54 protein-coding genes and 1 pseudogene (2 of these 55 running past the window's edge) are annotated in these 53803 nt (G+C 65.2%); 34 read left to right on the top strand and 21 right to left on the bottom strand.

Annotation, left to right across the window (positions count from 1 at the left end; all coding sequences use genetic code 11):
- A protein-coding gene (locus KQ693_RS01535) for a DUF456 domain-containing protein (protein WP_267261715.1) crosses the window boundary here: on the bottom strand, positions 1–273 show its 5' portion. Its footprint begins 204 nt before the window's first position; only the first 273 of its 477 coding nucleotides appear in the window; it begins with the start codon at positions 271–273; the stop codon falls past the left edge of the window.
- Between the two features lie 86 nt (positions 274–359).
- Here KQ693_RS01535 and KQ693_RS01530 point away from each other — a divergent pair, with 86 nt between their 5' ends.
- The 4 genes from KQ693_RS01530 to KQ693_RS01515 all read left to right on the top strand — a co-directional run bounded on the left by KQ693_RS01530 (position 360) and on the right by KQ693_RS01515 (position 5834).
- Positions 360–1418, top strand: a complete 1059-nt coding sequence (locus KQ693_RS01530) for a 3-hydroxyacyl-CoA dehydrogenase NAD-binding domain-containing protein (protein ID WP_219759486.1) — start codon at positions 360–362, stop codon at positions 1416–1418.
- Positions 1415–2737: an acetyl-CoA hydrolase/transferase family protein gene (locus KQ693_RS01525; protein ID WP_267261714.1), complete on the top strand. Its 1323-nt coding sequence runs from the start codon at positions 1415–1417 to the stop codon at positions 2735–2737. The genes KQ693_RS01530 and KQ693_RS01525 overlap by 4 nt, the downstream gene beginning before the upstream one ends.
- Before the next feature lie 281 nt (positions 2738–3018).
- The gene (gene topA / locus KQ693_RS01520; protein WP_267262399.1) at positions 3019–5574 is read left to right on the top strand and encodes a type I DNA topoisomerase; all 2556 of its coding nucleotides are present in this window, start codon (positions 3019–3021) and stop codon (positions 5572–5574) included.
- On the top strand, positions 5574–5834 hold the full coding sequence (locus KQ693_RS01515) for a hypothetical protein (protein ID WP_267261713.1): 261 nt from the start codon (positions 5574–5576) through the stop codon (positions 5832–5834). Before topA ends, KQ693_RS01515 begins: the two co-directional genes overlap by 1 nt.
- On the opposite strand, the gene KQ693_RS01510 is transcribed toward KQ693_RS01515, so the two are convergent.
- A complete protein-coding gene (locus KQ693_RS01510) occupies positions 5776–6936 on the bottom strand; it encodes a VanW family protein (RefSeq protein ID WP_267261712.1) in 1161 nt (386 codons plus the stop codon). The two genes, KQ693_RS01515 and KQ693_RS01510, sit on opposite strands and share 59 nt — an antisense overlap.
- A 169-nt stretch (positions 6937–7105) precedes the next feature.
- Between KQ693_RS01510 and pilA5 the strand changes: the two genes are divergently transcribed.
- The 8 genes from pilA5 to pilO all read left to right on the top strand — a co-directional run bounded on the left by pilA5 (position 7106) and on the right by pilO (position 13796).
- Positions 7106–7459, top strand: a complete 354-nt coding sequence (gene pilA5, locus KQ693_RS01505; RefSeq protein ID WP_267261711.1) for a type IV narrow pilus major component PilA5 — start codon at positions 7106–7108, stop codon at positions 7457–7459.
- Positions 7460–7595: 136 nt separating this feature from the next.
- Positions 7596–8054, top strand: a complete 459-nt coding sequence (locus KQ693_RS01500) for a hypothetical protein (protein ID WP_267261710.1) — start codon at positions 7596–7598, stop codon at positions 8052–8054.
- 14 nt (positions 8055–8068) lie between these two features.
- Positions 8069–8779: a hypothetical protein gene (locus KQ693_RS01495; RefSeq protein WP_267261709.1), complete on the top strand. Its 711-nt coding sequence runs from the start codon at positions 8069–8071 to the stop codon at positions 8777–8779.
- Positions 8780–9289, top strand: a complete 510-nt coding sequence (locus KQ693_RS01490) for a prepilin-type N-terminal cleavage/methylation domain-containing protein (RefSeq protein WP_267261708.1) — start codon at positions 8780–8782, stop codon at positions 9287–9289. It begins immediately after the preceding gene.
- Between the two features lie 24 nt (positions 9290–9313).
- Positions 9314–10501, top strand: a complete 1188-nt coding sequence (locus tag KQ693_RS01485) for a hypothetical protein (RefSeq protein WP_267261707.1) — start codon at positions 9314–9316, stop codon at positions 10499–10501.
- Positions 10479–12125 (top strand): GspE/PulE family protein, encoded by a 1647-nt coding sequence (locus KQ693_RS01480; protein WP_267261706.1) that lies wholly within the window; start codon positions 10479–10481, stop codon positions 12123–12125. Before KQ693_RS01485 ends, KQ693_RS01480 begins: the two co-directional genes overlap by 23 nt.
- 4 nt (positions 12126–12129) lie before the next feature.
- Positions 12130–13320, top strand: a complete 1191-nt coding sequence (locus KQ693_RS01475) for a type II secretion system F family protein (protein ID WP_267261705.1) — start codon at positions 12130–12132, stop codon at positions 13318–13320.
- Positions 13321–13352: 32 nt separating this feature from the next.
- Positions 13353–13796, top strand: a complete 444-nt coding sequence (gene pilO / locus KQ693_RS01470; protein WP_267261704.1) for a type 4a pilus biogenesis protein PilO — start codon at positions 13353–13355, stop codon at positions 13794–13796.
- Here pilO and KQ693_RS01465 read toward each other — a convergent pair.
- The 3 genes from KQ693_RS01465 to KQ693_RS01455 are packed head-to-tail and all read right to left on the bottom strand — an operon-like array spanning position 13764 to position 15221.
- Entirely contained in the window at positions 13764–14495 is a 732-nt protein-coding gene (locus KQ693_RS01465; protein WP_267261703.1) for a pseudouridine synthase, read from the bottom strand. The two genes, pilO and KQ693_RS01465, sit on opposite strands and share 33 nt — an antisense overlap.
- A complete protein-coding gene (locus KQ693_RS01460; protein ID WP_267261702.1) occupies positions 14492–14821 on the bottom strand; it encodes a nucleotidyltransferase domain-containing protein in 330 nt (109 codons plus the stop codon). The genes KQ693_RS01465 and KQ693_RS01460 overlap by 4 nt, the downstream gene beginning before the upstream one ends.
- Positions 14802–15221 (bottom strand): HEPN domain-containing protein, encoded by a 420-nt coding sequence (locus KQ693_RS01455; RefSeq protein WP_267261701.1) that lies wholly within the window; start codon positions 15219–15221, stop codon positions 14802–14804. Before KQ693_RS01455 ends, KQ693_RS01460 begins: the two co-directional genes overlap by 20 nt.
- Positions 15222–15240: 19 nt before the next feature.
- On the opposite strand from KQ693_RS01455, the gene KQ693_RS01450 reads away from it, so the two are divergent.
- Entirely contained in the window at positions 15241–16368 is a 1128-nt protein-coding gene (locus KQ693_RS01450) for an alanyl-tRNA editing protein (RefSeq protein WP_267261700.1), read from the top strand.
- Positions 16369–16372: 4 nt separating this feature from the next.
- Positions 16373–17143 (top strand): SDR family NAD(P)-dependent oxidoreductase, encoded by a 771-nt coding sequence (locus tag KQ693_RS01445; protein ID WP_267261699.1) that lies wholly within the window; start codon positions 16373–16375, stop codon positions 17141–17143.
- A gap of 91 nt (positions 17144–17234) precedes the next feature.
- Here the strand turns inward: KQ693_RS01445 and KQ693_RS01440 are convergent, their stop codons facing one another.
- Positions 17235–17777: an NAD(P)/FAD-dependent oxidoreductase gene (locus KQ693_RS01440; RefSeq protein WP_267261698.1), complete on the bottom strand. Its 543-nt coding sequence runs from the start codon at positions 17775–17777 to the stop codon at positions 17235–17237.
- A 60-nt stretch (positions 17778–17837) separates the two neighbouring features.
- Between KQ693_RS01440 and KQ693_RS01435 the strand changes: the two genes are divergently transcribed.
- From KQ693_RS01435 to KQ693_RS01425, 3 genes are read left to right on the top strand one after another with little or no spacing between them, the layout of a single operon-like run.
- Positions 17838–19190 (top strand): PASTA domain-containing protein, encoded by a 1353-nt coding sequence (locus KQ693_RS01435; RefSeq protein ID WP_267261697.1) that lies wholly within the window; start codon positions 17838–17840, stop codon positions 19188–19190.
- 26 nt (positions 19191–19216) lie between these two features.
- Positions 19217–19546, top strand: coding sequence for a YraN family protein (locus tag KQ693_RS01430; RefSeq protein ID WP_028494115.1), 330 nt, complete (start codon positions 19217–19219; stop codon positions 19544–19546).
- 42 nt (positions 19547–19588) lie between these two features.
- The gene (locus KQ693_RS01425) at positions 19589–21376 is read left to right on the top strand and encodes a menaquinone biosynthesis decarboxylase (RefSeq protein WP_267261696.1); all 1788 of its coding nucleotides are present in this window, start codon (positions 19589–19591) and stop codon (positions 21374–21376) included.
- On the opposite strand, the gene KQ693_RS01420 is transcribed toward KQ693_RS01425, so the two are convergent.
- On the bottom strand, positions 21373–22347 hold the full coding sequence (locus KQ693_RS01420; protein WP_267261695.1) for an HD-GYP domain-containing protein: 975 nt from the start codon (positions 22345–22347) through the stop codon (positions 21373–21375). The genes KQ693_RS01425 and KQ693_RS01420 overlap by 4 nt on opposite strands.
- Entirely contained in the window at positions 22344–22949 is a 606-nt protein-coding gene (locus KQ693_RS01415; protein WP_267261694.1) for a DUF4388 domain-containing protein, read from the bottom strand. Before KQ693_RS01415 ends, KQ693_RS01420 begins: the two co-directional genes overlap by 4 nt.
- A gap of 72 nt (positions 22950–23021) precedes the next feature.
- Between KQ693_RS01415 and trmB the strand changes: the two genes are divergently transcribed.
- From trmB to KQ693_RS01375, 8 genes and pseudogenes are all read left to right on the top strand, one after another.
- On the top strand, positions 23022–23957 hold the full coding sequence (trmB, locus tag KQ693_RS01410; RefSeq protein WP_267261693.1) for a tRNA (guanosine(46)-N7)-methyltransferase TrmB: 936 nt from the start codon (positions 23022–23024) through the stop codon (positions 23955–23957).
- A gap of 21 nt (positions 23958–23978) precedes the next feature.
- Complete coding sequence (gene glmU / locus KQ693_RS01405; RefSeq protein ID WP_267261692.1) at positions 23979–25340, top strand: bifunctional UDP-N-acetylglucosamine diphosphorylase/glucosamine-1-phosphate N-acetyltransferase GlmU; 1362 nt, start codon at positions 23979–23981, stop codon at positions 25338–25340.
- A gap of 41 nt (positions 25341–25381) precedes the next feature.
- Positions 25382–25591, top strand: a pseudogene (locus tag KQ693_RS01400) (TatA/E family twin arginine-targeting protein translocase); the annotation flags it as partial.
- A 140-nt stretch (positions 25592–25731) separates the two neighbouring features.
- A complete protein-coding gene (tatC, locus tag KQ693_RS01395; RefSeq protein WP_219759510.1) occupies positions 25732–26475 on the top strand; it encodes a twin-arginine translocase subunit TatC in 744 nt (247 codons plus the stop codon).
- Positions 26476–26508: 33 nt separating this feature from the next.
- Positions 26509–27573, top strand: a complete 1065-nt coding sequence (locus tag KQ693_RS01390; RefSeq protein ID WP_267261691.1) for a bifunctional 3-deoxy-7-phosphoheptulonate synthase/chorismate mutase — start codon at positions 26509–26511, stop codon at positions 27571–27573.
- Entirely contained in the window at positions 27574–28515 is a 942-nt protein-coding gene (locus KQ693_RS01385; RefSeq protein ID WP_267261690.1) for a 4Fe-4S dicluster domain-containing protein, read from the top strand.
- 9 nt (positions 28516–28524) lie between these two features.
- A complete protein-coding gene (mce, locus tag KQ693_RS01380; RefSeq protein ID WP_219759513.1) occupies positions 28525–28926 on the top strand; it encodes a methylmalonyl-CoA epimerase in 402 nt (133 codons plus the stop codon).
- Positions 28927–28969: 43 nt separating this feature from the next.
- A complete protein-coding gene (locus KQ693_RS01375; protein ID WP_267262398.1) occupies positions 28970–29305 on the top strand; it encodes a VanZ family protein in 336 nt (111 codons plus the stop codon).
- On the opposite strand, the gene KQ693_RS01370 is transcribed toward KQ693_RS01375, so the two are convergent.
- The 10 genes from KQ693_RS01370 to KQ693_RS01325 all read right to left on the bottom strand — a co-directional run bounded on the left by KQ693_RS01370 (position 29226) and on the right by KQ693_RS01325 (position 42006).
- Positions 29226–29909: an SDR family NAD(P)-dependent oxidoreductase gene (locus KQ693_RS01370; RefSeq protein WP_015718145.1), complete on the bottom strand. Its 684-nt coding sequence runs from the start codon at positions 29907–29909 to the stop codon at positions 29226–29228. The genes KQ693_RS01375 and KQ693_RS01370 overlap by 80 nt on opposite strands.
- 3 nt (positions 29910–29912) lie before the next feature.
- Entirely contained in the window at positions 29913–30920 is a 1008-nt protein-coding gene (locus KQ693_RS01365; protein ID WP_267261689.1) for a hypothetical protein, read from the bottom strand.
- A complete protein-coding gene (locus KQ693_RS01360; protein WP_416376364.1) occupies positions 30917–33430 on the bottom strand; it encodes an LPS-assembly protein LptD in 2514 nt (837 codons plus the stop codon). The genes KQ693_RS01365 and KQ693_RS01360 overlap by 4 nt, the downstream gene beginning before the upstream one ends.
- Positions 33427–34470 carry an LptF/LptG family permease gene (locus KQ693_RS01355; RefSeq protein WP_267261688.1) on the bottom strand — a complete coding sequence of 348 codons (1044 nt, stop codon included), beginning with the start codon at positions 34468–34470 and terminating at the stop codon, positions 33427–33429. The genes KQ693_RS01360 and KQ693_RS01355 overlap by 4 nt, the downstream gene beginning before the upstream one ends.
- On the bottom strand, positions 34467–35477 hold the full coding sequence (locus tag KQ693_RS01350) for an LptF/LptG family permease (RefSeq protein WP_267261687.1): 1011 nt from the start codon (positions 35475–35477) through the stop codon (positions 34467–34469). Before KQ693_RS01350 ends, KQ693_RS01355 begins: the two co-directional genes overlap by 4 nt.
- A gap of 51 nt (positions 35478–35528) precedes the next feature.
- A complete protein-coding gene (locus tag KQ693_RS01345) occupies positions 35529–35939 on the bottom strand; it encodes a hypothetical protein (protein ID WP_219759518.1) in 411 nt (136 codons plus the stop codon).
- A gap of 280 nt (positions 35940–36219) precedes the next feature.
- Positions 36220–37254 (bottom strand): alcohol dehydrogenase family protein, encoded by a 1035-nt coding sequence (locus KQ693_RS01340; RefSeq protein ID WP_267261686.1) that lies wholly within the window; start codon positions 37252–37254, stop codon positions 36220–36222.
- Complete coding sequence (locus KQ693_RS01335) at positions 37251–37643, bottom strand: SCP2 sterol-binding domain-containing protein (protein ID WP_267261685.1); 393 nt, start codon at positions 37641–37643, stop codon at positions 37251–37253. The genes KQ693_RS01340 and KQ693_RS01335 overlap by 4 nt, the downstream gene beginning before the upstream one ends.
- A 62-nt stretch (positions 37644–37705) precedes the next feature.
- Positions 37706–40051 carry an ATP-dependent helicase HrpB gene (gene hrpB, locus KQ693_RS01330; RefSeq protein ID WP_267261684.1) on the bottom strand — a complete coding sequence of 782 codons (2346 nt, stop codon included), beginning with the start codon at positions 40049–40051 and terminating at the stop codon, positions 37706–37708.
- A gap of 47 nt (positions 40052–40098) precedes the next feature.
- Positions 40099–42006, bottom strand: coding sequence for a DNA topoisomerase subunit B (locus tag KQ693_RS01325; protein WP_267261683.1), 1908 nt, complete (start codon positions 42004–42006; stop codon positions 40099–40101).
- A 169-nt stretch (positions 42007–42175) separates the two neighbouring features.
- Here KQ693_RS01325 and KQ693_RS01320 point away from each other — a divergent pair, with 169 nt between their 5' ends.
- Positions 42176–42562 (top strand): hypothetical protein, encoded by a 387-nt coding sequence (locus KQ693_RS01320; protein WP_267261682.1) that lies wholly within the window; start codon positions 42176–42178, stop codon positions 42560–42562.
- Here KQ693_RS01320 and KQ693_RS01315 read toward each other — a convergent pair.
- On the bottom strand, positions 42549–43709 hold the full coding sequence (locus KQ693_RS01315; RefSeq protein ID WP_416376379.1) for a TaqI-like C-terminal specificity domain-containing protein: 1161 nt from the start codon (positions 43707–43709) through the stop codon (positions 42549–42551). The genes KQ693_RS01320 and KQ693_RS01315 overlap by 14 nt on opposite strands.
- Before the next feature lie 87 nt (positions 43710–43796).
- Complete coding sequence (locus KQ693_RS01310) at positions 43797–44984, bottom strand: glycine C-acetyltransferase (RefSeq protein ID WP_267261680.1); 1188 nt, start codon at positions 44982–44984, stop codon at positions 43797–43799.
- A 123-nt stretch (positions 44985–45107) separates the two neighbouring features.
- Between KQ693_RS01310 and KQ693_RS01305 the strand changes: the two genes are divergently transcribed.
- The 8 genes from KQ693_RS01305 to trpD all read left to right on the top strand — a co-directional run bounded on the left by KQ693_RS01305 (position 45108) and on the right by trpD (position 53288).
- Positions 45108–46016 carry a transcriptional regulator gene (locus tag KQ693_RS01305; protein WP_267261679.1) on the top strand — a complete coding sequence of 303 codons (909 nt, stop codon included), beginning with the start codon at positions 45108–45110 and terminating at the stop codon, positions 46014–46016.
- A gap of 134 nt (positions 46017–46150) precedes the next feature.
- Complete coding sequence (locus KQ693_RS01300; RefSeq protein ID WP_267261678.1) at positions 46151–46942, top strand: CsgG/HfaB family protein; 792 nt, start codon at positions 46151–46153, stop codon at positions 46940–46942.
- A gap of 90 nt (positions 46943–47032) precedes the next feature.
- Positions 47033–47695, top strand: a complete 663-nt coding sequence (locus KQ693_RS01295; RefSeq protein ID WP_267261677.1) for a GntR family transcriptional regulator — start codon at positions 47033–47035, stop codon at positions 47693–47695.
- Positions 47692–48615, top strand: coding sequence for a proline dehydrogenase (locus KQ693_RS01290; protein WP_267261676.1), 924 nt, complete (start codon positions 47692–47694; stop codon positions 48613–48615). The genes KQ693_RS01295 and KQ693_RS01290 overlap by 4 nt, the downstream gene beginning before the upstream one ends.
- A gap of 18 nt (positions 48616–48633) precedes the next feature.
- Entirely contained in the window at positions 48634–50184 is a 1551-nt protein-coding gene (pruA, locus tag KQ693_RS01285; protein ID WP_267261675.1) for an L-glutamate gamma-semialdehyde dehydrogenase, read from the top strand.
- A 160-nt stretch (positions 50185–50344) separates the two neighbouring features.
- Positions 50345–51733, top strand: coding sequence for an anthranilate synthase component I (trpE, locus tag KQ693_RS01280; protein ID WP_219759528.1), 1389 nt, complete (start codon positions 50345–50347; stop codon positions 51731–51733).
- Positions 51730–52311, top strand: a complete 582-nt coding sequence (locus tag KQ693_RS01275) for an anthranilate synthase component II (RefSeq protein ID WP_126200891.1) — start codon at positions 51730–51732, stop codon at positions 52309–52311. The genes trpE and KQ693_RS01275 overlap by 4 nt, the downstream gene beginning before the upstream one ends.
- Entirely contained in the window at positions 52299–53288 is a 990-nt protein-coding gene (gene trpD, locus KQ693_RS01270; protein ID WP_267261674.1) for an anthranilate phosphoribosyltransferase, read from the top strand. The genes KQ693_RS01275 and trpD overlap by 13 nt, the downstream gene beginning before the upstream one ends.
- 74 nt (positions 53289–53362) lie before the next feature.
- Here trpD and KQ693_RS01265 read toward each other — a convergent pair whose 3' ends face one another.
- Positions 53363–53803, bottom strand: the 3' portion of a protein-coding gene (locus KQ693_RS01265) for an adenylosuccinate synthase (protein WP_267261673.1). Its footprint extends 786 nt past the window's final position; 441 of the gene's 1227 nt are visible here — the last part of the coding sequence; its start codon lies beyond the right edge, outside the window; it ends in the stop codon at positions 53363–53365.

The raw sequence follows: 53803 nt of genomic DNA, 5'->3' as shown, positions 1-53803 counted from the left end.
CCCGCCCAAAAACGCTCCCCATAGCCCTGCCCGTCCGGCCCCATACCTTCTGGCCCCCAGGAGGGTGGCGAGGTTGTCCAGGCTCATGGTCAAGAGGGCCAGGACGCCCAGGGCCAGCCACAGGCCCAGGGAAAGCTCCCGGAAGCCCACCAGAGCCTCGTGGAGGAGGGCGGCCGCCAGGATCAGAAGGGTGGCGGGAACGAAGGGCACCAGGGTGAGGAGCACCCCCGCCCCCCAGAGGACCACGAAGAGCCAGTCGGCGAAGGCATCCACGAAAAAAGCGTAGGGTGGGATTTCATGAGAAGGAAAAGGACATCCGCCCTCAAGCGGCGCCTTAAGCTCTAGGCGAGGAGGCGGGTATGGAGTTTGGCCTACCCAAGGAGCAAGGCGTGGTAAAGACCCAACCCCCCTTCGGGGAGGTGCGGGAGGGCCGGGTGGCCCTTACCCCCCAAGGGGTGCGGGAGCTGGTGGATAGGGGCCACCGGGTCTATGTGGAGCGGGGGGCGGGGGAGCGGGCGGGCTTCCCCGATGGGGCCTACGAGGAGGCCGGGGCCCGGCTGGTGAGCCGGGAGGAAGCCTTTGGCCGTGGGGAGGTGGTCTTGAAGGTGGGAAGGCCCACCCTCGAGGAGATCGCCCTGCTCCGACCCGGAGCCACGGTCATGGCCTTCATGCACCTGGCGGTGGCGGAATCCTCCCTGGTGGAGGCCATGGCGGAAAAGGGTTTGACCGCCATCGGCTATGAGCTCATCGGAGCCGGGGGGAGGCGCCCCGTGCTCAAGGCCATGAGCGAGATCGCAGGCCGCCTGGCCCCCCAGATCGCCGGGAGGCTTCTGGAGGCCCCCTTTGGCCCTGGGGTGCTTCTTTCCGGGCTGCCGGGGATTCCCCCTGCGGATGTGGTCATCCTGGGGGCGGGGGTTTTGGGAAGGGCGGCGGCCCGCTCCTTTTTGGGAATGGGGGCCTCGGTCTACCTCCTGGACAAGGAGCTTTCCGCCCTGGAGGAAGCCTCCAAGGAGGCCAAGGGGGCGGTTACCGCCCTCATCACCCAAAGCCGGCTGGAGCGGTACGCCGCCTTTGCCGACGTCCTGGTGGGGGCGGTGGCGGTGCCTGGGGAGAGGGCCCCCCTCCTCCTAAGCCGGGCCCTGCTCTCCCGCATGCGCCCGGGGACCGTGCTCCTGGACTTCGCCATCGACCAGGGGGGGATTGCGGAAACCAGCCGGGTGGGGGTGTACCAGGAGATGGGCATCACCCATTTCTGCCTCCCCAACGTTCCCGCCCTGGTGCCCCGTACCAGCAGCCACGCCCTCACCGCCACCCTTCTGCCCTTTCTCCTGGAGGTGGAGGAGGATCCCTTGGGGGTTCCCGAGCTCCGGCAAGGGGCTTACCTCCTCCTGGGCCAGAAAGGAGGCCACCTGGAATGAGCTACCGCAAGAAGCTGACTTCCCCCGAGGATGCCGTCACCCTCATCCGATCCGGGATGCGGGTCTTCGTTTCCGGAAACGCCGCCACCCCTACCCCCATCCTGAAGGCCCTGGCCGCCCGCAAGGAGGAGCTGGAGAACGTGGAACTGGTGCACCTCCTGCAGATGGGGGAGGATCCCTTTGCCTCCCCGGAGATGGAGGGCCACTTCCGGCGCCGCTCCCTCTTCGTGGGGCCCACCGACCGGGAGGCGGTGAACCAGGGCCGGGCCGACTACGTGCCCATCATGCTCCACCAGGTGCCCTGGCTTTTTAAAAGGCGCGTCCTTCACCTGGATGCCGCCATCGTCCAGGTATCCCCACCCGACGAGCACGGCTTCTGCTCCCTGGGGGTGGAGGTGATCGCCACCAAGGCGGCCCTCGAGGCGGCTCCCATCGTGATCGCCATGGTGAACCCCAGGATGCCGAGAACCCTGGGGGATACCTTCGTCCACGTCTCCCGCTTCACCGCCATCGTGGAGCTGGACTGGCCCCTGCCCGAGCTGAAGCGGGAGGGCTTTGGCGAGGTGGAGCGGAGGATCGGGGAGCATGTGGCGAGCCTCATTGAGGATGGGGCCACCTTGCAGATGGGCATCGGGGCCATTCCCGATGCCGTGCTGGCCAGCCTCGAGGGCAGGCGGGACTTGGGCATCCACACGGAGATGATCTCCGACGGGGTTCTGGAGGCCTTTGAAAAGGGCCTTATCACCGGGGCCAGGAAGACCCTCCACCCTGGCAAGGTGATCGGCACCTTTGTCCTGGGCTCGGAACGGCTCTACCGCTTCGTCCACGACAACCCCCTCTTTGAACTCCACCCTACCGACTACGTGAACGATCCCTTCGTGGTGGCCCAGAACCGCAAGATGGTGGCCATCAACTCCGCCATCGAGGTGGACCTTACCGGCCAGGTGGTGGCGGATTCCATCGGTACCCACATCTACTCGGGCTTCGGCGGCCAGCTGGACTTCATCCGCGGAGCGGCGAGGAGCGAGGGAGGCAAGCCCATCATCGCCCTGCCCTCCACCGCCAAGGGGCAAAGCCGCATCGTTCCCTACTTGAAGCCAGGGGCTGGGGTGGTCACCACCCGGGCCGATGTGCACTACGTGGTCACCGAGTGGGGTATCGCCGAACTCTTCGGCCGCTCCCTAAGGGAGAGGGCCCTGGCCCTTATTGAGGTGGCCCACCCCGACTTTCGGGAGGAGCTTTTAAAGGCGGCGTGGGAGAGGAGGCTTCTGCCCAGGGTTTATCCGGGCACCGACTTGGGGCCTAGGGGTTCTGGGTAGGGAAGCGTAGTCCTCGGTTTTCCTGAGTTGTTTGGGGGCCTAGCGGCCTTGACAAGTGGGGGGATGAGGCTCCTAAATAGGGGGCGATGCCGAGCAAGAGCCGGCCCGACGGGGCCCGAAAGGCGACCAAAGGACAAGGGGAAGGCTTGAAAGGTACCCAGCGCGCTAGCCCTGCGTCGTCGGCCAGCCTGGATGCCAACCGGGCCGGGACAAACCAGAAGGGAGGGATTTCCACCCTGGTGGTGGTGGAATCCCCCGCCAAGGCCAGGAGCATCCAAAAGATGCTGGGGCCCGGCTATGAGGTGCGGGCGAGTTTAGGGCACGTGGCCGACCTGCCGGAACGGGAGCTCGGGGTGGATGTGGAGCGGGACTTCGCCCCTACCTACGAGGTAAAAAAGGACAAGAAACCCGTGGTGGAGGCGTTGAAGCGGGCTGCAAAGGGCAAGCGCCTCCTCATCGCCACCGACCCCGACCGGGAGGGGGAGGCCATCGGCTGGCATGTGGCGAGGCTTCTGGGCCGCGATCCCAGGGAGCCCCTAAGGGTGGAGTTCCACGAGATCACCCCCAGGGTGGTGCGGCAGGCGGTGCAAAACCCTAGGCCCATAGACCAGAACCTGGTGGATGCCCAGCAGGCCCGGAGGGTCCTGGATCGTCTGGTGGGCTATAACCTCTCTCCTCTCCTTTCCCTGGAGTTCCGCAAGCGGGCCCTCTCCGCGGGAAGGGTCCAGAGCGTGGCCCTGCGGCTTTTGGTGGAGCGGGAGGAGGAGATCGAGGCCTTCCGCCCGGAGGAGTACTGGACCCTGGAGGGGGTTTTCGCCCTGGGCCAGGACCGAACCCTTCCCGCAAGCCTCTATGAGGTGGAGGGCAAGCGGCTATGGGCCGGCCAGGGGGAGAAGGAGGGGAAGCTCCACCTGGCGAACGAGGCCCAGGCCCAGGCTTTGGCCGAGGAGGTCAAGGGGCGGTCCTACCGCGTGGTCCAGGTGGAGACCAAGGAGCGCCGCAAATCCCCCCCGCCTCCTTTCACCACCTCCACCTTGCAACAGGCGGCCAGCAGCCGCCTGGGCTACACCGCAAGCCGCACCATGCGCATAGCCCAGCGCCTTTACGAGGGCGTGGACCTTCCCGAGGGCACGGTGGGCCTCATCACCTACATGCGCACGGATTCGGTGCGGGTTTCCCCGGAGGCCTTGCAGGTGGCGCGGGAAGTCATAGAGCAAACCTTCGGGCCCGAGTACCTGCCGGAGGCTCCTAGGATCTATCGCAACCGCAAGGAGGGGGTGCAGGACGCCCACGAGGCCATCCGCCCCACCGATGTGCGGCGCACCCCCGATAGCGTGAGGAAGTACCTTTCCGACGAGGAGTATCGCCTTTACGACCTTATCTGGCGGCGTTTCGTCGCCAGCCAGATGCGGGATGCCCTCTACGACCAGACGGTGGTGCTCCTCAAGGTAGCCCCTTCGGGGCTGACCAAGGTAGCCCCTTCGGGGCTGACCAAGGATGAGGGGGAGAAGCCCCGCTTCACCTTCCGTGCGTCGGGCTCGGTCCTTAAGTTTGAAGGGTACCTGAAGGCCTGGGGGCGGGGGGATGAAGGTGGGGTGGCGCAGGCGGTAAATGAGGGCCAAGAGGCGGAGGTGGAAGCTCCCTTGCCCCCGGTGGCGGAAGGCACAGGGGCTGAGCTTTTGGAGGTCAAGGCCCAGCAGCACTTTACCGAGCCCCCGCCCCGGTACACGGACGCCACCCTGGTGAAGACCATGGAGGAGCTTGGCATCGGGCGTCCCTCCACCTATGCCCCTACCCTGGAAACCCTGGAAAAGCGGGGGTATGTGGTGCGCAAGGGGCGCACCCTGCTGCCCACTCCCCTGGGCCGTCAGGTGACCCACTACCTCAAGGAGCGCTTCCCTCAGGTGGTGGCCTACGAGTTTACCGCCCGCATGGAGGACCGCCTGGACCAGGTGGAGGAGGGGAAAGCCCCGTGGCCCAAGGTGGTGTGGGAATTTTACGAGCCCTTTCTGGGGGAGCTTTCCCAGGTGCCCAAGAAGACCTGTCCCCGGTGCGGGAGGCCTTTGGAGCTGAAGGTAAGCCGGTTTGGCCAGTTTCTGGGGTGTACGGGCTACCCGGAGTGCACCTACACCGAGCCTTTGGAGAGAAAAAAGGAGGCCGAGCCCATCGGGGAAGCCTGTCCCAAGTGCGGAAGACCTCTGGTGCGTAAGGAGGGCCGGTATGGCAGCTTCATCGCCTGCTCCGGCTACCCCGAGTGCGATTACACCCGGGACGATGGCGAGCCTACGGGGCATGCTTGCCCTAAGTGCGGAAGCCAGGTCCTCGAGAAGCGAAGCCGCCGGGGTAAGCCCTACTACAAGTGCGAGAACAACGCCTGCGATTTCCTTTCCTTCTACCCCCTCTTGGACCAGACCTGCCCTTCCTGCGGCTGGCCCTTGGTGAAGAAGGGGGAAGGAGCCTGCATGAACCCTGTCTGCCCGGTCCACGACCCCAAGCTGGTTCCTCCTCCTAAAGCTTCCAGCCGGGCTGCTTCCCCGTCAGGGGATTCGGCTTCCAAGGGCAGGAGGTCCTCCCACCGCAAGGCCGCTAGGGCCGGTGGGGGCCGTACAGGTGCAAAGGCCAAGGGACAGGTTCAGGAAGCTTCCCTACCCAAACCGCCCAAGGACTGGGAGGAGCTAAGGCCCTTCCTGGGTGAACTCACCCCGGAAGAGCGCCAGGCGGCGGAGGCCTTGGTCCTTGGGGAGCCCCTTTCCCCGGAGGCGGCCGGGCTGGCCCAGCGGGCCATCTTCAAGCTACGCATGAAGAAGGGCCGTGCCAGGAAGGAGGCGGTTACCTGATGGAAAGCTTCAAGCTTCACCTCCTGCGCCTAGCCCGGGAGGAGAAGGTAGAGGTGCCCGGCGTGCCGGTGCGGAGTTATACCCTGGTTGAGAAAGAAGAACGCGAGGATATGGCCTTTTACCTGGTTCTGGAGGGGGAACTGGTCATTGACCTGCCCCAAGGCCAGTACCTGCACCTGAAAAGGGGGGAGGCCGCCCGGGTTACGGAGCCCCACCGCCTTGTGCCGGTGGAGCGGGTGGTGCTTCTGGAAGTGGGGTAGGCCCTACCAGGTACACGGCACCCCAAGGCCTATAGACGCTCACGACCCTGTCCTCCTGTACCCGGCCGTCCCGGTAGCGCACGGTGCGCCTCACCTCCACTCTGGCTCCCTCGGCGGCGAAGTCCACCTGTTTGCGCACGCCAGGGGGCAAGGAGGGGTCCGGGATCTCCCGGGGGGGTAAGGGAGGCTTCCTATCAGAGATGAAGGGGCCTTCCCAGCGCACCTCCCGGTCCTTGGTGCCGAAGAGGTGAAAGCGGAGCCGGGTGCCCACCACGGAGCGCTGCACCAGGATGTGCCCCGGGGTGTCGTTCACTACCTTGAGGTCCTTGTAGGGATGGATCACCGCAGCGTCCAGGCCCGTGGGCTTGTAGTAGGCCACCTGGTAGCTGTGGGCGTGGCGCTCCTTCATGGGTAGCCCGGCGAGGAAGAAAGCCCGGAACAAGGTGGTGGAAACCTGGCAGACCCCGCCCCCCACCCCCTGCTCCGTGCGGTCCCCCACGATGACGAAGGCTTCCTTGTACCCTTCTTCCTCGGTGATGGGCCCCAGGGCCTGATTGAAGGAAAAGGTGCCCGGGGGGATCAAGAGGCCGTCCAGCTTGCTGGAGGCAAGGAGCAGGTTGTGGGCACGCTCCCGGCTGGAACCCCGGAAGTCCGTTTCCCCGGTGGCCAGGTGCTCCCGGATTCCCAGGGCGTAGAGGTCCTTGAGGCTTGGGGTGGGCGGGAGATAGCGCACGGGCAGGCGGAAGCTTTTGCGACTCTTCGCCAGGGCTTCGCGATAGGCGGCCAGAACCTCGGCCTCGTCAAAGGCGAGCCCTTTTTTCTCCACCCCCCGCCAGCGCCCATCCTGCAGGATAAAGCGGGGCTTTTTGGGCTCGCGGGCAAGCTTTTTCAGAAGGGCCTTTAGTTCCGCCTCAGAGGACACGGGGTAGCGTTGGACCCCGGTGTACGGCACCAGGCGGCCCTTTTCTATGACGTCTTCCTCGAGCACCAGGAGGGCTTCAACCGCCCGAGCGCTATCCGCCTGCCCTGGGCTATCCGGGCTTCCTGGGCCGGCCAAAGCGAGCTGAAGAAGGAATAGGGCCCATGCCAGCCGCGAGCGCATATCCCAAGGGTATCATCCGAGATTTCGCTCCAATGGGCTTCTGACCCTTATTCCTTGCCCCGGGCTTGCGGCATCTGACCCCCCCATGGTACCCTCTGGCCTAGGTCCCGGTTTTCACACCGTTTTCACATGCTTCCCCCACCATGGGACCTGTGAAAGGAGGGCAGAGATGAAGGCAAAAGGCTTCACGCTGATAGAGCTGGCGATCGTGATCGTGATCATCGGGATCCTGGTGGCCATCGCGGTGCCGAGGTTTGTGGACTTGACGGGCCAGGCGAATCAGGCCAATGTGGAAGCCACAGCGGCTTCGGTTCGCTCTGCCTACGCCATCGCCACGGTGCAAGCGAAGGGGGTTCCTACCTGTGCGCAGATTCTTGGCAATCTAGATGGAGGTACTGTTTCCGGAACGACCTGGACCTCTGCAGATGGTAATACCACGGTTTCCTGTACCTCAGGAACACCTGGGACCATTACTGTGACGAGGGGTACGGCAAGTGTTACCCTAAGGTACAACATTAACTAACGCCATACTCATGCCACAGCAAAACGCTCTCCCAGCTTGAGATAGATCTCAGGCTGGGAGTTTGTCTTCCTCTACGGTTCCCACCCGCTACCTAAAGGGGCATCCGGATACCCTATATACCCTACAATGAAGCAAGATGGCGGCTAAGGGCTATCTTTTGTGGATTGTTGCCTTGGCCCTGGTGTTTCTGGGGGCTTTGGTCTTTCCCTATTCCCTGCTGGCCCGGTTGAATGCGGAGCGGGTTGTGGTCTCGCCCCCTTTTGTTCAAGCCCTGTACCTGGCGGAGGGAGGGGCCAGGGAGGCCATAGCCGCCATCCAAGCCGATCCCCAGAACCCACCCTACGCCTCCCAGCCGGTTCTGGTTTGCCAGACCTCGAGCCCCTGCAGCACCTCGAGTTCCGACTACATCGGCAGGTATTGCTATAGCTCGGGGACGTTAGGGGGCTTCACCTGCTCCGTAACCAAAAGCACCCAGGGAGGCGTAACCCGCTTCACCATCCTGGCCGTGGGGGAGAGCTACGGCTCCATCGGTAGGGTAAGGGTGGTGTACAACCAAACCGACGACCAGGTGGAGTCCTGGGAGGTGAACCCGTGAGGAGCGCCCGGGGAATGAGCCTCGTTGAGGTGGCGCTGGCCATCCTCCTGGTGGGGGCGCTTGCGGCTGTGATCATTGCTCTTTCCACCACTTTGCGGGCGGGTACCGAGGCTGAAGGAGATTGGAAGGGATTCCTTGCCGCCACCACCCTTACGGAGTTGGCAGGAAATGCGCTTATTGTTCTTCCCTCCTGTCCCACAACCCGGTCCCTAAGCTGGGGAGATCGGACGTACCAGGTGTGCATTCAAGAGCGGATGGAAACCGTAGGGACCTTGTCCCGACAGATCTCCACAGTGGAGGTGTATGAAGGGGGGACGCGCCTGGCCTCGTTGAGCTGGGCGGAGTCGTATAGCGTGCCGTCGTCCCCCATTGTTCCGGGCACCTGTTCGCGGGGCAACCGCAGGCAGGTGATTTTCGATCTGGGGGCTACTGGGATGACCTATGTGGCCTTCGCCCTCACCTGGACCCCTAACGTTCCAGCGGGTCAGACGTTGAAGGTCTTTAGACAGCTTTTTCCTAGTCCCCAGGTGCATTACCAGGGTAGCTATCTCTCGGGAGATGGGTTTGTTCCCTTCAGCCGAGCCCTGGTCTTGACCAGCAATACGAGGATTCGTCTGGACTTTAGCGACAGGTTTAAAAACAAAACCAACTACTCCTTCAACCTGCGCTTGAGGGACAGCTTGGGACGGGAGTATGCCGTTTCTGACTGCACGGTGAGGTGGTGAATGCGCCGGGGACTGACCTTGGTGGAACTGGCGGTGGTTTTGGTCCTCGTGGGGGTTCTGGCTTTGGCCTTTTCCAGCTTGTTCCTCATGGGGGTGCGGACGGAAAGGGAAACGGGGTTACTCCAGGCTCATTCCCTGGCCCAGGACCTGTGGGATACCCTGGGGCGGGATGTGCGCGGCGCCCTAGCCGTGCAAGGATACAGCGCCACGGGTTTCATCGTGAGCGGTGTAGGGGGATGCGTGCAGTACCGCTTGAATGGGGGGCGCTTGGAGCGACGGACCTGGACGGGTAGTTGTGCCTCCCCCACGGGAACGTTCCTGGATGTCCTAGACCCCGCAGGTCTACCCTATGCCCAGTTCTGCTATGACAATGCCTCTGCCCCTGCCGCGGTGGTGCTTATGGACAACCCTTGCGATATGGCCAGCCTGGATGGAAAGAAGCTTACCCTTAGGCTCCAGGGCCGGGATTTCCTTTTGCCCCCCCTGGCGGTTTCCCGCCGCACCGATTAGACTGGGCTTGGCTCGGGTTAGGGTATGAACCTTTTTTTTCTCACCCATAGCCGAATCCTTCGCCTAAGGGAAGGTTCCGTGGAGGCCTTCCCTGTAGAGGACCTGCTTAATGAGGAGGGAAGGCCCCGGTATGAGCGGCTCCATCTCGCTCTTAAGGAGATAGGAGGGAGTGGCGCTTACCTGGGCCTTGGCCCTGAGTTCGCCCTTCTTCGTCTTCAACCCTTTCCCAGCCTTCAGGGATTTTCCCTGGAGGAAGCGGTCTTGGCTGAGGCGGAGAGAAGCCCCCTTTTCGCTGGAGAAGACCTCCTTGTGGACTACTTTCTGGTGGCGCCGGAGGACGAGCGCCGGGTGCGGGTGCTCTTTAGCGCCATTCCCAGGAAGGGGGCCAGCCTTTTGGCCCGGCTCCGCCCCCGCCGGATGGAACCCCTACCCCTGATCCTGTGGCGCTACGCCTTGGAGCACACCCAGGCGCCCACCTTCTTGGTGATGGAGAACCTTTCCCACACGGTGGCGTTCTTTGAGGGAGGGGTCCTTAAGGGATTCCGCTACCTCACCCTGAACGCCGATGAGGGGTCGGAGAGGTTGGCCGAGGAGGTGGCCCGCTCCCTGGCTTTATTCGGGCATGGGGGCCCGGTGGAGGAAGCCTGGCTTCTGGGGTCGCCCGTGCCGCCCCCTTTGCCCCCTGGGCTGCCTGCAAAACAGGTGGAGCAACGGGTTCCCCTGGACCTGGAAGCCCTGGCCTTGGACAAGAGGCTGGCCCTGGACCTGAAGCCCAGGAGGAAGGCCCTGGGAGAGGGGCTTCCCCGGGAAGCCCAGCTGGCGGTTCTTCTGTCCGCCCTGTTCCTGGCCCTGGGCTTGGTGGGCAGGTCCTTTTTGGCCACCCAGACGGTAGCCCAGGAAAGGCGAATCGAGACCCTCAAGCAAGAGGTCCAGCTTCTTAGGGCCCAGACCTTCCAGCCCACCCGCCCTCGAGGGCTTGGGTTGGAGGAGGTGCTCAAGGTGGCCTCGGAAAAGCCGGAAAGCCTGTGGCTTACCCACCTCACCGCCGAGGAGGTGAGGCTGGTGCTTTCCGGGGAAGCCCTGGACCCTTACGCCCCCCTTCTCCTCGCCCAGCGGCTGGGAGGGCAGGTGGGCCCTATGGGGGCCAAGGAGCTTGTGGGGCAGCGGGTCTATACCTGGGAGGTGGAGGTTGCAAAGGCCGAAGCTCGGTGAGCTCCTGGTGGAGCTGGGTTACCTCACCAAGGACCAGCTCGAGGCGGCCTTGGAGGAACAGGCGCGCACAGGGGACCTTCTGGGCCAGGTCCTGCTCCGAAGGGGGTATTTGCGGGAGGAGGATCTCTTGCGGGCCCTGGCCGATCAGCAGAAAGCCCACCTGGTGCGTATCCGGGAGCTGGAACTGGATCCCAAGGCCCTGGCCCTGCTGGACCCCAGGTTTGCCCGGGAAAAACGGGTTCTCCCCTTTAAGCTGGAAGGCAACCGCCTCCACGTGGCCATGGCCCATCCTTCCGACCTGGCGCTTTTAGACGAGCTTCGTTTTCGCACGGGTAAGGAGATCGTGCCCCACCTGGCCCCGGACCGGGAAATCCTGGAGGCCCTGGACCGGCTTCTGGCGGACCAGGCCCGACCTCAGAAGGACGAGGCCCTCGAGGCGCCGGTGGCGGAGATGGACCTTGCCGTTGAGGGATTGCCTGCGGTGCGCCTGGCCCAGGCCCTCTTGGAAAGGGCCGTCGCCCTGTCGGCGAGCGATCTCCACTTGGACCCGGCGGAAACCCACCTTGTGGTACGGGCGCGGGTGGACGGCGTGGTTCAGGAGCTGGAAAGGCTTCCCAAGGACCTCGAAGCCCCTTTGGCTGCCCGCTACAAGGTGCTGGCGGGAATGGACATCGCCGAGAAGCGTCGTCCCCAGGACGGGCACTTTAGCTTCACCTTTGAGGGGCGGCGCTACGAGGTGCGGGTGGCCTCCGTGGGCACCCTGTACGGGGAGAAGCTCACCCTGCGCATCATCTACCCCATCGGGGTCCGGCTCGGGCTTTCGGAGCTGGGCATGCTCCCGGAGGAGCTGGCCCTTTTCCAAAGGCTTCTCCTCCGGCCCTATGGGATCCTCTTTGTAACCGGTCCCACGGGAAGCGGTAAAACCACCACCCTCTACGCCGCCATCGAGCGGATCTACACCAAGGAGAAAACCTTCGTCACCATTGAAGACCCGGTGGAGTTCCCCTTGGAGGGGGTGGTGCAGATCCCCATCCAGCCCAAAATCGGCCTCACCTTTGCCGAGGCCCTGAAGAGCGTGTTGCGCTTGGATCCGGATGTGATCCTGGTGGGGGAGGTGCGGGACAGCGAGACCCTGGACACCGCCTTGCGGGCGGCCCTCACCGGGCATCTGGTCCTGGCCACCCTTCACGCCAACGACGCCATTGCTGCCGTGACCCGCTTGGTGGAGATGGGGGCGGAGCGGCACCTTTTGGCTTCCACCTTGATCGGAACCGTGGCCCAGCGCTTGGTGCGGCGGGTCTGTCCCCAGTGTGCCAAGCCCGCTCCCCTGTCGGAGGAGGCTCGCCTCTTCTTCGGGGAGGAGGCCCCGGAGGAGGAGATGCGCGGGGAGGGCTGTCCCTACTGCCGGGGCACGGGCTACCGGGGGCGGGTTGGGCTTTACGAGGTTTATGCTCCCGATCGCGAGGCCCTCTTCCGCCTAAGCCAGGGGGCCAGCGAGGAGGCGTTAAGGCGTCTTGCTGAGGGAAGGGGGCACCGCGACCTTAGGCGGGTGGGCCTCCTCCAGGTAAAGGCGGGGGTCACCACGGGCTCGGAACTCCTGCGGGTCTTGGGGGTTTGGGAATAGGCGTATGCGCTTCCTCTACGAGGCCACGGACGAGAGGGGGGAGAGGGTCTACCGCGGAAGCCTGGAGGCGGAAAGCCTGCGGGAGGCCCGGCGTCGCCTCCGGGAGATGGGCCTTTATCCCCTTCGCGTGGAAAGGGTCCGGCGCCCGATAAGGGGGCGGGTTCCCCTGCCGGAGCTGGTGCTCTTCATGGAGGAGTTCGCCACCCTGGTGGGGGCAGGGGTGCCCGTGGTCCAGGCCTTGCACACCCTGTCCTTGGAGGCCCGGCATCCAGTTCTTAAGGAGGCGGCTCGAGGGGTGCGGGAGCGGGTGGAGGCTGGGGAGGGGCTGGCTCAGGCCATGGGCCACTACCCAGAGGTTTTCCCCCCCTTGGTGCGGGCCCTGGTGGCGGCGGCGGAGGTGGGGGGAGCCTTGGAGGTGGTGTTAAGGCGCATCGCCGAGTATCTGGACAAGAGCCACGACCTCAGGGAAAAGGTGCGCACCGCCCTTCTTTACCCCTCCTTCGTGGTGACGGTGTTGGTGCTGGTGGTCAGCGTTCTCCTGATCTTTGTCATCCCCGTTTTCGCCCGGCTTTACGGGGCGGCCGGGGCCGAGCTACCCTGGCCTACCCGCTTGCTCATCGGGACCTCTTTGTTTGTACGGCACAACGGGATCTGGCTTCTCCTGGCTTTTCTTGGCCTTTACCTCTTCCTGCGCCAGTTTCACCAGACCCCTGGGGGGGCGAGGTTGTTGGATGGGCTTATCCTTAGGCTTCCTCTGGTGGGTCCCGTGCTTCACAGGGCGGCCATGGCCCGTTTTGCCCGTACCCTAGCTACCCTGTACGAGGGAGGGGTGCTCATCACCCAGGCCCTCGAGGCCACCCGGGATACCTTAGGCAACGCCGCCTTGGCCGAGGCCTTGGACCGGGTGCTGGAGCGGGTGGTGCGGGGTGAGTCCTTGAGCGCGGCCATGGCACGGGAACCCCTTTTCCTCCCCATTCTGGTGCGCCTGGCCCTGGTGGGGGAGGAGGCAGGGGATTTGGACCGAATGCTTTATCAAGTAGCCTTCCATTTGGAAAGGGAGGTGGATTACGGGGTCAAGCGGCTTTCTTCCAGCATCGAACCCGTCCTCACCGTGGTGCTTGGGGGTATAATCCTCGTGGTCGCCCTCGCCCTATACCTGCCCCTCTTTGACCTCTCCCGGATTCTGCGCCGATGAGACAGCCGATACTCCCTATCTGGATCTGGTTTTTGCTTCCCTTGATCGCTCTTTTCTGGAGCGCCCAGGGGGTGTACCAGGGCTATATCCGCTACCAGAAAGCGCGGGGGGAGGTTCTGGCCTTGGAGAGTGAGGCCAAGGCCTTGGCCAGGAAGCTTTCCCCTACCCTGGCCGAGGCTCCGGTGAAAAGGGAGGAGCTCCCCAAGGTCTATGAAGCCCTTCTGCGCCTGGCCGAGGAGGCCGGGCTGGAACTGGAGACCCTAAACCCCCTTGCGGTGGCTCAGACGGGAGGGGTACGGGCATGGGGCTTAGAGGTGAGCTTGAAGGGATCTTACCCGGGGATTTTGTCCTATCTGGAGACCTTGCCCAAGATCCCCCACCCTTTATGGGTGGAGCGGTATAGCCTGGAACCCGTGGAGGGAACGCGGGGCGAGCGCCTTACCCTAGACTTGACCCTTCGCATCCTGGCTCCCTAGACCCACCGCCCGGTACAGGGCTTCCTCCTCCTCTTGGGAGAGGTGGCGGGCCTGGCCTACGGGGAGGTCCCCTAGGGTGAGGGGGCCCAGGGAGAGCCGCTTCAGGTAGAGGACCCGGTTCCCTCGAGCCTGGAACATGCGCTTCACCTGGTGAAAGCGCCCTTCCCTCAGGACCAGCTCCACCCGGGTGGGGTCTTGGTCCCAGGAGAGCTCCGCGGGAAGAAGCCTCGTGCCCTCTAGAACCAGGCCCTGTCGAAAGGCCTCCCGGTCCTCCCGTGTGGCGGGGCGTTCCAGATGGACCAGGTAGCGTTTTTCCACCTTGTGGCGGGGATGGGTGAGGCGGTGGAGAAGCTCGCCGTCGGTGGTGAGGAGGAGAAGCCCTTCCGTGTCCTTGTCCAGGCGGCCTACCGGGGAGAGGTCCCGGGTGGGAAAGCCTTCCAGGAGAGCGTAGACCGAAGGGCCTTCCCTCCGGCTGGTCACGTACCCCGCCGGCTTGTGCAGGAGGATGTGGTGGTGGCGCCGCAAGACAAGGGGTTCACCGCCCACCTCGAGGCGGGCGCCTGGGGGCACGTGAAAGGCTGGGTCCCTGACCACCTGGCCTTCCACCTGCACCTGGCCCCTTCGCACCAGGCGGGCCACCTCCTTGCGGCTTCCCAGGCCCAGGCGGGCCAGAAGCTTGTCGAGCCTTTCCCCCCTCATAGCTCCAAGGCCCCTTCCAGCCCCCACAGGGCCCCCTTGGCCATGGCCTTGGTGAACTCCTCCGGGGTTAGACCCTTGGCCTCCACCCGCCCGGGGTTAAGGCCTTGGAGGAGGAGGAAGCGCTCTAAGGGGTCTTTCGGCAGATGGGGGGAGACCACCAGGAGGTCTATGTCGCTTTCCAGGTTGAAGCTACCCCGGGCCACAGAGCCATAAAGGTAAACCCGGGCCTCTCCCAGGGTTTCCCGCACCCTTGTGGCGTAGGCTCGGGCCTCTTCCAGGAGGGCCTCCCAGGTGGCCATTCGCAGCCTAAGGGCTTCCGAGGCCACGCCAAACCTCCTCTGCCCATTTCAGAACGCCCTCGGCTGCCCTTAGGGCCTCCTCAGCCCGGGCCCGCGTGTAGTACTCGTAGGGGCTTCCCTCGGGGTAGGCATCGGGATAGCGGGCGGGAATATAATGGGCGTCCAAGGTGCGCGCCTTTTCTTCCAAGGCTTCGGGGACCTCATGGCCCGCTTCCTTCAGCGCCTGGAGCAGGCGGATCAGGGCGTGTCCAAAGGCGGGCCGTCCTAGTCCCTGTAGCAGGCCATTAAGGGCGTATTCCCCTGCCTGGTGGGCCTTAAAGCTGGCCCAGTCGTAGTCCCCTTCCTCCAGGTCCTGCTTTCCGGAGGCCAGGGTATGCTGGGCTTGCGCGTGCCATCTTGCCCACTCCTCCCAGTCCAGGGGTGCCATCCTCTTTATTCTAAAGGGCATGAGGCTTTACCAGGAGGACAGCTACGCCACCCGCTTCCAAGCCCGGGTGGTGCGGGCTTGGAGCGATGGGAAGGGCCACCATGTCGTGCTTTCTCAAACCCTCTTTTACCCGGAGTCCGGGGGGCAACCTGCGGACACGGGGGTGCTGAAAGGAGAGTTTGGCCAGGTGCGGGTGCTCCACGTCTTTGAGGAGGCCAAGGCCTTCGGGGATGTGGTGCACCGTGTGGACGCCCCCATCCCCGAGGGAGCGGAGGTGGAGGGGGAGATTGACTGGAACCGGCGCTTTCGCCACATGCAGCGCCACACCGCCCAGCACATTCTTTCCCAGGCCCTGCTCAGGGCCGGGGGGTACCACACCATCGCCGTGAGCCTGGATAGCCCGGTTTCCACCGTGGACCTCGAGGAGGAAGTGGAGGAAGCCAAGCTCCAGGAAGCGGAGGCCCTGGCCAACTTCGCCGTGTACGCGGACTACCCCATAGAGGCCTTTTGGGTTTCTGAGGAGGAGCTTGCCCGTTACCCTTTAAGGCGGCCTCCCAAGGTTCAGGGCCAGGTGCGCCTGGTGCGGATTGGGGATTTTGACCTGGCGGCCTGCGGGGGCACCCACCTGAGGACCAGTGCCCAGGCGGGCCCCATCAAGGTCCTGAAGTGGGAGCGGTATAAGGGGGGAAGCCGGGTGCACTTCATGGCGGGGTGGGAGGCTTTGGAGGACTACCATGCCAAGCACGCCCTGCTTTCCCGCCTGGCCCTTTCCTTCTCCACCAGCCCCCTGGAGCTGGAAAAACCGGTGCGCCGGCTTCAGGAGGAGGTCTACGCCCTAAAGGGCGAGAACCTGGAGCTTAAGGGGGCTTTGGTGGAGGCCCTCCTGCCCCGGGCCCTCGAGGAGAGGGTGCTCCTGGTGCCGGCTCCCGTCCTGGGGGACCTGGCCAAGAGGCTTCTTTCCTGGAGCGAGAAGACCTTTTTGCTGCTTTCCCCCGAGGGTCGCTTTGCCGCCTTGGGCCCCGGCCGGCAGGAGGTGTTGGAAAGGCTTAAGGCCCTTGGGGCCAGGGGCGGGGGAAAAGAGGTGGTCCAGGGAAGCCTGCCCAAGGAAAAGGTGGCCGCAGCCTTGGATCCAGGCCTCGTAAGCTAAGGCCATGGGGCTTTTTGAGGGAAGGGGAGTCTTGGTGACGGGAGCGGCCCGGGGTATCGGTCGGGCCATCGCCCGGGCCTTCGCCCGGGAAGGGGCCCTGGTGGCCCTTTGCGATCTGCATCCCCAGGGGCGGGGGGTGGCGGAGGAGATCGGGGGCTTCTTCGTGCAGGCGGACCTGGCCGAGGAAAGGGACCGGGTGCGTTTCGTGGAGGAGGCAGCCCATGCCCTGGGACGGGTGGACGTGCTGGTCAATAACGCGGCCATCAGCGCCCCAGGGTCGGCCCTTACCGTGAAGCTCCCCGAGTGGCGAAGGGTTTTGGAGGTGAACCTCACCGCTCCCATGCACCTCTCCGCCCTGGCGGCCAGGGAGATAGCCAAGGTGGGCGGGGGGGCCATCGTGAACGTGGCCAGTGTCCAGGGGCTTTTCGCCGAGCAGGAAAACGCCGCCTACAACGCTTCCAAGGGAGGGCTGGTCAACCTCACCCGTTCCCTGGCCCTGGACCTGGCTCCCTTGGGCATCCGGGTGAACGCCGTGGCCCCAGGGGCCATCGCCACGGAGGCGGTGCTGGAGGCCATCGCTCTTTCCGAGGACCCGGAGAGGACCCGCCGGGACTGGGAGGACCTTCACGCCCTGAGGAGGCTGGGCCAGCCTGAGGAAGTGGCGGAGGCGGTGGTTTTCCTGGCCTCGGAGAAGGCCAGCTTCATCACCGGGGCCATTCTGGTGGTGGATGGGGGGATGACGGCCAGCTTCATGATGGCGGGTAGGCCAGTGTAGCGCTACCCCACCCTGGCAAAACCAGGGTGGGGGCCCAGAAAATCCCTGGCCCGCGCTATTTAGCCTTTTACCGATATAGAGAAAAAGGGCATCACGTGGCGTGATCCTTGTAGGGCTCTCCTCGCAGGTCGGAGATCAAGTGCACAGCCACGTAGGCCCCGTCCCCTGCGCTCACGATGGCGTGTCCCGGCACCTTGCCCCGGGCCACCCCGGCGGCGTAGACCCTGGGATAGCTGGTACGGCCGGCCTCGTCGGTTTCTATGTGGACTCCCTTGCGGGTAAGGCCCAGGAGGGAGGGTAGGGTGGGGTCTTTGTGGGTGCAGAGGAGAAGCCTTTCCGCTTCCACCACGCCCTCCTCGGTTTCCACTTCAAAGACCCCTCCCAGGTCCCGCACCCCCTTGACCACGCCCCTTTGGATCTCTGCCCCGTAGCGGCGGGCGTGCTCTTTGAGCCTCTCTATAAGCTCCTCGCCCGAGGGTTCGTCCAGAAGGCCAGGGTAGTTGGGAACCCGGTTCACCTGGGCGATCTTGGAATGGCCTCCGTCCAGCACCAGGACCTTAAGCCCGGCCCTGGCGAGGAAAAGGGCCGCGGAAAGACCCGAGGGGCCGCCGCCTACCACGAGAACGTCCCACATACCTTTTAGAGTATATGGGTCGGGAACGGAGGAGAGAAGGCAAGGTATAATCGGCGGCGCATGATCTTGGACGACCGCTACCCGGTGCTGGAAACCCTCGAGGAGAAGGAGGGGATCACCCTTTATCGGGTGGAGGGCGGGGTGGTTTTCTTTTTCCAGGTGCGCACCCCCGAGGACAAGGAGCGCTTTTACCGGTACCGGGCGGCCATCAAACGCCTAGAGGAGCTTGGGCTTGTGGAGGCGGTGGTTTCCGCCAAGCCCGGGCGCTACTACGCCTTTTTCCCGGAACGTCCCCTGGCCCGTAAGGCTCCGCCCCGGCCTGCCCTCGAGGCCCTGGCTCCCTTGGGATTCGGCCCGGAGCATCTGGCCATGGCCGAAGAAGGGGTGGCCTACCTGTCCCCCTGGCCCCTGGGGTCTGCCCGGCGGGCCTGGGCCCGGGCTCCTTCCCGCCTCCAGCCGGGCTTCCTTCTAGGGGTAGCCCCGGGCCTTCTCCTCTTCCTCCTGGGGCTGTGGCTTTTTTCTCAAGGGGTTTACCGCTACTTCAATCCCCCGGAGTACGCTGTGCCGAACCTGGTGGGCAAAACCGCCAGGGAGGCCTTTCTCCTTTTGAAGGATACAGGGCTCAGGCTGGAGGTGGTGGAGGGAAACGACCCTGCCAAGCCCAAGGAGGTGGTGCTGGCCCAGGAGCCACCACCGGGAACCCGCCTTAGGGCGGGGCGCACCGTGCGCCTCACCCTTAACCAAGCCCGGCTGAACCCCTTACCCGAGCTCAAGGGACTTCGCCAGGAGGAGGCGGAAGCCCGGCTCTCCGAGCTGGGCTACCGCCTGGCCGGGGTGGCCCAGGTGGAAAGCCCAGAGCCCCTGGGCACGGTCCTGGCCAGCGATCCACCTCCTGGCACACCCTTGCCCCCTGGGGCCTCGGTGCGGCTTCTGGTTTCCCGGGGTGCTTCCCTGGGTCCCACGGTGCCCCTTCCCCAGCTCACGGGTTTAAGCCAAAAGGAAGCGCTTTTCCTCCTGAACGCCATGGGCCTGCAGGTCCAGGTGGAGGAGGTGCCCTCCGGGGCTCCGCCCGGCACGGTGTTGGCCCAGGAGCCCGCCCCTGGCACCCCCATGCCGCCAGGAAGCGGGGTGCGCCTAAGGGTGGCGGCAAGGGGAGAGGTGCTGGTGGGGGCTTTGAGCCCTTTGCCTGCCCCTAAGCCCCAGGCCCGTACCGTGACCCTGGCCTTGAACCTTCCCCGGGAGGCGGAGGGACGCCAGGTGCGCCTGGTGCTGGTGGACGACCGGGGGGAGCACCTGGTTTACGAGGGGGAAGGCCGTGGGGGCCTAAGGGTTTCGGGTACCTACGAAGTGGTGGGGGAGGCCCGCTTCCGCCTTTACCTGGACGGGGAGCTCTTCCAGGAGTGGGCCCCCTGAGGTTTCCCTAGTTTGGGGAGGAGGGCGTGAAAGGAGGTTGGGCCGAGGACCTGGCGCTCGCCTACCTCCTTGAGCGGGGCTACCGGCTTCTTGGCCGCAACCGCCGCACCCCCTTTGGGGAGGTGGACCTGTTTCTGGAAAAGGACGGGATTTACGTGCTGGTGGAGGTCAAGCAAAGGAGCTCGGGGGCTTACGGCACGCCCCTGGAGGCCTTGACCCCCAGGAAGGTGGGGCGCCTTTTGCAAAGCGCCCGTTACCTCTTGGGACGGGACGATCTTCCGGTGAGGCTCGAGGCCATCCTGGTCCATGGGACCCCGAGGGCCCACCGGATAGAGCACCTGGTGTTGGAAGTGTAGGCGGCAATCCTCACGGCTTTTCCCCTTTGGGTAAGCTTGGGGGTGTTTAGGAACCTCGAGGCCTACCTCCAAGCCCTGGAGAGGCGGGGGGAGCTCAAACGAATAAGGGTACCCGTTTCCAGCGAGCTGGAGATCACGGAGATCGCCGACCGCATGGTGAAGACGGGGGGTCCTGCGCTCCTTTTTGAAAGGGTGGTGGGTAAGGACTTCCCTGTGGCCATCGGCCTCTTCGGCACCCGGGAGCGCACCGCCTTCGCCCTGGGGGTTCGGGACCTGGACGAGCTTTCTGAGAAGGTGGCCCGCTTGCTGGAGTTGAAGCCGGGAAGGGGGGGGATCTCCGCCCTCATGGGCCTTCTTCCCAAGCTTCCCCTTCTTAGAGGGTTCTTCCCCAGATGGGTGGGGAGGGCCCCGGTGCAGGAGGTGATCCTGAAGGGGAAGGCAGTGGACCTCTCCCGCCTTCCCGTCCTGAAGTGCTGGCCCTTGGACGGGGGGTCCTTCCTCACCCTGCCCCTGGTGATCACCAAGGACCCGGAAACCGGGGAGCTCAACGTGGGCATGTACCGCATGCAGGTTCTGGACAAAAGGAGCACGGCCATGCACTGGCAGCTTCACAAGGTGGGCCGCCAGCACCTGGAAAAGGCCGGGAAGCTGGGGAAAAAGCTGGAGGTGGCCGTGGCCCTGGGGGGGGATCCCATCCTCACCTACGCCGCCACCGCCCCCTTACCTCCCTTGCCCGGGGTAAGCGAGTTCCACCTGGCGGGATTCCTGCGGGGTGCACCCCTGGAGCTCACCCGGGGCGTCACCGTGGACCTCCCCGTCCCCGCCGAGGCGGAGTTCGTGCTGGAGGGCTACATTGACCCGGAGGAACCTTTGGTGGAGGAGGGTCCCTTTGGGGACCACACGGGCTTCTATACCCCCGTGGACCTCTATCCCCGTTTCCACGTGACCGCCATCACCCACCGGAAAAGGGCCATCTACCCCGCCACCATCGTGGGGGTACCCCCCATGGAGGACGCCTACCTCATCGAGGCTTCCGAGCGCCTTTTCCTGCCCCCTTTGCGCCTCATCCTCCCCGAGGTGGTGGATTACCACATGCCCCCGGAAGGGGTGGCCCACAACTGGGTGAACGTGGCTTTGCGCAAGGCCTATCCGGGCCAGGCCTACAAGGTGGCCTACGGGATGCTGGGGCTTGGGCAGATGATGTTCGCCAAGGTGATCGTGGCCGTGGATGGGGATGTCCCGGTGAGGCCGGGGTTTCAAACCCTTTTGGAAGCCCTCAAGCATGCCCTGCCCGGGCGGGATACCCTCCTTCTTCGGGGGCCTATGGATGTGCTGGACCATAGCTCAAGGAGCTTCGCCTTCGGTGGGAAGCTCTTGATAGACGGCACCCGTAAGCTTCCCGAGGAGGGGGGGGAGGTGCCCTTCACCCCCAGGGTGTATGCCGAGCTTCCCCGGGACCCGGAGGCCCTGGCCCAAAGGCAGTGGCCGGGCATCTGGGGGGTTACCTTGCGCAAGGAGAGGCCGGGCCAGGCCCTGGCCCTGGCGGAAAGGCTCCTTAACACCCCGCAGAGCGCCGGCATACGCCTTCTTCTTCTGGCAGACCACGACATCCTCCTTACCCCTGAGGAACTTCTTTGGGCTGTGCTCAACAACATAGATCCGGAGCGGGATGCCCGGGTATTGGAGGGGGTGGAGGGCCCCGTCCTGGTGCTGGACGGCACCCGCAAGCTACCCCAGGAGGGCTTTGCCCGCACCTGGCCCGAGCGGATCCTTATGGATGAACGGATCAAGGCCCTGGTGGACTCCCGCTGGGAGGAGTACGGCTTCTAGGCGGTTCGCAGGGCCCGGTTGCGGAGGAGGGCGCTCTTGAACGCCCGGACCACTTCCCGATCCAGCTGCCCTTGACGCACCTCGTTCTCCAAAGCCTGCAAGGCTTCCTCGGGCCGGGCTACCTTACGGTAGGTGCGCACGCTGGTCAAGGCATCGTAGATGTCGGCGGCGGTCACCGCCTGCACCAAGAGGGGTATCTGGGTAAGGCCGTCGGGGTAGCCGGAGCCATCCAGCTTCTCGTGGTGCCAGCGCACGTAGGGTTTTAGGCGGGCGTAGGCCCTTAGGGGCCGGATGATCTCGTCCCCCTTCACCGGGTGCTCCCGGATAAGGCGCCACTCGGGTTCCGTGAGGGCATAGTCTCCCCGAAGGATGTGGTCGGGGATGCCGATCTTGCCCACGTCGTGAAGAAGCGCTCCCATGTGGAGGTCCTCGAGCTCCTCGGGCTTCGCCCCGAGCTCCTCTGCGGTCCAAAGGGCGTACTGGGCCACCCTTTCCCCGTGGCCTGCGGTGTAGGCGTCCTTGGCCTCCACCGCCCGCACCAGGGCGAGAAGGGCCCTTTCCAGGTCCTCCAGCTTCTCTTGCAGTTTCCGACGCTCCAGGTGGCCCTTGACCCGGAGTCTTAGCTCCGCCAGGTCCACGGGGCGGTTTAAAAAGTCGTCGGCCCCGGCCTCAATACCCTTAAGGCGCACCTTCCGGTCCCCATCGGCGGTGAGGAGGATGACGGGAAGCAAGGGGTCCAGGGCCTTTACCTTGCGGGTGAGCTCGAGGCCATCCATGATGGGCATGTGCAGGTCGGTGAGCACCACGTGGGGGAGGCTATCCCGAAGGAGGTCCAAGGCCTCTTGCCCGTTTCTGGCCTCCTGGACCTCCACTCCCAGAGGCTCCAGGGCCCGCATGAGGAGGAGGCGCTGGATGGGTTCGTCGTCTACCAGCAACACCTTTTTTGCGTGGGGGAACTGGGGGTGTTTCATAGCCTCACCCCGTTGAGTAGCTGGCCCAAAAGCCCTAGGCGGCCGCTTTCCATTTGCCCCGTGCGCTGCACCAGCCCTTTCCGCTCCAGGCGGAAGAGGTGAAAGCGCACCAGGTCCAGGGGCAGGCTGAGGGCCTTGGAGAGGCCTTCCGCGGACACCCCTTTTTCCAGGTAGGGAAACGACTTGGCTAGAAAGCTTTCCTCCAGGAGGTACTTCTTGGCCACATCAGAAGCCTTGAAGATGGCCTTGGGAGGGGGGAAGTACGGGCGGTAGCGCTCCAGCTCATCCTGGAGGGTGACGGTGCTCAGAAGGACCCTCTCCACGGGCCAGTTCAAGCGCACCTTGTGTTTGGGCTTGGCTTCGGGGAGGAATTCAAAGCTGCCCTCGCGGGCTTGCAGCAAGGCTTGCAGGGTGGCTTTGGCGGCCAGGGCCTCCAGGGGCTTGCCGTGCTGGTCAATGGAGCGGATATAGCCGGGCTTCAAGTATATGGTGGTGGCGGGAATATCCTTCAGGTTCCAAATTTCCAGGGCCCCCTCCTTGTGGGCGAGAAGCTGGAGGAGCTCCTCGAGGGGCAGTGCATTGAGGCTTCCAAACAGGGCCATAACCCAACCTCCTGCCTTCACCCTAGAGCCCCCCTGTGAAAACGATTTGAAAGGGCCGTATAATCCCCCCTTGTGCTGGTGCGGCCCGCCCTTCTTCCCCTTTGGCCTCCCCGGGTGATGGACCTCTTTGGCCGGGAGGGGCCCTTGGTCCTCGAGGTGGGCTTTGGCGACGGGCGCTTCACCGCGGAGCTTGCCAAGGCCCATCCGGAATGGCTCATCCTGGGGGCTGAGGTCTCGGCGGCCAGCGTTTTGAGGGCCTATAGGCGCCTGAAGCGCGAGGGCATAGGGAACGTGCGCCTTTACCACGGGCAAGGCCCCTTCGCCCTGAGGAACCTGGTGCCGCCGGGAAGCTTAAGGCGGGTCATCGTCAACTTCCCCGATCCCTGGCCCAAGAAGCGGCACCAGCGGAAGCGGCTTTTGCAGGAGGGATTTTTCCGCAGGCTTTCCACTAGGCTCATGGAGGGTGGGGACCTCCTCCTCACCACCGACCACGAGGAGTACTTCCGCTTCGCCCTGGAGGAGGCGAAACGGAGCGGGCTTTACCGGGTGGAAGTTAAGGAGCCCCCGGAGGCCCACCTGCGCACCAAGTATGCCCTCAAGTGGAAGGAGGCGGGCCGGACCTTCTTCCATGCGGTGTTCACCAAGGTGGCCGAGGATCCCACGCCTTGGCCGCCCATAAGGAGGTACGAGGTGGCGCATGCGCTGTTAAGGGGGGAACTGCCCAAGGAGCTTACCCTTGCCAAGGCTCCCGTGGCCATCCCCGGGGGGGTGGCGGTCTTTCTGGAGGTGGCCCGGGGGGAGGAAGGGTTTTACGTGCTCACCCACGTGGAGGAGGAAGACCTCACCCAGGATTTGCTTCTGGAAGTGAGGAGGAGTGCCCACGGGCTCTATGCAGGGGTTAGTCGCTTCGGTAGCCCCCTCATCACCGAGGGGGTGAAGGAGGCGGTGCGGGCCCTGGTGCAGGAGCTGGGGAGGGTGGGCCTCGAGGTGGTCCAGGACCACACCTAGCCCACGCCCTAAAATAGCCCTATGCACGCCCATGTGATCCTGGCCGCCGGGCAGGGGACCCGCATGAAATCCCGCCTGCCCAAGGTGCTCCATCCCCTCCTGGGCAAGCCCATGCTGGCCTATGCGGTGGAAACGGCCCTGGCCCTGGAACCCCAGAGGCTGGTGGTGGTGGTGGGGCATGGAGCCGAGCAGGTGATGGAGGTCCTAAGGGTCTATCCGGTGGAGGTGGCGGTGCAGGAAGAGCAGCTCGGCACCGCCCACGCCCTTTTGCAGGCGGAGGCCTTGCTAAAGGACTTTCCTGGCCCCACCCTGGTCACCCAGGGGGATACGCCCCTTCTTCGCCCGGAAACCCTAAGGGAGCTTCTGGAAAGGGTGGAGGAGGGAGCGGGGATGGCCCTCCTCACCGTGGAGCTTTCTGACCCCACCGGCTACGGCCGCATCCTGCGCCAGGGGGAGGAGGTCTTGGGCAGCGTGGAGGAGAAGGATGCCTCCCCTGAGGTCAAGGCCATCCGGGAGGTGAACGCCGGGGCCTATGCCTTTGACGGCTTCCTCTTCCAGGCCCTTAAGGAGGTGCGAAACGAAAACGCCGCCCGGGAGTACTACCTCCCCGACCTCATCGCCATCTACCGGGCCAAGGGGCGGAGGGTGGTGGCGGTGAAGGGGGTGGTGGAGGAAGCCTTGGGGGTGAACACCCGGGAGGAACTCGCCCGGGTGGAGGGAGTGCTCCTTTCGGCCTTGCGCCGGGAGTGGATGCGAAAGGGAGTGCGGATGATCCTTCCCGAGAGCATCTACCTGGAGGCCAGCGTGGAGCTGGCCCCGGACGTGACCCTCTGGCCAGGGGTGGTGCTTAAGGGCAAGACCCGAATCGGCGAGGGGGCGGAGGTGGGACCCTATGCGGTCCTCGAGGACACCCTCCTGGAACCGGGGGCCCGGGTCCTGGCCCACACCGTGGCCCAGGGGGCGGTGATCGGTAGGGGAGCTGACGCCGGGCCCTTCGCCCGGCTACGCCCCGGGGCCGTTCTCAGGGAGGGGGCCCACGTGGGCAACTTCGTGGAGGTGAAGAATAGCCTCCTCCACCCCGGGGTCAAGGCGGGGCACCTGGCCTATTTGGGGGATGCCGAGGTGGGGGAGGGCACCAACATCGGGGCCGGGGTCATCACCGCCAACTACGATGGCAAGCGCAAGCACAGGACCTTCATCGGCAAGGGAGCCTTCATCGGTTCCAACAGCGTGCTGGTGGCCCCGGTGCGGGTGGGGGATGGGGCCATGGTGGGGGCGGGGAGCGTGATCACCCACGATGTGCCCGAGGATGCCCTGGCCATAGCGCGGGAGAGGCAGCGGAACCTCGAGGGCTACGCCCGGCGCAAGCGGGAGGGGGACTAGGGTTTCACCTTCCTTTCAGCCCGGGTGGTAAACTGGGGGGTATGAACCTGGGCATGCCGGAAATCCTGGTGATCCTGGTGGTGGCCCTCCTCATCTTCGGGCCCAAGAAACTCCCCGAACTCGGCCGTTCCCTGGGCCAGAGCATCCGGGAGTTCAAACGGGGGGCCCAGGAGATCCGGGAGGAGCTGGAGAAGAGCGTGGACGTGCGGGAAGATAAGGGCCCCGAAGGGGCTAGGCTGGCTAGGGAAGATAAGGGCCCCGAAGGGGCTAGGCTGGCTAGGGAAGATAAGGGCCCCGAAGGGGCTAGGGAGGAGCTGAGGCCCAAGCCGGTTTCTGAGGCTGCCCCCTCCAAGGCCCCTGAGGGTTCTGAACTTCAAGAGGAGCGTAAGGCTTGAAGGAAGCCCCACTGGTTGAGCACCTGGAGGAGCTCAGGGCCCGTATCCTCTGGTCCCTGGTGGCCTGGTTGGTGGGTACGGGGGTGGCTTGGAGTTTTAGGGTCCAGCTTCTGGAGTGGCTGAAGCGGCCCTTGGACCTGGCGGCCCAGCAGAACCACATCCAGGTGAACCTCATCGTCTTGGACATCACCGAGCCCTTCTTGGTTTCCTTGAAGGTGGCGGCCTTCGGGGGGCTGGTGTTGGCCCTGCCCTTCATCGTCTACCAGGTCTGGGCCTTCATCGCCCCGGGGCTTTACGAGCACGAGAAGCGGCTGGCGGTGCCCTTCTTGCTGGGGGCTGGGTTTAGCTTCGCCTTGGGGGCCCTCTTCGCCTACTACGGCTTTTTGCCCTTCGCCATACCCTTCCTCCTGGGCTTTTTGGGTGAGGTCATCACCCCGCAGATCTCCATCGGCCGCTACATGGGCCAGGTCCTCATGATGATGGGGGTCATGGGCCTGGTCTTTGAGATGCCGGTGGTGAGCTACTTGCTGGCCCGCCTGGGGATCCTTTCCTCCGCCTTCCTGGCCCGCAACTGGCGGATCGCCGTGGTCCTTCTCCTCAGCCTGGCGGCCCTCATCACCCCCACGGTGGACGTGGTGTCCCTGTCCATCGTCACCATTCCCCTCCTGGTCCTTTACTGGATCTCCGTGCTGGTGGCCAGGGTGGCGGAGCGGGCCAGGCCCAAGGAAGAAGCCGCTTGACACCCTAAGGGGCTTTGCCCCATAGAATAGCCCATGGACGAGCGCATCCTGGCCCTGCGTAAGGAGGTGGACCGGGTTAACCGGGAAATCCTGCGCCTCCTCTCCGAACGGGGAAGGCTGGTGCAGGAGATCGGCCGCATCCAGACCAAGCTCGGCCTGCCTCACTACGACCCCAAGCGGGAGGAGGAGATGCTGGCCTACCTCATCGCCGAAAACCCCGGTCCCTTTCCTCCGGAAACCATCCGAAAGCTTTTCAAGGAGATATTCAAGGCCAGCCTGGACCTCGAGGAGCGGGAGGACCAGAAGAAGTTCCTCTATTCCCGCAAGCACAAGCCCGAGCCCACCCGGGTGCGGGTGGGGGAGGTGGTCTTCGGGGAGAAGCCCCTCCTCATCGCCGGGCCCTGCTCCATCGAGTCCGAGGAGCAGATGATGGAAACCGCCCGCTTCCTTTCCGCCAAGGGAGTCAAGGTCCTAAGGGGCGGGGCCTTCAAGCCCAGGACCAGCCCCTATGGCTTCCAGGGCCTGGGGGTGGAGGGGCTGAAGCTCGGCCGCAAGGCGGCGGAAGCTTTTGGCATGGTTTTCGTCACCGAGGTCATGGATACCCGGGACGTGGAGGTGGTGGCGGAATACGCGGATATCCTCCAAATCGGGGCCCGGAACATGCAGAACTTTGCCCTCCTCAAGGAGGTGGGGCGCTCGGGTAAGCCCATCCTTCTCAAGAGGGGGCTTTCCGCCACCGTGGAGGAGTGGTTCTATGCCGCCGAGTACATCCTGAGCCAGGGCAACGAGCAAGTCATCCTGGCGGAAAGGGGAATCCGCACCTTTGAGCGCTGGACGCGAAACACCCTGGACCTCTCCGCTGTGGCCTTGGCCAAGCAGGAAACCCACCTGCCCGTGGTGGTGGACGTGACCCACGCCGCCGGGCGCACGGATCTTCTTGCTCCCTTGGCCCGGGCGGCCTTGGCGGTGGGGGCGGATGGGGTGCACGTGGAGGTCCACCCCAACCCCAAGGTGGCCCTTTCCGACAACCAACAGCAGATGGACTTCCGGCAGTTTGAGGCCTTCCTTAAGGCCATAGGGGACCTCCTAGGGGCGTGAATGGGCTTCTTGGATAACCTTCTGAATGCCTTCCTCAAGGCCACGGACCCCAGGCCCCGCTACACGGAGGCCCGTTGCCTCCTCTACAAGAACAGCGTGGGGGGGTGCGACCGTTGCTACCAGGCCTGCCCCAAGGGGGCGGTGCGCCTGGAAAGCTTCCGGGTGGAGCTGGACGAGGTGCTCTGCACCGGGTGCGGCCTCTGCACGGGGGTCTGCCCTGGGGTGGCCTTGGAGTACCCCTTGGGGGGCATCCAGGAGGCCTTGATCCGGGGCAAGGGGCAGATCCGCTGCTCCAAGGCGGAGGGCAAGGGAGAAGAGGTCTTGTGCCTGGGCCGCCTGACCCCGGGGCTTTTGGCGGAGGCGGGTAGCCGTTTCGGGAAGGTGGTCTTGGCCCGGGGGGATTGCGCCTCCTGTAGGATCGGGGGGCCCGCGGTACCCGAGCACCTGGAAAGGATGGTGGAGGAGGCCCAGCGCTACCACCCTGTGGAGGTGGAGGTTGTGCGAGGGGAGCTTCCCGGGGAGAAGGTGGGGCGGAGGGAACTTTTCCAGGCCCTTTTGGGTAGCGCCAAGCGTACCGCCGCCGACCTAGTACCCGAGCTTCCCCTTCCTGCCCCAGAGGAGGAAAAGGGCATGCCGGCGGAGCTTCGCCTGCGCCTTTTGGCGGCCAGGCGGGCTTCCGAGGTGCGCTGGCCCAGGATCCGGGTGGAGGAGGGATGCACCCTTTGCCCGGTGTGCACCAATGTCTGCCCCACGGAGGCGGTCTACAGGGTGCGGGAGGGGGAGGAGTACGTCCTAAGGCTTAAGGTGGAGGCCTGCACGGGATGCGGGGCCTGTGTGGAAAGCTGCCCGCCCCAGGTGATCCGCCTCGAGGAGGCGGGCAAAGAGGAGGTTTTCCAGGAGCTGGAGCTTTACCGGGGGAAGCCCCCCTGGTACGACCTGTAGAATCCTCCCATGCGGCTGCACCACGTGGGCATTGCGGTGGAGGACTTAGAGGAGGCCAAGGCCCGTTACGGGCTTTTGGGTTTTGGCGTGGTGGCGGAAGGGGAGGTGGCCGCCCAGGGAGTGCGGGTGGCCCTGCTCCGGGGGGAAGGGGAAACCCTTCTGGAGCTCCTCGCCCCCTTGGGGCCGGATACCCCGGTGGGGCGCTTTCTGGCCAAGCGGGGTCCCGGGCTTCACCATCTGGCCTTTGCCACCTCCCGGATTGAGGAGGAGCTTGCCCGGCTGAAGGCGGCGGGGGCCAGGCTCATCGACGAGGTCCCCCGGCCGGGTTTTGGCGGGCACCGGGTGGCCTTCCTCCACCCCGGCTTTGGCCTCGGGGTGCTTTGGGAACTGGTGGAGACGGAGGGTGCGTAGGCCAGGGTTCCGCTGGGTGCCGGCCCTCCTCGCCCTGGGGGAGATGGGGCTACTCTGGTGGTTTTCGGACCAGCCCGCCACCGGGATGGGCCTGCCCCATCCCTGGGACAAGGGCGCCCATTTTCTGGCCTATGGGCTTTTGGGCTTCCTCCTGGGGGTGGCCTTCGGGGATTTCCGTCCGGCCCTTCTCCTGGCCGCTCTCTACGGGGTGGTGGACGAGTGGCACCAAAGTCGGGTTCCCGGACGGGAGGCCTTCGGCTGGGACCTTGTGGCGGACTTCCTGGGGGCCTATCTGGGGGCTAGGTGGGGGGGTAGATGGGGAGCTCCAGAAGCCTTCCGCCCTTGGCGGAGGCGGCCAGGAGGATGGCCTCGGCGATGAGTTCCGGGGCGATCCAGCGGCTGGGGTCGGCCTCCGGCATGGCCTTCCGGTTGGCCTCGGTGTCCAGGGTACCCATGGGGTAGACGAGGAGGAAGCGCACCCCCTGTACCTCCCCCTGGAGGGAGCGGATGAGGCTGGCCAAGGCGGTCTTGGCCATGGTGTATAGGGCTCTTCCTGGGCCGGCCCCCGTCCAGGCGGGGCCGGCGGCGATGGCGGCGAAAAACCCTTGGCCTCGAGCCTCCAGGTAGGGCAGGGTGGCCTTGAGGAGGTTGAAGGTGGTGCGCAGGTTCAGGTCCAGAAGCCAGTCGTAAAGCCCGGGGTCCGAGTCCAAAAAGCGCCCGGCGGCGAACCCGCCCACGGTGTGCACCACCCCGAAAAGGGGAGCCTCCCGCTCCACGAAGCGGGCCAAGGCCTCGGCCTCCTCCAGCCGGGTGAGGTCGGCCACGAAGGTCTTGGCCCCGTAGGCCCGGGCCCGTTCCGCCATCCGTTCCTCCCGGGGGTCGGAGAGGAAAAGCCGGGCCCCGGCGCGGTGCAGGGCGGGGATCACCGCCCGGGCCAAGGCGCCCCCCGCCCCCGTGACCAAGAAGGCTTTACCCTGGAGCATGCCTTATTCTACCGGGATGAAGGCCAGGGAAGTGGGGCTGAACCCCAAGGATTGGGAGCGCAGGAGGAGGGGTGGGGAGGGCACCAGGTCGTAAACCTCGAGGCTTTGCCCCTGGACCAGGTAAAGGTAGCCATCCGGCCCCAGAAGCCCGGCGGTATAGGTGCGGTACTCCTGCTGCACGGGGGATTCCTTGGGCAGGATCACCTGGAACCCCCGGCCGTAGACGGCCATGCCTCCCACGGGATCCAGGGCCAGGCGGCTGGATTGGGGGAAGTCCCCTAAGACCTTTCGGCTGGTGAGGGAATCCCCTTCCAGGGTGTAGAGCCTCACCTCGGTGGCGGTGGCGGCAAGCCCGAGAAGCCGCCCGCGAAGGCGGTCCAGCTGGAGGTCATAGGGTCCTTGGCTTGCCTGGGGGTCCAGGGGCTTTTCCAGGCTGGGGGTGCCTGAAGGATTCTGGGCCGGGCGGTAGCCCAGGGCTTGCTGGCTCATGTAGGCCAGGAGGTCCAGGGTTCCCTGGGGAAAGAGGGCCAGGCGTGCCCCAGGGGGAAGGCCCGTGAGGTCGGCTTCCTCCAGGTTCCCTGAGGCATCCAGGTTCCAGAGGAAGGCCCTCCCTGCCCCTGGGCAGTGGGCGAGAAGCCGGTTCTGCCCAAGCCGCAGGTACCCCCCGGTGCAGTCCACGTCGTTCGGGAAGGCCGCTGGGGTTGGGGAAGGCTGGGGGACGGCGGTTTCCGTGAAGCCTTGGGTGGAGTAGGCCTCGATGCGGTCGGGAAAGAGGAGGTAGAGCCTCCCGAAGGTTTGGCTATGGGCCAGGTCCTGGAGGCTTGGGGTGTTCCAGGTGCCCACAGGATTTGGAGTGCCCCTCTGGAGCTCCTGGGCCCGGAAGAAGCGCACTTCCCCCTCTCCTCCCATGGCCACCAGGGCGGGCAGGGGAGGTTCCTGGCTTCCCGTACAGGCGGTCAGGAAAAAAGCCAGGGCTCCCAGGACCAGGTAAACGGGCCAGAGCTGCTTCACGGGCCACCTCCTAGTTTCACCCCTTCCTCGGAAAGGAGAAGCCCTGCTGCCTGCCCCCCGTAGAGGAAGGCCAGGCCCACGCTTCCCTTGGCGGCGTCCAGGGTGAAGCGCATGGCCCAGCAACACCGGTCCAGGACCAGGATGAAGCGGGGCTTAAGGGGTTCTCCGGGAAGGTTTTGCGTGAGAAGGGCCGCCAGGTGGAGCTTGGTGTTCTCCCTGCCCAGGAAGGTGAGGGTGGGTCCGAAGTTGCGTAAGGCCAGGCTGTAACCCTCGGGGGTTTGCGGCCTCCGGGTATAGGTGAAGCTTCCCGAGAGGGAAAGCCCGGGGATGGCACCCTCCCCCGCCTCGTCCGTAGGCACGGGCTTCCAAAGCTCCATGCCGCCGCTAAAGGTGGCGTCCTTGAGGTAGATGTCCTCATCCTCCACCTCGGGCAGGTGCAGGTTGGCGTTTAAGCGGAAGCCCACCTCGGGGAGGGCCTGGGTCAAGCCCAGGCGCAGATTGGTGGCCCGGAAGCCCTCCTGGTACCGCCCGGAAAGCTCCAGGTCCACCAGGGGTCCTGGGGTGATCCCGGAGCGGTAGCCCAGGGCGTAGCCCAGAGCCTTGGGATCCAGGGTGGTCCGCAAGGAGAGGCTTTCCGGACCGAGGATGGCCTGGCCTTGCAGGGCCAGGGTGTCCGCCTGCCAGTCCCGCCGGCCTTGCAGGGTGTAGGCCGTAGCTCCCTCCCGTAAGGCATAGGTGAGGTCGGTGGTGAGGGCTCCCTTGCCGTTCAGGTCGTGGCGGTGGGTGAGGTTGAGGCTTCCTCCGGAGAGGGCGTAGCCTGCTTGCAGGAGGAGGGGGTCAAAGAGAGCCTTCGGGTGGTCAAAGCGGAGGCTGGCCCTTAGGGCGAAGGAATAGGGGGTGAAGCCCGCCTCGAGGCGGGTTTCCAAGGGGCCTTCCCCCTCGAGGCCCCGCTTGTGCCCCACCGTGAGGCTGTAGCCCTGGTCCTGCAGGAGGACCTGGGCCTCTAGGGGAAGATACCTTCCCTCCTCCAGGTTCCTGCCCGCCTTCAGGCTCAAGGAAAGGGGTCTTTCCTGGAAGCCCAGGGCCAGGGTGGCCTGGTGGCTTCGCCTTTGGGGTATGGCGTCAAAGCGGAGGGGGGTTTCCCCCTCCTGGACGCTTCGGGTATAGCCCACCTCCACGCTGAACCCCCCCAGGCTTTGCCGCAGGCTAGCCGAGGTGGTCCAGTCCACCTGCCGCTCGTGCTCCCCATCAGGGTTTTGCGTGGTGTAGTAAAACCCCCGGAAGCGGTTCTCGGCCCGGAAGGTGGCCCCGGGCCAGGGGGAGAGGGAAAGGCTTTCGCTGTGGGAAAGGAGGGCCCTTCCCGCCTCGGCATAGGGCCCGAGGGCCCGGGCGGAGCGGTTTAGGGGGTTGGTTTCCGCCAGGTAGCGCCCCAGGACGAAGCCTGCCTGCAGGCTAAAAGGACCTTCCCGGAACACGGGGCTTTGGGCTTCCACCTCGGGCAGGCGCTGGAGGGTGCGGGGGGGTGGGGTGGTGGGGTCGTGGTCCAAAAACCCCTCCACCCTCAGGGTGTAGCGCCAGTCCTGGGGCGTGGGGGTGCCGGGGGAGAGGGCCTCGAGGCGGAAGCGGGTCAGTTTTTCCCGGGTATCGTCCCGCTCCACCAGGGCGCTGAGGGAAAACTCCTGCCGCTTTAGGGCGTACTCCCCCCGGTACTGGAAGGTGTCCGGGGGAGTGTGGAGGAAAAAGTAGCGCTCCTTGGCCTCCCCGGTGCCGTAGTGGTCAAAGCCGAAGCCGTAGCCCCGGCCTTGGTAGTAGGAGAGGAGGGTGAATCCCAGGCCGAAGTCGGCCACGTAAGGCAAAGCGGCCTTCAGGTAAAAGCCCCCTTCGTCCTGGCCCACCTCGAACCGGGGCTGGCGGTCGGAGAGGAAGAGGAGGAGGACGGGAAGCTCCAGAACCGGTTTCTCCTGCACCAGCACCACCACCCCCCGGGCCACCACCCGGTCCCCTGGGTACAGGACGATCTCCCGGGCGCGGAAGGCGTAGTCGGGTACCTCCTGGCCGCACGAGGCGCAAGGGGTGGCGTAGCCGTTTTCCAGGAGGATGGCCCCTGCCACCCGCTGGCAAAGGGGGCCGGTGAGCAGGAGGTCCTTAGCCTCGATGCGCACCTCGAGGGCGTCAAAGCTTTCGTCGGAGAGGTCTATCTGAAGTTCCTCTGCCTCCACAAGCCTTCCCTCCCGGTCCCGGTAGCGCACCCCTTCCGAGAGGAAAAGGAGCTTACGGGTGCGAAAGTAGGTGGCCCTTCCCGCCTCGATGGCCTCCCCATCCCGCTCCAGGCGCACGGGGTTCCCCGTGAGCACGTAGACCTCCTCCCCTCCTTCCTGCCTTAGCTCCAGCTTTTCCGCCTCCAGGATCCTCAACACCTTCTCCTGGGCCAGGGCCAGGGAGAAGAGGAGCAGGACCGCGGCCAACCCTGAAGCCACCTTGCGGGTAGCCCCAAGCCAGGGCCGGCTCACCTCCGCCCTCCCAGGAAGAGGAGGAGGCCCAGGATCCCGTAGAACAGGTTGGGCCCCCAGGCGGCCAAAATGGGATCCAAGGCGTTTTGCTCCCCCATGATCCGCCCCACGCTCCAGGTGGCGTAGTAGAAGAAGGTGAGGACCGCCACCCCCACAAGCCCCAGGCTCCGGGACCCCCCGAGGAGGTAGAAGGCCAGTCCCGTGGCGAAGAGGGCGAAGACCAGGCTGGCCGCCGGCTCGGCGTAGCGGCGGTAGTAGGTGGTGGCCTCGAGGCCCGCCTTCACCCCGCTTTTCCTCAGCCTTTCCACCTCCTCCTTGAGCTCCTTTAGGGTCATGCGGTTGGCCGGGTTCTGCCAGGGCTCAAAGGTGAGGTCCCTGAGGACCAGCTCCCCCTCTTGAAAGCGGGTCAGGGTCCTGGGCCTATCCCCCTCGTAGGTGACCCTCAAGCCCTTTTCCACCTGCAAGACCCCTCCTTGGAACCTCCCCTCCTCCGCCAGGACCACCTCCTCCTGCGAAAGGATTCTAAGCTTTCCGATCCTGTCCCGGGCCACCTCCCCCACGAAGACCACCCTGCCCCTGGCGTCCTGGAAGGTGGTGCCCGGGGTGAGAAGGGCCCTGGGTCGTTCCAGCACCTGCCTGCGAAGGAGGTCCTGCCCCTGGGCCAGGGCTTTGGGCACCAGGCTTTCCCCCAAAAGGAAGCCCAAAAGGGCCAGGAGCGCCCCGAGGCCCAAAAGGGGTAAAAGCACGCGTTCCCGCCTTATCCCCAGGGCCAGGAGGGCCTTGAGCTCCGAGTCCTCGCCCAGGCGGGAGAGGAGGAAGAGCAGGGCGAAGAGGTAGGCCACGGGAGCCCCCCGCACCAGGGCCTCGGGGGTGCGGTAGAAGAGGTAGAGGAGAAGGGTGTAGGGATCCGCGCCCTTGGCCACCAGGGGGGCCAGGACCTCGTAGACCGCCCCGGCCAGGAAGAGAAGGACGATGACCGCAAGCCCCAGGCTGAAGTGGGCCAGGACCTCGCGCAGGAGGTAGCGGTCCAGGGTCTTCATCTGAGCCTCCAGGTGAGGTAAAGGGCCAAGGCGGCAAAGAAGGCGTTGGGGAGGAAGGCCAGGAGAGGGTTCACGTCGTAGCGGGCGAGCTGGGCGCTCAGGGTCCAGAGCACGTAGTAGCCGAAGATGAGGAGGACGATGCTGAGGAAGGCCCAGGCGGCCTCCCGGAAGGAAAGCCCCAAGGCGGCCGCCACCAGGCCCAGGAAGAAGCCCCCGAGGGCATCCGCGAGCCGGCGGTACAGGGCAAAGCGGGCGCTGGGCTCCACCTGGCTCCTTTCCCAAAGCTCCCGCAGGGTGGTGGAGTCGTAAGGATCGCGGGAGCCCAGGCTTTCCTTGGGGCGGAACTGGGTGGGGAAGGGAAGGGTGCCAGCAAAGGGCTTGGGCTTTCCCCCCTCCAGGACGTACCCCCGGAAGTGCCACCCCTCCTTGTCCCAGACTCCTTCCTGGCCGCTGTAGACCCGGCCCCTTTCGTCCACCACCCGGATGCCGTAGAGGCGGTTTTGCCCCACCTCGGGCCGTACCTCCTCCGCATAGTAGACCCCGAGGCCCTCCGCAGCGTAAAGCTGCTTGCGCAACACCCCGCTTAGACCTTCTTCCCCGTAGAGGAGCCGGGCCAGGTGCTGGTCGTAGGCCTCGAGGGCCCTGGGGCGAAGCTCGGCCAGGTTGAGGAGGTTGAAGAGGCTCACCAGAAGGGCCAGAAGCGCCAGGGGTTTCAAAAGGGCCCAGGGGGGTACGCCCGCGGCGTAAGCGGCCTTCAGCTCCGATTGGCGGATGAGGCGGGCGAGGCCCACCAAGATGGCGAAGACCAGGCCCAGGGGAAGGGCCAGGCTCAGGGTCCAGGGCAGGCGGTAGAGGATGAGCTTGGCGATGGCCTCCACGCCGGCTCCCCGGCTTAGAAGCACCCCGGAGAGGCTAGAGAGGAGGTCAAAGGTGAGGAGGGCCACGAAAAGCAGGACCCCCACCAGGTAGGGGATCAGGACTTCCTTGAGGACATACCGGCCCAGCACCAGGCCGAGTATACGGGGCTAGGATGAGAAACAAGCGCAGGAGGCGGGAGCTCAGTGGGCTATTACGTGGATCACGGGCAGGCCGAAGCGCTCCGCCTGGCTGTGCACGTCCAGGCGGAGCCAGCGGGAAATCCCCGGGGGCAAGGTAGCCAGGACGATGGCCTGGTACTCCCCGGGATGGGCCATGAGCTCCTCCTCCAGGGCCAGGATGGGGGAGACATCCCCGGGCTTGGCCTCCTCTATGGCGACTCCTTGGGCCTCGAGGGCCGCCTTGGCGGCCTCCGCCTCCTCCTTGGCCCGCCTTTGGATCTCGCCTTCCTCGTAGACCCAACCCGCCGGGGGGACGGCGGGTACCAGAAGGACAAAGCGGGCCTCGGGGTCTTGGCTCCGAAGCTCGGCCAGCTTCCTGGCCAGCTCGGGGCTTTTGGCCGTGCGATGGGCCACCACCAGATACCGGGCCATGGCCTTTACCTCCTTTGCCTTGCCTCGAGGTTAGCCCCAGTTTTCGGGGAGGGCCGGGAGCGAGGTTACATTGTCCTGGCCTGTGCCCTAATACGGATTCCTTCCAGAGGAACTCCAAAGGCTCCCTAGACTCCCTGGCCTTGGGGTCATGAGGAAGGGTGACTGGGAGTCTTCTGCCCTGTTGGGGACGGGTTTTCCTGCATACCCCTTTACATACCGGCAAACCGTGGTAGAATAGAAAAGTCAGAGGAAGAAGCCGCCTGCGGGCGGCGGTTTTGTTTTAGGGCACCAGGGCCACCTTGGTGGCCTGCCGCTCGTGGAAGAGGCGGTAGCCCTCAGGGGCCTCCTCGAGGGGCAGGCGATGGCTGAACACCCAGCTACCCTTAAGCCTTCCCGCCCGTTGCAGGGCCAGAACCTCCTCGATCCAGCGGGGGATGTTGGCCAAGGCGCTTTTCAGGGTGATGCCCCGGCTGAAAGCGGCCAGCCAAGGGTATTCCAGCTTCTCGGCGGTGGGCACCCCGAGGCTGGACACGATGCCCCCGGGTCCCGCCAGGCGGAGGGCCAGCTTCAACGCCTCCCCATCCCCGCCCACCGCCTCCACCACCAGATCCGCCCCCAGGCCCTGGGTTTCCTTGCGCACCCGGGCCACGGGGTCTTCCGCCTTGGGGTTGACGGGCAGGCTTCCCAGGGCCGCCGCCTTTTCCAGGCGGGTTTCCTCCGGGTCTATGGCGTAGACCTGTCCAGCGCCCAGGGCATGGGCCACCATCTGGGCCATGAGGCCCACGGGCCCTGAGCCCACCACCGCCACGCTCATCCCGGGGGAGAGGAAGGGCCTTACGCCCCCGTAGGCGGTGGTGAGGATATCCCCCGCCAGGATGGCCTCCTCCGCGGGCAGGTCCCCGATGGCAAAAAGGCTTTGCCGGGCGAAGGGAACCCGCACCCTTTCCGCCTGGGCTCCCTGGAGGTTGCCCAGGGCCAGGCCGAAGCCAAAGACTCCTCCTTTCAGGCAGGCGAAGTACTGCCCCTTACGGCAGGCTGGGCAGTCCCCGCAGGCCACCTGGAAGCTCCCCACCACCCTTTCCCCGAGGGGGAAGGGCACCAGGGGGCCCTTTTCCACAATCCGCCCCACGAACTCATGGCCCAAGACGGTGCCCGGTAGCACCCCGGCGATCTTGCCGTGGTAGATGTGCAGGTCCGAGCCACAGATGGCGGCCAGCTCCACCTGGACGATGGCGTCGGTTTCCGCCTCCAGCTTGGGCTCCGGCACCTCTTCCACCGCCACCTGGAAGGGCCCGTGGTAGACCAGGGCCTTCATGCTACCTCCCGGGCCACCTTGACCAGCTCCTGGGCCGCCTGGGCGTAAGGGGCCAAGGCGGCGATGCTTCCCCTTTTCAGTTCCAAAAGGCCCCGCATCAAGGCGGTGAGGGGCTCGAGGCGGCCCTCCAACACCTCCTGCCAGGTGGCCAAGTCGGCCTCTATGACGAAGTCGGCCTCGGCCTCCCCCTCCACCACCTGCACCCCACGGCACGCCCCGTGCCACAGGTCCAGGACCACGGCCACCCCCTTGGGGAACCCCAGGGCGGGGTCAGGGCGCACCGCCAGGGCCAGGCTTCCTTCCCAGGTGGCGGCGGCCTTCCTGTAGGCCTCGTTTTCGTTCAGCTTCAGGCAGTAGGCTTGGGCCCAAGCTTCCTGGAAAAGCTCCATGATTCCCCCCTTTGCTTAAACCGAGTATAAACCTAACCCCCAGACCTTGGGTAGGGGTTGTCTCATGGAGTCTCCGGCCAGGCGTGTTTGGGGTAGCGGCGCATGAGTTCCCGGCGCACCTCGGGGTAGCGGTTTTCCCAGAAGCTTTTTAGGTCCTGGGTCACCTGGACCGGACGGCCCGCGGGGGAAAGGAGCTCCACCGCCACCGCTACCCGGCCTTCCAGCACCCTGGGGGTTTCCCGAAGGCCAAAGGCTTCCTGGATGCGCAGGGAAAGAAGGGGTGGGGCCCCTTCCCGGTAGGTGAGGCGCCTGCGCTTGCCCGAGGGCAGGGCTAGGCTTTCCGGCGCCAGCCTCTCCAGAAGCTGCCGCTTGTCCCCCAGGAGGCTTAAAAGGATCTCCTTCCAGGGCAGGGCCAGGAGGTCTTCCACCTTCCGCACCCCCTGGGTCCAGGGGAGGAGCCAGGAAAGATCGCGAAGCAAGGCTTGCTCCGAGAGTTCGGGCACCTCTATCCCGTGGGCTCGGAGGAAGGAGAGGCGCAGGAGGACCTGCCGGGCCTCCTCGGGAAGGCGTAGCTGGCCGTTTAAGGCCTCTTCGAGGTGCTTGGCCGTGGGGGGGCCTGGGTCCACCGCCACCCGTTCCAGCACCAGGGCACCGTAGCGCTGCTCCAGATAGCCCCGGAGCCTTCCTTCCTCCCATCCGGTCCAAAGGACCAGTTCGGCCCGCTTGAGGAGATCCTCCTCGGCCAGGGGGGCGTAAAGAAGAACCCTTCCTCCCTGGGGGCCCAGGTCGGCCCAGGGGGCCACCAGGTAGGCGGGGCCGTCACCGGAGAGCTGGATAAGGGGCCCGGAGGAGAGCTTGTACCGCTTTGGGGCTACCCGCTTGGCCACCCGCTCGGGATAGGCGGCCAGGAGGAGCCGGCCCACTTCTTCCGGAGCCGGAAGGCTTTGCTGGGGTTTTATCGTGCCAGGGGGGTTGCTCTCGGGAAAGAGCACGCCAAAGCGTCCGCGCCAGAGGGCGGAAACCTGCTCGTGGGCCAAAAAAGCACCCCGCCTTTCCCTCCGGGCCTCGAGGAGGCCTTCTAGATGGAGCATCAGGTCCGGCTCCCCTTCCAGGGGATTCCGTTCCTCCAGGAGGGCCAAGAGATCGGCGGCCAGGGGGAGAAGGCCCAACCTTTCCGCTTCCAGCACCATGCGGGCCAGGCGGGGGTGGGTGGGGAGGAAGAGGATCCGCTTTCCCAGAGGGCTTAGCCTATCCCCTTGGACCGTTCCCAGGAGTTCCAGGAGGTTCCAGGCGCTTTGCAAGGCCCCTCGGGGAGGCTTGGTGGGCAGGGGGAGGTCTTCCAGCTTCTCGCCCAGGGCCAGGGCCACCAGGAGGGCCCGGGAAAGGTCAACCTCCAGGATCTCCGGCCTTTTTGGGGGAAAGGGGCCTTTGGGGTAAAGCCGGTAAACCCGCCCGGGTCCGGTGCGTCCGGCCCGGCCCGCCCGTTGCCTGGCGGATTCCTCGGGGATGCGCACCAGGGCCAGGCGGGTGAGGCCGGTTCTGGGGTCAAAGCGGGGTTTTCTGGCCAGGCCGGAGTCCACCACGGCACGCACCTGGGGAAGGGTGAGGCTGGTTTCCGCCACATCCGTGGCCAGGACGATCTTCCTGGGTCCAGGCCGGAGCAGGGCGGCCTGTTCCTGGAGGGGTAACCCCCCGTGGAGGGGGAAGGCGGGAAGATCCGAAAGAAGCCTTTGCGTGCGCTCTATCTCCCCTTTCCCCGGAAGGAAGACCAGGACATCCCCTTCTCCTTCCAGAAAGGCCTTGCGGGCATAGCGGGCAGCCAGGGGTTCCAGCGGGCCTTCCCAGGGTCTTTCCAGGTGAAAGACCTCCACCGGGTGGCTTTCTCCCTCCACCTCGAGGACCCTTCCTGCTAGGGCGGCCAAGGCCTCGTCGGGGGTGGCGGAAAGCAAGGCGATCTTGAGGTCGGGCCTTAGGGTGGCCTGGACCCGAGGGAGTAGGGCTAGGGCCAAATCGCTCTCCAGATGGCGCTCGTGGGCCTCGTCCAGGAGTACCGCCGAAACCCCAGGAAGGTGGGGGCTTTCCAGGAGATAACGGAGAAGCAGGCCCTCCGTCATCACCAAAAGGCGGGTTTCCTGGCTTTCCTTCCCCTCCAGCCGCACCCGGTAGCCCACGGTTTTTCCCAGGGGCTCCCCCAGGTTTTCCGCAAGCCTGGCCGCCACGGCCCGGGCCGCCACCCGCCGGGGTTCAAAGAGGAGGATCCTGCCCGGCAAGGCCTTTAAGAGCCGGAGAGGGAAGAGGGTGCTCTTTCCGGCCCCAGGGTAGGCCTTCAGCAGAAGGCGGCCTTCCAGAAGGAGGAGGGTCGTGGCCTCCTCCAGCCAATCCCCGGGGTGGTCGGGCGGGTAGGGCATGGGCCGGATGGGTCTCGGCTAAGGGGCCAGGGATTCTTCCCTCATCGTCAGATGTCCAGCTCCGCGTAGCGGGCGTGCTCCTCGATGAACTCCCTCCTGGGGGCTACTTCCTGTCCCATGAGCTTCTCGAAGAGCTCGCTGGCCTCGAGGGCGTCCTGGAGCTCCACCTTCTTCAAAACCCGCTTCTCCGGGTTCATGGTGGTTTCCCAAAGCTGCTCGGGGTTCATCTCCCCGAGACCCTTAAAGCGCTGCACCTCGTAGCTTTTCCCCTCCAATTCCTTCAGGCGGGCGGCAAGCTCCTCGTCGGAGTAGAGGTATTCCACCTTTTTCCCCACCTGCAGGCGGTAAAGGGGCGGCTGGGCGATGAACACGTGCCCCCTTTCGATCAGGGGCCGCATGTAGCGGTAGAAGAAGGTGAGGAGGAGGGTGCGGATGTGGCTTCCGTCTACGTCGGCGTCGGTCATGATGATGATCTTGTGGTAGCGGAGGCCCTCGAGGTCAAAGTGGGCTTCGTCGCCCGTACCCCCGATCCCCACCCCGATGGCCGCCACCATGGCCCGCACCTCGGCGTTTTTCAGGGCCTTGGAAAGCCCCGCCTTTTCCACGTTGAGGATCTTGCCCCTAAGGGGCAGGATGGCCTGGAAGCGCCGGTCGCGGCCCTGCTTGGCGCTTCCCCCGGCCGAATCCCCCTCCACGATGAAAAGCTCCGCTTCCTCCGGGTTTTCCGTTTGGCAGTCGGCCAGCTTCCCGGGAAGGTCGTCGGACTCCAGGGGGTTTTGCCGGCGCACCAGCTCCCGAGCCTTCCGGGCGGCCTCCCGGGCTTGGGCGGCCCGCAGGGCCTTCTCGTAGATGGTCTTGGCGATGCGGGGGTTCTCCTCGAGGATCTCCAAAAACTTCTCGTAGACCACCTGGCTTACGGCGCTCCCCGCCTCGGGGTTTAAAAGCTTCCCCTTGGTCTGGCCCTCAAACTGGGGTTGGGGTAGCTTTACGCTCACTACGGCATAAAGCCCCTCCAGAAGGTCATCCCCGGTGGGCTGGGGGCCTTTTTCCTTGTTTAGGCCCGCCTTCTTAGCGTACTGGTTCAGGGCCCGGCTGTAGGCGCTCTTAAAGGCGGTGAGGTGGGTACCGCCGTCCCGGGTGGGGATCATGTTGGCGTAGGTGAGGATCTCGGCGTTGTACCCCTTGGTGTGGATGAGGCCCACCTCCACCTCCACCTCCCCCTCCTGCCCCTTGAGGAGGAAGGGCTTTTCGTAAAGAAGCTCCTCCTCTTCCGCCAGGGCCTTGGCGAAGGAGGCCACCCCGCCTTTGTCTAGATAGACGTCCTCCCGCCCGTGGATGAGGTCCTTGAAGACCAGCTTGAGCCCCGCCACCAGGTAGCTCACCTCCCGTAGGCGGGCCCTGATCTTGCTGGGGTCAAAGGCCTGGTTCCCGAAGATGAGGGGATCGGGCTTGAAGGTGACCCGGGTGCCGGTCTTGCCCTTGGGAGCGGGCCCCACCACGGCAAGGGGTTCGGTGACCTCGCCCCGGCTGAAGGCGATCCGGTGGTGCTTTCCCTCCCGGAACACCTCCACCACCGTCCACTCGGAAAGGGCGTTCACCACGCTGGCTCCTACCCCGTGGAGGCCGCCGGAAACCTTGTAGGCGCTGCTGTCAAACTTGCCTCCGGAGTGCAGGGTGGTGTAGATCACCTCCACCGCGGGCTTGCCCTCCTCGGGCATCAGGTCCACGGGGATGCCCCGGCCGTTGTCCTCCACGGTGAGGGAGCCATCGGGGTTGAGGGTGGTGATGATCTCCGTGGCGTAGCCCGCCAGGGCCTCGTCCACGGCGTTGTCCAGGATTTCCTTGAAGAGGTGGTGGTACCCCTCCACCCCCGTGCCCCCGATGTACATGGCGGGGCGGTGGCGTACCCCCTCTAGGCCTTTGAGTACCTTAATGGCGGAAGCGTCGTAACTCACGCCCTTAGTATAACACAGGAAGGAACGCGGCACTTTTCCCTTAAGGATGGGCCAAGAGGGCGCGTGTTCCCGGGGAGGAGATTGGTACTATTACCAATAATGCCCGGGATGCCCTCCGCTTTGGGGCCCCTGCCCCAAATGAACCGGAAGGGTGCCTTATCATGGCCCTATGCCAGTTTTGCTTTTCCTGCATGCCTCCTTGGGGGCTTTGCTCCTCCTGGCGGTTCCTGCCTTGGCCTTGGTGGGCTTGCAGGGTTTTTTTCGGCCCCTGCCTGGGGGCTTCTTTCGGGCCCTGCGGGGGGTGGCCTGGGTGGCCATCCTGCAGGTGGCCCTGGGGTTTGCCCTTTTCCTGGCGGGCCTCAGGCCCAAGGATGGCCTGCACCTCCTTTACGGTCTCCTTCTGGCGGCGGGGCTTCACTACCTGGGGGGCCTCGAGCCGGGAGGGTGGTTCTACAAAGGCCTGAAGGAGCCTCCCAAGCGCCCGGAGCTCCTTGTGGCCTTGGGCCTCCTCTTTGCCGTGGGGCTTGTCCTTCGCGTTTACTTCACCGGGCGCTAGCGGCAAAGGGAGCCTGGTTCAAGGCCAAATCCCTGGGCACTGGAATCCTCAAGAGCATCTCCCGGGTGAGGTGGGGCACCACCTCCCGGTAAAGCCCCCGGTAGTAGGCCTGGACCTCGAGGCCGTTCAGGTAAGCCACCAGGCCTTCCGGGTCCACCTTCACCCCCACCCTGGGCAGGAGGTGGAACTCCTCCCGCCAGGGATAAGCCCTCTTATCCCAGGCGGCCACCACCCGGTAGTGGCGGGTGTTCCCCACCACCAGGTGAGGGGTGGCGTAGAAGGGCTTGAGGAGGCCTGCGGCCTCCTTGGGGAAGTAGAGGCCGGAGTAGGGGGTCTCGTAGTCGATCTCCCCCGGCTTCAGGTTCCTCCCCGTGAGCACCGGCACCAGGCCGGGGCCCGGGGCGGTGCGGGTGAGGGGGTGGGATCGGATCTCCGGGCTCCTGGCGGCGAAGTGGAGGTGGAAAAGCGCCCCCAGGGGCACCCCTCTCTTCTCCATCTCCAGGGCCTTGGGGTCGGGGAAGCGGATCATCTCCCCCTGCCAGGCGGGGTCTTCCAGAAGGAGGAGGGGGCTATGGAAGAGGGGACCTTCCGCATCGTAGAGCTTTAAGCCCCTTCCCCCCTTCCTGAACCGGACCACCGCGGCCACCACCTTGACCCCGGGGAAGGCCCGGCCCAGGTAGTAGACCTCCGTCTCCCCCTCCCGGGCCAGGAAGGCCCTGAGCTTACGGAACTCCGAAAGGACCATCCACCCCGCGGGGACCACATAGACCAGCATCCCCTTAGGGGCTAAGAGCCTCACCCCCTTCTCCAGGAAGGCCCCGTAGAGGTTGTAGCGCCCGTGCCAGGTGGCGAAGCGACTTCGGTAAAGCCTCCGCCGCTCGGAATCCAGCCGGGCTCCCGCTCCCAGGGCCCCGTAGGGCGGGTTGCCCAGGATGAGGTGGAAGGCCTCCCGGGGCTCCCAAAGGAGGAAGTCCGCCACATGGCCTTCCGCCCAGGGGGGAGGGTCAAAGGCCAGGGGGTCCACCTCTACCGCATGGAAGCGGTACCCGGTGCCGTGCGCCTCCCGGAAGGCACGCAGGAAGGGGGCGTGGGCCGCGGCGGGCTCCAGGATCCTTCCCCCCTTGGGGGCCTCCGCCAGGGAGACCATGAAGCCCACCAAGGGGGGAGGGGTGAGGATGCGGCCCAGGGTACGGGAGGGCAAGGAAGCCACCAGGTGTGTCCTTCGGGAAGCAGCCTAGCGGATCACCCCAAGCTTCCGGCCGACTTTCTCGTAGGCCTCGAGGGCCTTGTCCAGCATCTCCTTGGTGTGGGCGGCGGTGACGATGTTGCGGATTCGGGCTTTCCCCCTGGGCACCGTGGGAAAGCCAATGCCCACAGCGAAGACCCCTTCTTCCAGGAGGAGGCGGCTCGCTTCAAAGGCCAAGGGGGCCTCCCCGAAGAGCACCGGGGTGATGGGGGTTTGGCTTCCTAGGGTGTCGTAGCCCATACGGGCAAGCTCCTGCTTGAAGTAGCGGGTGTTTTCCCAAAGCCTTTCCACCCGCTCGGGCTCCTTCTCGATGAGCTCTAAGGCACCCAGCAAAGCCCCCACCACCGCCGGGGGGTGGCTGGTGGAGAAGAGAAAGGGCCGGGCCTTGTTGATGAGGAGGTCCTTGAGCTCTAACGCCCCGGCGGCATATCCCCCCACTACCGCCCAGGCCTTGGAGAGGGTGGCCACCTGGATCACGTCGGGGTCCTGGTGGAAGCCAAAGTGGTGCACCGTGCCCTTGCCCTTTTCCCCCAGGACGCCGCTTCCGTGAGCATCGTCCACGTAGACCACCGCCCCGTACTTCTTGGCCAGGGGCACGATGCGGTCCAAGGGAGCGATGTCCCCGTCCATGGAGAAGACCCCGTCGGTGACGATGAGTTTGAGGCCTTCGGTGTCGTGGGCCTTCAGAAGTTCCTCCAGGTGGGCCACGTCGGCGTGGCGAAAGACCAAACGGGTGGCCTTGGTGAGGCGGAGGCCGTCGATGATGCTGGCGTGGTTCAGCTCGTCGGAGAAGACCAGGTCCCCCTCCTGGAGCAGGGCTCCCAGCACCCCCTGGTTGGCGGTGAAACCCGATTGCAGGACCAAGGCGCTTTCCGTGCCCTTGAAGCGGGCCAGGGCTTCTTCCAGCTCCAGGTGGTAGGTGAAGGTGCCGGCAATGGTGCGCACGGCTCCGCTTCCCGCCCCCCACCGTTCCAGGTACTGGCGGGCTTTCTCCTTCAGGTAGGGGTGGTTGGCGAAACCGAGGTAGTTGTTGGAGGCCAGGTTCACCACTTCCCGTCCCTCCACCCGGGTTACGGGTTCCTGGGGAGCCTCGAGGACCTTGGGGCGGATGTACAGCCCCTCCTGCTTTAACCTTTCCAGCTCGCTTTCCACGCGGGCGCGCAGGAATAAACTCATGGCCTTATCTAACCCCGGGGGGTGGGTTCATGGCAAGCCGCACTTGGACTTGCGGGTGTTTCTTACCTTTTCTTGATCGAGAGGGGTTAACCTGAGTGAAGGGGTGGGAGCGCTTCCATAACCATGGACCGATCCACACCGAGGGAATCCTGGCAGGCGGAGTACGAGGCGGAGCGCTTGGAGTGGCGGGCTAGACTCCTGGAGCTGGTTCACCGGTTTAAGGGGGAGCCCGATACCCTCCTTCCCTTCCATGAAGTCTTGGCCTTACGACCCAGGGGGGAGCATCACCTTGGGCTTAGATCCATCGAGGTGGACAGGGTGGTGGGTTCGGTGGACCGCTACGAGGATTTCCACCGCCACTTCCTTCCGCGAACCCCCCATACACTGGAGCGCTGGAAGCGCCTCAGGGCTCTCCAGCTTTCAGGGGTGGAGTTTCCCCCTATCGAGGTGTACCAGGTGGGGGAGGCCTACTTCGTCAAGGACGGCAACCACCGGGTGGCCTTGGCCAAGGCTACGGGCCAGAAGTTCATCGATGCTTACGTGATCGCCCTCGAGGTGCCGGTGGCCTTGCAACCCGGGGATACCTTGAAGGACCTTATCCTCAAGGCCGAGTACGCCCATTTTCTGGAAAGAACCCGCTTGAAGGAGCTCATCCCTCCAGAGGAGTTCTCCGAGATCCGCTTTACCACCTTGGGACGCTACGACCTTCTTCTGGACCACATCGCTACCCGGCGGTACTTCAAGGGTTTGGAGGAGGACAGGGGGATTCCCTGGGAAGAGGGGGTAGTGGACTGGTACCGAAACCTTTACCGGCCCACGGCAGAGGCCATCCGCCGCCTGGGCTTGCTGCGGGAGTTTCCCGGCCGCACCGAGGCCGACCTTTACCTGTGGGTGATGGACCACCGCTACTTCCTGGCCCAGGAACTGGGGGTGGACCTTGCTCCCGAGGAGGCGGCCCGCTCGTACGAGGCCCGGTTTGGGCCCTGGTGGAAGCGGCTTGGGGGGTGGCTGAAGAAGGCTATTTTGGGGTAGGCATGAAATCGCTCATTTTCTCACAAAGGTATCATTTGTCAAGTGCAAATAAACAAGGCGAAAACCTGATGCCTCTTAAAGTTTTCTAAGCCACCCTCCTTAGAACCGGGGGTGGAGAGGGAGGTGACCCCGCTATGCGAAAGGGCTTGCTTTCTCTGGCTGTCCTTTTTCTGGCCGCATGTGCTCCTCAGGTGACGACCAAGGTAGACTCGGGACTTTCACCGGATAACCCCTATGCTACCTATACGGGTCCTAGGGCAAAGGTAGTGGTTGCCTCGTTTTCGTGCAAAGCGGAGAAGTGTGGACCCGGTGTGGATTCTTCTCAGCTTGGTGCGGCTGTTTTGGGTAAGCTGTTTGGAATAGAGGTTTCAACGAGCCGAGGAGACGTGGGAGCTGGGATTTCTGATATGCTCACCACGGCGCTGATTAACACCAATCATTTTATCGTGTATGAACGGTCCGTCCTCGAGCAACTACAGAAAGAAGCAGGTATAGGCAACCAAGTTCAGCAACTTCAGGGCGCGGAAATCCTGATTACTGGAACCATCACCGCTTTTGAGCCCGATGCTAGTGGTACACGGGGTGGGGGCGGTGGACTCTTGGGGGGTTTATTAGGTGCGGTGGCGGGCGGCCAGAAGAAGGCCTATGTAGCCGTGGATTTCCGAGCGGTTGATGTCCGCACGGGGGCCGTGGTGGCCGCTTTCCGCGTGGAAGGGGAGGCTTCCGATACCGACTTTGGCGGCCTGCTCGGCGCCCTGGTACCCGGGGCTGCCCTGGGCGGGGCCCTAAGCCAGTATCAAAAGACCCCCATGGGTAAGGCCCTTGCGGTCATGGTGAGCAAAGCGGTGGAGGAGCTCATCCGGCGCATACCCCCCTCCTACTTTAAGTACGGTCCGGACGGCCAGCCCCTGCCCCAAAAGGGCTAGGAAGCCCCATCTTCGCGGGGATGGCGGCCACCCGTGGCCGCCATCTCCCTTCTTGACAACGGGAACAGGCCGGAGCATCTTGTATACAGGATGCAGACCCTAGGCTTTCGCCGGCCCAACCAGGTGCGGGAGGCCGTGTACCGGCACCTCAAGGACCTTCTCCTCTCCGGGCGGTTCGCCCCTGGGGAAAGGCTTTCCGAGCCCCTCTTGGCCCAGGAGCTCGGAGTTTCCCGCACCCCCGTGCGGGAAGCCCTCATGCGCCTTGCGGAGGAGGGCTTGGTGGAGCTGGTGCCGGGCCGGGGGGCCAGGGTGCGGATCTTCAGCCCGGAGGAGGTGGAGGAGGTCTACGGGGTGCGGGCCCTTCTGGAAGGGGAGGCGGCCCGGGAGGCAGCCCTTAGGGCCACCCCTTGGGAGCTTGCTGACCTCGAGGCCCGCCTTAAAGCCATTGACGAAGCTCCCCCCGAGGACTACCCCGAGCAGATGCGCCGGGACCTGGAGTTCCACCGGGCCTTGGTGCGGCTTTCCGGGAACAAGACCCTCTACCGCCTCTACGAGGACCTCCTTTCCAGCTTGGCCCTGGTCCGGAGCGCCCTGTCCACCCTTTCCCAGGAGGAGACTACTCGCAAGGAGCACCAGGCCATCCTCGAGACCCTGAAGAGGCGGGACCCCGAAGGGGCCAAGAGGGCGGTGGAGGCCCACGTGTACCGGTTCCGCGACCTGGTGGTGGCCAGGCTTAGGAAAGGAGGGGTATGAACCTGGATTTGTTCTATCGGCAGGCGGTGTTTTCCGTGGCGGGGAATCCCAAGGTGGAGGCCCTTATCAAGACCCGGGCCAGGAGCCTGGTGCGGCGCTATGTGGCGGGGGAGACCTTGGAAGAAGCCCTCTTGGTAGCGGAAAGACTCGAGGCCCAGGGGGTCCACGCCATCTTGGACCTCCTGGGAGAAATGGTGAGAAGCGAGGAGGAGGCCCGCGCTTTCCAGAAGGGGATCCTGGAGCTCATCCGGGCGGTGGCCGGGCGCCCTTGGCCCAAATACGTGTCCTTAAAGCTTACCCAGCTTGGGCTGGACCTCTCCGAGGCCCTGGCTTTGGATCTTCTTCGGGAAATCCTTAGGGAGGCGGAGCCCAAGGGGGTCTTCGTGCGGATAGACATGGAGGATTCTCCCCGGGTGGAGGCTACCCTGCGCATCTACAAGGCCTTGCGGGAGGAGGGCTTCAGCGGGGTGGGGGTGGTTTTGCAAAGCTACCTGTTCCGCACGGAAAAGGACTTCTGGGAGCTACTCCCTTACCGGCCCAACCTGCGCCTGGTGAAGGGAGCCTACCGGGAGCCCAAGGAGGTGGCCTTCCAGGCTAAGCGCCTCATCGACGCCGAGTTTTTGCACCTGGGGAAGCTAGCCCTGAAGGAAGGGCTTTACGTGGCCTTCGCCACCCACGATCCCAGGCTCATCGCTGAGGTGAAGCGGTACACCGGGGCCATGGGCATCCCCAAGGACCGCTTTGAGTTCCAGCTCCTCTACGGGGTGCGCCCCGAGGAACAAAGGCGCCTGGCCCAGGAGGGCTACACCGTGCGGGCCTACGTGCCCTACGGCACCCACTGGTACCCCTACCTAAGCCGGCGCATCGCCGAACGGCCCGAAAACCTGTTTTTGGTGCTAAGGAGCCTCCTAGGAGGCTAAAGGAAAAGGAGGTAAGGCATGACGGTGGAACCTTTCCGCAACCAGCCCATAGAAACCTTCCAGACGGAGGAGGCCAGGCGGGAGATGCGGGAGGCCTTAAGGCGGGTCAGGGCCGAGTTTGGCCGCCATTATGGCCTCTACATCGATGGGGCCTGGGTGGATACCCAGGAGAAGATCCAGTCCCTAAACCCCTCGGCCCCGAGCGAGGTGGTGGGGAGCACCGCCAAGGCGGGGCTTTCCGAGGCGGAAGCTGCCCTGGAGGCGGCCTGGAGGGCCTTTAAAACCTGGAGGGACTGGCCCCAGGAGGACCGGAGCCGCCTCCTCCTAAAGGCGGCCGCCCTCATGAAAAGAAGGCGGCGGGAGCTGGAGGCCACCTTGGTCTACGAGATCGGCAAGAACTGGCTCGAGGCCAGCGCCGAGGTGGCCGAGGCCATTGACTTTCTGGAGTACTATGCCCGCCAGGCCCTCAAGTACAAGTACCCCTCCGTGGAGGTGATGCCCTACCCCGGGGAGGATAACGAAAGCTTCTACATACCCTTGGGGGCTGGGGTGGTCATCGCCCCCTGGAACTTTCCCATCGCCATCTTCACCGGCATGCTGGCTGGACCCGTGGCGGTGGGGAACACCGTGGTGGCCAAGCCCGCGGAGGACACGGTGGTCATCGCCGCCAAGGTCTTTGAGATCCTTCACGAGGCAGGCTTCCCCCCAGGGGTGGTGAACTTCCTGCCCGGCAAGGGAAGCGAGGTGGGGGCCTATCTGGTGGAGCATCCCAGGACCCGGTTCATCAACTTCACCGGGAGCCTCGAGGTGGGGCTTTGGATCCACGAGAGGGCGGCCAGGCTGGCCCCGGGCCAGCGCTGGATCAAGCGGGTATTCCTGGAGCTCGGTGGCAAGGACGCCATCATCGTGGATGAAACCGCCGATTTTGACGCGGCCACCGAGGGCATCCTCATCTCCGCCTACGGCTTCCAGGGGCAGAAGTGCTCGGCAGCAAGCCGGCTCATCGTCACGGAGAAGGCCTTTGAGCCCTTGATGGAAAGGGTCTTGAAGCGGGCCGAGCGCCTGGTGGTGGGCCCGGCCGAGGAGAACCCCGACCTGGGCCCTGTGGCCAGCCAAGCCCAGGAGAAAAAGATCCTTTCTTACATCGAGATCGGCAAGGGAGAAGGCCAGCTGGTCCTTGGGGGAGAGCGCCTGGAAGGGGAGGGCTACTTCATCGCTCCCACCATCTTCACCGAGGTGTCCCCCACGGCCAGGATCGCCCAGGAGGAGATCTTCGGCCCCGTGCTTTCCGTGATCCGGGTAAAGGACTTCGGGGAGGCCCTCGAGGTGGCCAACAACACGGTCTACGGCCTCACGGGTGGGGTTTACTCCCGCAAGCGGGAGCACCTGGAGCGGGCCAGGCGGGAGTTCCACGTGGGGAACCTTTACTTCAACCGCAAGATCACCGGGGCCCTGGTGGGCGTGCAGCCCTTCGGCGGCTTCAACCTTTCCGGCACCGACACCAAGGCCGGGGGGCCTGATTACCTCCTGCACTTCCTGCAGATGAAGACGGTGGCCGAAAGGTTCTGAGGCTTCCTTGATGCCCGGCTTCCCCTGGACGCCAGGGGGGGCTTGGGCTATTCTGGGAACATGAGCCCGCTTCCCACCCTTTGGTGGCCCGGTTAGGTCCCCGGGGGCGGATGGGCGTGTTTCCCCGGGGCTAGGCCCCGGGGTTTTTGTAAGGAGCGGCATGGAAACCATAAGGCCTTTTCGCAAAACCCTCTTGGCGGACCTGGAAACCCCGGTGACCGCTTACCTGAAGCTTTCGGAGAAGGCCCCGGTGAGCTTTCTTCTGGAGTCGGTGGAGCGGGGAAGGCAAAGCCGCTTTTCCATCATCGGGGTGGGGGCCCGGCGCACCTTCCGCCTGAAGGACGGGATTTTCACCGTAAACGGGGAAAGGGTGGAAACCCGGGATCCCTTGCGCACCCTTTATGAGGCGGTTCATGCTCCCATGGAGCGGCATCCCGACCTGCCCCCCTTCTTTGGGGGGGTGGTGGGGTACGCCGCCTACGACCTCATCCGCTACTACGAGCGCCTGCCCTCCCTCAAGCCCGACGACCTGGGCCTCCCCGACCTCCTCTTCGTGGAGCCCGAGGTGGTGGCGGTCTTTGACCACTTGAAAAACCTCCTGCACCTGGTGGCCCCGGGGCGGGGCCTCGAGGAGGCCGAAGCCCGCCTTGTTTGGGCCGAGAAAAAGCTTAAGGGTCCCTTGCCGGGGGTGCCGGGGGAAAGGCCGGGGGGGAGGGCCCGCTTTGAGCCCGACATGAGCCGGGAGGAGTACTTAAGGGCGGTGGAAAGGGCTTTGGAGTACATCCGCGCCGGGGATATCTTCCAGGTGGTCCTCTCCTTACGGCTTTCCTCCCCCCTTACCGTGCACCCCTTTGCCCTATACCGGGCCCTGAGGAGCGTGAACCCTAGCCCTTACATGGGCTACCTGGACCTGGGGGAGGTGGTCTTGGTTTCGGCGAGCCCCGAAAGCCTCCTCCGCTCCGATGGCCGCAAGGTGGTTACCAGGCCCATCGCCGGCACCCGGCCCCGGGGGAGGGATGAGGAGGAGGATAGAAGGCTTGCGGAGGAGCTTCTAAAGGACGAGAAGGAAAGGGCCGAGCACGTGATGCTCCTGGACCTTTCCCGCAACGACATCGGCCGGGTTTCCGCCTTCGGCACGGTGCGGGTCCTGGAGCCCTTGCACGTGGAGTACTACTCCCATGTGATGCACCTGGTGTCCACGGTGGAAGGGGTGTTGGCGGAAGGCAAGACCCCCTTGGATGCCCTGGCCAGCGTCCTCCCCATGGGCACGGTTTCGGGAGCCCCCAAGATCCGGGCCATGGAGATCATCGAGGAGCTGGAGCCCCACCGCCGGGGACCCTATGGGGGAAGCTTTGGGTATCTGGCCTACGACGGGGCCATGGACGTGGCCTTGACTTTGCGTACCTTCGTGATCGCGGGTGGGTGGATGCACGTGCAGGCGGGGGCGGGCATTGTGGCGGACTCGGTGCCGGAAAGGGAGTACGAGGAGTGCTGGAACAAGGCGAAGGCCCTTTTGAAGGCGGTGGAGATGGCGGAGGAGGGGCTATGAGGGTTTTGGTGATCGACAACTACGATAGCTTCACCTACAACCTGGTCCAGTACCTGGGGGAGCTTGGGGCAAGCCCCGTGGTTTGGCGGAACGACCGGTTCGCCCTCGAGGAGGTGGAGGCCTTAAATCCCGACCGCATCCTCATAAGCCCGGGTCCCTGCACCCCCTTGGAGGCCGGGCTTTCCCTGCCCTTGATCGGCCGCTACGCCCCCCGCTACCCCATCCTGGGGGTCTGCCTGGGGCACCAGGCCATCGGCATGGCCTTCGGGGGCAAGGTGGTGCCCGCTCCCGTGATCATGCACGGAAAGGTGAGCGAGATCCACCACGACGGCACCGGTATCTTCCGGGGTCTTCCCAACCCCTTCCCCGCCACCCGCTACCACTCCCTGGTGGTGGAGGAGGTGCCGGAGGACCTCTTGGTAAACGCCTGGGTGGAGGAGGCGGGGAAGAGAACGGTGATGGGCTTCCGCCACCGCCAGTACCCCACCCACGGGGTGCAGTTCCACCCGGAAAGCTACCTGACGGAAGCGGGTAAGATCATCCTTAAGAACTTTCTGGAGGACCCATGGAGGCAGTGAAGAAGGCGCTTTTGGGCGAGGTGCTCACCGAGGAGGAGGCCCACGGCCTCATGCAGGCCATGATGGCCGGGGAGCTTTCCCCCGTGCAGGTGGCGGGGGTGCTCACCGCCATGGCCCTGAGGGGGGAGACCCCCTCGGAGATCGCCGCCATGGCCCGGGCCATGCGGGAAGCGGCCCGGCGCATTCCCGTAAGCCGCAGACCGCTTTTGGACATCGTGGGCACCGGGGGGGACCACAAGGGGCTTTTGAACCTCTCCACCCTGGGGGCCCTGGTGGCGGCGGCGGGAGGGGTGGCGGTGGCCAAGCACGGAAACCGGGCGGCCAGCTCAAGGGCGGGCTCGGCGGATCTCCTCGAGGCCCTGGGGGTCAACCTGGAGGCTCCCCCCGAACGGGTGGGGGAGGCCATTGAGGCGCTGGGCTTTGGTTTCCTCTTCGCCCGGGTTTTCCACCCCGCCATGCGCCACGTGGCCCCCGTGAGGGCCGAGCTAGGTATTCGCACCGTGTTCAACCTCCTGGGTCCCCTCACCAACCCTGCGGGGGCCGACCGGTATGTCCTTGGGGTTTTTAGCCCCCGGTGGCTTACCCCCATGGCCGAGGCCCTGGGGCACCTGGGGGCCAAGGGGCTGGTGGTCCACGGGGAGGGGGCGGACGAGCTCATCCTGGGGGAGAACCAGGTGGTGGAGGTGGGGAAGGGAGCCTATACCCTGGTCCCCGAGGAGGTGGGGCTGGAAGCTTACCCCCTCGAGGCCCTAAGGGGGGGCTCCCCAGCGGAGAACGCCGAGCTGGCCAAAAGGATCCTAAGGGGGGAGGAGAAAGGCCCTCACGCCCAAGGGGTGGCCCTGGCGGCGGGGGCGGGCTTCTACGCGGCGGGCAAGGCGGCCACCCTGCGGGAGGGGGTGCGCCTGGCCCGGGAGGTCCTGGCCTCCGGGGAGGCCTACGGGCTTTTGGAGCGGTATGTGGCCTTCTTAAGGGGGTAGGGCCCTGGAGGCAGGTTTGCGGAAGGGATCTGCCGGCCCCCTACCCTGGCTTTCGCCAGGGGGGTGGGGTGGCCCTAGACCCAGCTCACCGCCCCGAAGGTGTCCTCCCGTCTTGGGCTTGTGGAAAAGAGGACCACGGGTACCCCGGTGTACTCCTCGATGAGGTCCAGGTAGCGCCTTAAGGATGCGGGAAGGTCCTCCCGGCTTCGCACCCCGGAAAGGTCCCCCCAGCCCTCGAGGTCCAGGTAGCGCACGGCCTCAGGGCTCGCCTCCCCGGGCCGGGCCCCATCCAGGTATTCCACCGCCACCTTGATCCTGTCCAACCCGGAGAGCACGTCCAGCTTGGTGAGGGCCAGGCCGTCAAAGCCGTTCACCTCACAGGCGTACTTGAGGGCCACCAGGTCGAGCCAGCCCACCCGCCTGGGCCTGCCCGTGGTGGTGCCGTACTCCCCGCCCCTTTCCCTTAAGTAATGGGCCAGCTCCCCTTGGAGCTCCGTGGGGAAAGGACCCTCCCC

The sequence above is a fragment of the Thermus brevis genome, from assembly GCF_026427635.1.
Taxonomy (GTDB): domain Bacteria; phylum Deinococcota; class Deinococci; order Deinococcales; family Thermaceae; genus Thermus; species Thermus antranikianii.
Note: the sequence above shows the minus strand (reverse complement) of the source record. Positions and strands in the feature narration are given on the sequence as shown.

What these genes read in the sequence shown, in the direction of transcription:
- KQ693_RS01320 (WP_267261682.1), top strand. Translation starts at nt 42,176, where the DNA reads ATGCCAGTTTTGCTTTTCCTGCATGCCTCCTTGGGGGCTTTGCTCCTC.
- KQ693_RS01375 (WP_267262398.1), top strand. Translation starts at nt 28,970, where the DNA reads ATGGGGCTACTCTGGTGGTTTTCGGACCAGCCCGCCACCGGGATGGGC.
- KQ693_RS01370 (WP_015718145.1), bottom strand. Translation starts at nt 29,909, where the DNA reads ATGCTCCAGGGTAAAGCCTTCTTGGTCACGGGGGCGGGGGGCGCCTTG.
- KQ693_RS01495 (WP_267261709.1), top strand. Translation starts at nt 8,069, where the DNA reads ATGAGCCTCGTTGAGGTGGCGCTGGCCATCCTCCTGGTGGGGGCGCTT.
- KQ693_RS01295 (WP_267261677.1), top strand. Translation starts at nt 47,033, where the DNA reads ATGCAGACCCTAGGCTTTCGCCGGCCCAACCAGGTGCGGGAGGCCGTG.
- KQ693_RS01340 (WP_267261686.1), bottom strand. Translation starts at nt 37,254, where the DNA reads ATGAAGGCCCTGGTCTACCACGGGCCCTTCCAGGTGGCGGTGGAAGAG.
- KQ693_RS01515 (WP_267261713.1), top strand. Translation starts at nt 5,574, where the DNA reads ATGGAAAGCTTCAAGCTTCACCTCCTGCGCCTAGCCCGGGAGGAGAAG.
- KQ693_RS01300 (WP_267261678.1), top strand. Translation starts at nt 46,151, where the DNA reads ATGCGAAAGGGCTTGCTTTCTCTGGCTGTCCTTTTTCTGGCCGCATGT.
- KQ693_RS01315 (WP_416376379.1), bottom strand. Translation starts at nt 43,709, where the DNA reads ATGGTCTCCCTGGCGGAGGCCCCCAAGGGGGGAAGGATCCTGGAGCCC.
- KQ693_RS01385 (WP_267261690.1), top strand. Translation starts at nt 27,574, where the DNA reads ATGGGCTTCTTGGATAACCTTCTGAATGCCTTCCTCAAGGCCACGGAC.
- KQ693_RS01500 (WP_267261710.1), top strand. Translation starts at nt 7,596, where the DNA reads ATGGCGGCTAAGGGCTATCTTTTGTGGATTGTTGCCTTGGCCCTGGTG.
- mce (WP_219759513.1), top strand. Translation starts at nt 28,525, where the DNA reads ATGCGGCTGCACCACGTGGGCATTGCGGTGGAGGACTTAGAGGAGGCC.
- KQ693_RS01475 (WP_267261705.1), top strand. Translation starts at nt 12,130, where the DNA reads ATGCGCTTCCTCTACGAGGCCACGGACGAGAGGGGGGAGAGGGTCTAC.
- KQ693_RS01525 (WP_267261714.1), top strand. Translation starts at nt 1,415, where the DNA reads ATGAGCTACCGCAAGAAGCTGACTTCCCCCGAGGATGCCGTCACCCTC.
- KQ693_RS01435 (WP_267261697.1), top strand. Translation starts at nt 17,838, where the DNA reads ATGATCTTGGACGACCGCTACCCGGTGCTGGAAACCCTCGAGGAGAAG.
- KQ693_RS01415 (WP_267261694.1), bottom strand. Translation starts at nt 22,949, where the DNA reads ATGGCCCTGTTTGGAAGCCTCAATGCACTGCCCCTCGAGGAGCTCCTC.
- KQ693_RS01335 (WP_267261685.1), bottom strand. Translation starts at nt 37,643, where the DNA reads ATGGAGCTTTTCCAGGAAGCTTGGGCCCAAGCCTACTGCCTGAAGCTG.
- pilA5 (WP_267261711.1), top strand. Translation starts at nt 7,106, where the DNA reads ATGAAGGCAAAAGGCTTCACGCTGATAGAGCTGGCGATCGTGATCGTG.
- pruA (WP_267261675.1), top strand. Translation starts at nt 48,634, where the DNA reads ATGACGGTGGAACCTTTCCGCAACCAGCCCATAGAAACCTTCCAGACG.
- hrpB (WP_267261684.1), bottom strand. Translation starts at nt 40,051, where the DNA reads ATGCCCTACCCGCCCGACCACCCCGGGGATTGGCTGGAGGAGGCCACG.
- glmU (WP_267261692.1), top strand. Translation starts at nt 23,979, where the DNA reads ATGCACGCCCATGTGATCCTGGCCGCCGGGCAGGGGACCCGCATGAAA.
- KQ693_RS01490 (WP_267261708.1), top strand. Translation starts at nt 8,780, where the DNA reads ATGCGCCGGGGACTGACCTTGGTGGAACTGGCGGTGGTTTTGGTCCTC.
- KQ693_RS01450 (WP_267261700.1), top strand. Translation starts at nt 15,241, where the DNA reads ATGAGGCTTTACCAGGAGGACAGCTACGCCACCCGCTTCCAAGCCCGG.
- KQ693_RS01355 (WP_267261688.1), bottom strand. Translation starts at nt 34,470, where the DNA reads ATGAAGACCCTGGACCGCTACCTCCTGCGCGAGGTCCTGGCCCACTTC.
- KQ693_RS01310 (WP_267261680.1), bottom strand. Translation starts at nt 44,984, where the DNA reads ATGAGTTTATTCCTGCGCGCCCGCGTGGAAAGCGAGCTGGAAAGGTTA.
- KQ693_RS01530 (WP_219759486.1), top strand. Translation starts at nt 360, where the DNA reads ATGGAGTTTGGCCTACCCAAGGAGCAAGGCGTGGTAAAGACCCAACCC.
- KQ693_RS01465 (WP_267261703.1), bottom strand. Translation starts at nt 14,495, where the DNA reads ATGAGGGGGGAAAGGCTCGACAAGCTTCTGGCCCGCCTGGGCCTGGGA.
- KQ693_RS01510 (WP_267261712.1), bottom strand. Translation starts at nt 6,936, where the DNA reads ATGCGCTCGCGGCTGGCATGGGCCCTATTCCTTCTTCAGCTCGCTTTG.
- KQ693_RS01275 (WP_126200891.1), top strand. Translation starts at nt 51,730, where the DNA reads ATGAGGGTTTTGGTGATCGACAACTACGATAGCTTCACCTACAACCTG.
- KQ693_RS01290 (WP_267261676.1), top strand. Translation starts at nt 47,692, where the DNA reads ATGAACCTGGATTTGTTCTATCGGCAGGCGGTGTTTTCCGTGGCGGGG.
- KQ693_RS01445 (WP_267261699.1), top strand. Translation starts at nt 16,373, where the DNA reads ATGGGGCTTTTTGAGGGAAGGGGAGTCTTGGTGACGGGAGCGGCCCGG.
- topA (WP_267262399.1), top strand. Translation starts at nt 3,019, where the DNA reads ATGCTGGGGCCCGGCTATGAGGTGCGGGCGAGTTTAGGGCACGTGGCC.
- KQ693_RS01485 (WP_267261707.1), top strand. Translation starts at nt 9,314, where the DNA reads ATGAACCTTTTTTTTCTCACCCATAGCCGAATCCTTCGCCTAAGGGAA.
- trpE (WP_219759528.1), top strand. Translation starts at nt 50,345, where the DNA reads ATGGAAACCATAAGGCCTTTTCGCAAAACCCTCTTGGCGGACCTGGAA.
- KQ693_RS01455 (WP_267261701.1), bottom strand. Translation starts at nt 15,221, where the DNA reads ATGGCACCCCTGGACTGGGAGGAGTGGGCAAGATGGCACGCGCAAGCC.
- KQ693_RS01390 (WP_267261691.1), top strand. Translation starts at nt 26,509, where the DNA reads ATGGACGAGCGCATCCTGGCCCTGCGTAAGGAGGTGGACCGGGTTAAC.
- KQ693_RS01420 (WP_267261695.1), bottom strand. Translation starts at nt 22,347, where the DNA reads ATGAAACACCCCCAGTTCCCCCACGCAAAAAAGGTGTTGCTGGTAGAC.
- KQ693_RS01305 (WP_267261679.1), top strand. Translation starts at nt 45,108, where the DNA reads ATGGACCGATCCACACCGAGGGAATCCTGGCAGGCGGAGTACGAGGCG.
- trpD (WP_267261674.1), top strand. Translation starts at nt 52,299, where the DNA reads ATGGAGGCAGTGAAGAAGGCGCTTTTGGGCGAGGTGCTCACCGAGGAG.
- KQ693_RS01345 (WP_219759518.1), bottom strand. Translation starts at nt 35,939, where the DNA reads ATGGCCCGGTATCTGGTGGTGGCCCATCGCACGGCCAAAAGCCCCGAG.
- KQ693_RS01440 (WP_267261698.1), bottom strand. Translation starts at nt 17,777, where the DNA reads ATGTGGGACGTTCTCGTGGTAGGCGGCGGCCCCTCGGGTCTTTCCGCG.